This window comes from Stenotrophomonas sp. TWI1151 (assembly GCF_039673135.1).
In the GTDB taxonomy this organism is placed as follows: Bacteria; Pseudomonadota; Gammaproteobacteria; order Xanthomonadales; family Xanthomonadaceae; genus Stenotrophomonas.
In genome coordinates, this window is record NZ_JBDJLA010000004.1 from 170,874 (window position 1) to 227,362 (window position 56,489).

At 64.7% G+C, this 56,489-nt stretch carries 56 protein-coding genes and 3 tRNA genes (2 of these 59 cut by a window edge); 13 read left to right on the forward strand and 46 right to left on the reverse strand.

From position 1 onward, the window contains the following. Positions 1–584, forward strand: the 3' portion of a protein-coding gene (dxs, locus tag ABE422_RS07700) for a 1-deoxy-D-xylulose-5-phosphate synthase (protein ID WP_346463794.1). The gene continues 1,327 nt to the left of window position 1, outside the view; the window shows 584 of its 1,911 coding nt (coding positions 1,328–1,911); its start codon lies beyond the left edge, outside the window; the stop codon is at positions 582–584. A 117-nt stretch (positions 585–701) separates the two neighbouring features. On the opposite strand, the gene ABE422_RS07705 is transcribed toward dxs, so the two are convergent. The 3 genes from ABE422_RS07705 to ABE422_RS07715 form a co-directional block, all read right to left on the reverse strand. Beyond that, positions 702–1,331, reverse strand: a complete 630-nt coding sequence (locus ABE422_RS07705; protein ID WP_313209017.1) for a DUF3011 domain-containing protein — start codon at positions 1,329–1,331, stop codon at positions 702–704. A gap of 98 nt (positions 1,332–1,429) precedes the next feature. Continuing rightward, entirely contained in the window at positions 1,430–1,633 is a 204-nt protein-coding gene (locus tag ABE422_RS07710) for a hypothetical protein (protein WP_313208993.1), read from the reverse strand. A gap of 118 nt (positions 1,634–1,751) precedes the next feature. Next, a complete protein-coding gene (locus ABE422_RS07715) occupies positions 1,752–2,792 on the reverse strand; it encodes a linear amide C-N hydrolase (protein WP_346463843.1) in 1,041 nt (346 codons plus the stop codon). A gap of 283 nt (positions 2,793–3,075) precedes the next feature. On the opposite strand from ABE422_RS07715, the gene ABE422_RS07720 reads away from it, so the two are divergent. Further along, positions 3,076–3,345 (forward strand): peptidase, encoded by a 270-nt coding sequence (locus ABE422_RS07720; protein ID WP_346463796.1) that lies wholly within the window; start codon positions 3,076–3,078, stop codon positions 3,343–3,345. A 12-nt stretch (positions 3,346–3,357) separates the two neighbouring features. On the opposite strand, the gene ABE422_RS07725 is transcribed toward ABE422_RS07720, so the two are convergent. The 3 genes from ABE422_RS07725 to ABE422_RS07735 all read right to left on the reverse strand — a co-directional run bounded on the left by ABE422_RS07725 (position 3,358) and on the right by ABE422_RS07735 (position 5,711). Further along, complete coding sequence (locus ABE422_RS07725) at positions 3,358–3,606, reverse strand: hypothetical protein (RefSeq protein WP_313208992.1); 249 nt, start codon at positions 3,604–3,606, stop codon at positions 3,358–3,360. A gap of 69 nt (positions 3,607–3,675) precedes the next feature. Beyond that, entirely contained in the window at positions 3,676–5,040 is a 1,365-nt protein-coding gene (locus tag ABE422_RS07730) for a HAMP domain-containing sensor histidine kinase (RefSeq protein WP_346463798.1), read from the reverse strand. Further along, complete coding sequence (locus tag ABE422_RS07735) at positions 5,037–5,711, reverse strand: response regulator transcription factor (protein WP_313208990.1); 675 nt, start codon at positions 5,709–5,711, stop codon at positions 5,037–5,039. The genes ABE422_RS07730 and ABE422_RS07735 overlap by 4 nt, the downstream gene beginning before the upstream one ends. A gap of 115 nt (positions 5,712–5,826) precedes the next feature. Between ABE422_RS07735 and ABE422_RS07740 the strand changes: the two genes are divergently transcribed. The 4 genes from ABE422_RS07740 to ABE422_RS07755 all read left to right on the forward strand — a co-directional run bounded on the left by ABE422_RS07740 (position 5,827) and on the right by ABE422_RS07755 (position 8,172). Beyond that, positions 5,827–6,615: a MipA/OmpV family protein gene (locus tag ABE422_RS07740; RefSeq protein WP_313218940.1), complete on the forward strand. Its 789-nt coding sequence runs from the start codon at positions 5,827–5,829 to the stop codon at positions 6,613–6,615. Positions 6,616–6,617: 2 nt separating this feature from the next. Next, positions 6,618–6,830 (forward strand): hypothetical protein, encoded by a 213-nt coding sequence (locus tag ABE422_RS07745; protein ID WP_313208988.1) that lies wholly within the window; start codon positions 6,618–6,620, stop codon positions 6,828–6,830. Between the two features lie 38 nt (positions 6,831–6,868). Beyond that, positions 6,869–7,285 (forward strand): hypothetical protein, encoded by a 417-nt coding sequence (locus tag ABE422_RS07750; RefSeq protein ID WP_346482753.1) that lies wholly within the window; start codon positions 6,869–6,871, stop codon positions 7,283–7,285. A 116-nt stretch (positions 7,286–7,401) separates the two neighbouring features. Continuing rightward, the gene (locus ABE422_RS07755; protein WP_346482754.1) at positions 7,402–8,172 is read left to right on the forward strand and encodes a transporter; all 771 of its coding nucleotides are present in this window, start codon (positions 7,402–7,404) and stop codon (positions 8,170–8,172) included. A gap of 93 nt (positions 8,173–8,265) precedes the next feature. Here ABE422_RS07755 and ABE422_RS07760 read toward each other — a convergent pair whose 3' ends face one another. The 8 genes from ABE422_RS07760 to ABE422_RS07795 all read right to left on the reverse strand — a co-directional run bounded on the left by ABE422_RS07760 (position 8,266) and on the right by ABE422_RS07795 (position 16,942). Further along, complete coding sequence (locus ABE422_RS07760; protein WP_019182774.1) at positions 8,266–8,439, reverse strand: DUF1328 family protein; 174 nt, start codon at positions 8,437–8,439, stop codon at positions 8,266–8,268. A 96-nt stretch (positions 8,440–8,535) separates the two neighbouring features. Further along, entirely contained in the window at positions 8,536–8,991 is a 456-nt protein-coding gene (locus ABE422_RS07765) for a GNAT family N-acetyltransferase (RefSeq protein WP_313208985.1), read from the reverse strand. 90 nt (positions 8,992–9,081) lie between these two features. Next, positions 9,082–10,464 carry a hypothetical protein gene (locus ABE422_RS07770; protein ID WP_346482755.1) on the reverse strand — a complete coding sequence of 461 codons (1,383 nt, stop codon included), beginning with the start codon at positions 10,462–10,464 and terminating at the stop codon, positions 9,082–9,084. Positions 10,465–10,537: 73 nt separating this feature from the next. Further along, complete coding sequence (locus ABE422_RS07775) at positions 10,538–13,585, reverse strand: TonB-dependent receptor (protein WP_346482756.1); 3,048 nt, start codon at positions 13,583–13,585, stop codon at positions 10,538–10,540. 160 nt (positions 13,586–13,745) lie between these two features. Then, on the reverse strand, positions 13,746–14,801 hold the full coding sequence (locus ABE422_RS07780; protein ID WP_346482757.1) for a FecR domain-containing protein: 1,056 nt from the start codon (positions 14,799–14,801) through the stop codon (positions 13,746–13,748). Continuing rightward, complete coding sequence (locus tag ABE422_RS07785; RefSeq protein WP_346482758.1) at positions 14,798–15,322, reverse strand: sigma-70 family RNA polymerase sigma factor; 525 nt, start codon at positions 15,320–15,322, stop codon at positions 14,798–14,800. The genes ABE422_RS07780 and ABE422_RS07785 overlap by 4 nt, the downstream gene beginning before the upstream one ends. A 125-nt stretch (positions 15,323–15,447) precedes the next feature. Next, a complete protein-coding gene (panB, locus tag ABE422_RS07790) occupies positions 15,448–16,293 on the reverse strand; it encodes a 3-methyl-2-oxobutanoate hydroxymethyltransferase (protein WP_313218952.1) in 846 nt (281 codons plus the stop codon). 31 nt (positions 16,294–16,324) lie between these two features. After that, positions 16,325–16,942 carry a LysE family translocator gene (locus ABE422_RS07795; RefSeq protein WP_346481755.1) on the reverse strand — a complete coding sequence of 206 codons (618 nt, stop codon included), beginning with the start codon at positions 16,940–16,942 and terminating at the stop codon, positions 16,325–16,327. A 119-nt stretch (positions 16,943–17,061) separates the two neighbouring features. Here ABE422_RS07795 and ABE422_RS07800 point away from each other — a divergent pair, with 119 nt between their 5' ends. Further along, on the forward strand, positions 17,062–17,523 hold the full coding sequence (locus ABE422_RS07800; protein WP_313208979.1) for an Lrp/AsnC family transcriptional regulator: 462 nt from the start codon (positions 17,062–17,064) through the stop codon (positions 17,521–17,523). A gap of 485 nt (positions 17,524–18,008) precedes the next feature. On the opposite strand, the gene ABE422_RS07805 is transcribed toward ABE422_RS07800, so the two are convergent. The 14 genes from ABE422_RS07805 to thrS form a co-directional block, all read right to left on the reverse strand. Then, positions 18,009–19,109: a RelA/SpoT domain-containing protein gene (locus tag ABE422_RS07805; RefSeq protein ID WP_346482759.1), complete on the reverse strand. Its 1,101-nt coding sequence runs from the start codon at positions 19,107–19,109 to the stop codon at positions 18,009–18,011. 324 nt (positions 19,110–19,433) lie between these two features. Next, a complete protein-coding gene (locus ABE422_RS07810; RefSeq protein WP_346482760.1) occupies positions 19,434–19,676 on the reverse strand; it encodes a hypothetical protein in 243 nt (80 codons plus the stop codon). Positions 19,677–19,868: 192 nt separating this feature from the next. Continuing rightward, a complete protein-coding gene (locus tag ABE422_RS07815; RefSeq protein ID WP_346482761.1) occupies positions 19,869–21,296 on the reverse strand; it encodes a P-loop NTPase fold protein in 1,428 nt (475 codons plus the stop codon). 288 nt (positions 21,297–21,584) lie between these two features. After that, entirely contained in the window at positions 21,585–22,307 is a 723-nt protein-coding gene (locus ABE422_RS07820) for a hypothetical protein (protein WP_346482762.1), read from the reverse strand. Between the two features lie 470 nt (positions 22,308–22,777). After that, positions 22,778–23,473, reverse strand: coding sequence for a hypothetical protein (locus ABE422_RS07825; RefSeq protein WP_346482763.1), 696 nt, complete (start codon positions 23,471–23,473; stop codon positions 22,778–22,780). 134 nt (positions 23,474–23,607) lie between these two features. Next, positions 23,608–23,684: transfer RNA gene (locus ABE422_RS07830), tRNA-Pro, on the reverse strand. A gap of 67 nt (positions 23,685–23,751) precedes the next feature. Beyond that, a complete protein-coding gene (locus tag ABE422_RS07835) occupies positions 23,752–24,108 on the reverse strand; it encodes a MerR family transcriptional regulator (protein ID WP_019182707.1) in 357 nt (118 codons plus the stop codon). Beyond that, positions 24,089–24,388, reverse strand: coding sequence for an integration host factor subunit alpha (locus tag ABE422_RS07840; protein ID WP_005410432.1), 300 nt, complete (start codon positions 24,386–24,388; stop codon positions 24,089–24,091). The genes ABE422_RS07835 and ABE422_RS07840 overlap by 20 nt, the downstream gene beginning before the upstream one ends. A 26-nt stretch (positions 24,389–24,414) precedes the next feature. Further along, complete coding sequence (pheT, locus tag ABE422_RS07845; protein ID WP_346482764.1) at positions 24,415–26,844, reverse strand: phenylalanine--tRNA ligase subunit beta; 2,430 nt, start codon at positions 26,842–26,844, stop codon at positions 24,415–24,417. A gap of 93 nt (positions 26,845–26,937) precedes the next feature. After that, positions 26,938–27,933 (reverse strand): phenylalanine--tRNA ligase subunit alpha, encoded by a 996-nt coding sequence (locus tag ABE422_RS07850; protein WP_313208977.1) that lies wholly within the window; start codon positions 27,931–27,933, stop codon positions 26,938–26,940. Positions 27,934–28,128: 195 nt separating this feature from the next. Beyond that, a complete protein-coding gene (gene rplT, locus ABE422_RS07855; protein ID WP_017355264.1) occupies positions 28,129–28,488 on the reverse strand; it encodes a 50S ribosomal protein L20 in 360 nt (119 codons plus the stop codon). Positions 28,489–28,498: 10 nt separating this feature from the next. Further along, on the reverse strand, positions 28,499–28,696 hold the full coding sequence (gene rpmI, locus ABE422_RS07860) for a 50S ribosomal protein L35 (protein WP_017355265.1): 198 nt from the start codon (positions 28,694–28,696) through the stop codon (positions 28,499–28,501). Positions 28,697–29,165: 469 nt separating this feature from the next. After that, positions 29,166–29,705 (reverse strand): translation initiation factor IF-3, encoded by a 540-nt coding sequence (gene infC / locus ABE422_RS07865; protein WP_172838068.1) that lies wholly within the window; start codon positions 29,703–29,705, stop codon positions 29,166–29,168. Between the two features lie 48 nt (positions 29,706–29,753). After that, positions 29,754–31,658, reverse strand: a complete 1,905-nt coding sequence (thrS, locus tag ABE422_RS07870; RefSeq protein WP_313208976.1) for a threonine--tRNA ligase — start codon at positions 31,656–31,658, stop codon at positions 29,754–29,756. Between the two features lie 407 nt (positions 31,659–32,065). Here thrS and ABE422_RS07875 point away from each other — a divergent pair, with 407 nt between their 5' ends. The 4 genes from ABE422_RS07875 (at position 32,066) to ABE422_RS07890 (ending at position 35,386) form a co-directional block, all read left to right on the forward strand. Further along, the gene (locus ABE422_RS07875) at positions 32,066–32,362 is read left to right on the forward strand and encodes a hypothetical protein (RefSeq protein WP_121041160.1); all 297 of its coding nucleotides are present in this window, start codon (positions 32,066–32,068) and stop codon (positions 32,360–32,362) included. Further along, on the forward strand, positions 32,362–32,625 hold the full coding sequence (locus ABE422_RS07880; RefSeq protein WP_313208975.1) for a hypothetical protein: 264 nt from the start codon (positions 32,362–32,364) through the stop codon (positions 32,623–32,625). Before ABE422_RS07875 ends, ABE422_RS07880 begins: the two co-directional genes overlap by 1 nt. Before the next feature lie 10 nt (positions 32,626–32,635). Further along, positions 32,636–34,201 carry a PepSY-associated TM helix domain-containing protein gene (locus ABE422_RS07885; protein ID WP_346482765.1) on the forward strand — a complete coding sequence of 522 codons (1,566 nt, stop codon included), beginning with the start codon at positions 32,636–32,638 and terminating at the stop codon, positions 34,199–34,201. A 108-nt stretch (positions 34,202–34,309) separates the two neighbouring features. Beyond that, entirely contained in the window at positions 34,310–35,386 is a 1,077-nt protein-coding gene (locus tag ABE422_RS07890; RefSeq protein WP_346482766.1) for a serine hydrolase, read from the forward strand. On the opposite strand, the gene ABE422_RS07895 is transcribed toward ABE422_RS07890, so the two are convergent. Both ABE422_RS07895 and ABE422_RS07900 read right to left on the reverse strand, forming a co-directional pair. Then, positions 35,355–36,953 (reverse strand): winged helix-turn-helix domain-containing protein, encoded by a 1,599-nt coding sequence (locus tag ABE422_RS07895; protein ID WP_346482767.1) that lies wholly within the window; start codon positions 36,951–36,953, stop codon positions 35,355–35,357. The two genes, ABE422_RS07890 and ABE422_RS07895, sit on opposite strands and share 32 nt — an antisense overlap. 50 nt (positions 36,954–37,003) lie before the next feature. Further along, positions 37,004–38,188, reverse strand: coding sequence for a glycoside hydrolase family 18 protein (locus ABE422_RS07900; protein ID WP_346482768.1), 1,185 nt, complete (start codon positions 38,186–38,188; stop codon positions 37,004–37,006). A 367-nt stretch (positions 38,189–38,555) separates the two neighbouring features. On the opposite strand from ABE422_RS07900, the gene ABE422_RS07905 reads away from it, so the two are divergent. Then, entirely contained in the window at positions 38,556–38,939 is a 384-nt protein-coding gene (locus ABE422_RS07905; RefSeq protein ID WP_313209015.1) for a VOC family protein, read from the forward strand. A 246-nt stretch (positions 38,940–39,185) separates the two neighbouring features. Here ABE422_RS07905 and pnp read toward each other — a convergent pair whose 3' ends face one another. From pnp to ABE422_RS07945, 8 genes are all read right to left on the reverse strand, one after another. Next, entirely contained in the window at positions 39,186–41,297 is a 2,112-nt protein-coding gene (gene pnp / locus ABE422_RS07910; protein WP_121038382.1) for a polyribonucleotide nucleotidyltransferase, read from the reverse strand. Positions 41,298–41,444: 147 nt separating this feature from the next. Beyond that, entirely contained in the window at positions 41,445–41,705 is a 261-nt protein-coding gene (gene rpsO / locus ABE422_RS07915; protein WP_038687260.1) for a 30S ribosomal protein S15, read from the reverse strand. A 172-nt stretch (positions 41,706–41,877) separates the two neighbouring features. Continuing rightward, positions 41,878–42,789, reverse strand: coding sequence for a tRNA pseudouridine(55) synthase TruB (truB, locus tag ABE422_RS07920; protein WP_346482769.1), 912 nt, complete (start codon positions 42,787–42,789; stop codon positions 41,878–41,880). A 118-nt stretch (positions 42,790–42,907) separates the two neighbouring features. Continuing rightward, a complete protein-coding gene (rbfA, locus tag ABE422_RS07925; RefSeq protein WP_123730643.1) occupies positions 42,908–43,345 on the reverse strand; it encodes a 30S ribosome-binding factor RbfA in 438 nt (145 codons plus the stop codon). An 87-nt stretch (positions 43,346–43,432) separates the two neighbouring features. Continuing rightward, entirely contained in the window at positions 43,433–46,075 is a 2,643-nt protein-coding gene (infB, locus tag ABE422_RS07930; protein WP_313208969.1) for a translation initiation factor IF-2, read from the reverse strand. 95 nt (positions 46,076–46,170) lie between these two features. Then, positions 46,171–47,682 (reverse strand): transcription termination factor NusA, encoded by a 1,512-nt coding sequence (gene nusA, locus ABE422_RS07935; protein ID WP_019182690.1) that lies wholly within the window; start codon positions 47,680–47,682, stop codon positions 46,171–46,173. Between the two features lie 4 nt (positions 47,683–47,686). Further along, complete coding sequence (rimP, locus tag ABE422_RS07940; protein WP_313208968.1) at positions 47,687–48,277, reverse strand: ribosome maturation factor RimP; 591 nt, start codon at positions 48,275–48,277, stop codon at positions 47,687–47,689. Between the two features lie 816 nt (positions 48,278–49,093). Further along, positions 49,094–49,170 (reverse strand) — tRNA-Met (locus ABE422_RS07945). 47 nt (positions 49,171–49,217) lie between these two features. On the opposite strand from ABE422_RS07945, the gene ABE422_RS07950 reads away from it, so the two are divergent. Next, a complete protein-coding gene (locus ABE422_RS07950; protein ID WP_346482770.1) occupies positions 49,218–49,472 on the forward strand; it encodes a hypothetical protein in 255 nt (84 codons plus the stop codon). Positions 49,473–49,507: 35 nt separating this feature from the next. On the opposite strand, the gene ABE422_RS07955 is transcribed toward ABE422_RS07950, so the two are convergent. The 8 genes from ABE422_RS07955 to nuoH form a co-directional block, all read right to left on the reverse strand. Then, positions 49,508–49,584 (reverse strand) — tRNA-Met (locus tag ABE422_RS07955). Positions 49,585–49,710: 126 nt separating this feature from the next. After that, positions 49,711–51,171, reverse strand: a complete 1,461-nt coding sequence (gene nuoN / locus ABE422_RS07960) for an NADH-quinone oxidoreductase subunit NuoN (protein WP_176989302.1) — start codon at positions 51,169–51,171, stop codon at positions 49,711–49,713. A 36-nt stretch (positions 51,172–51,207) separates the two neighbouring features. Further along, complete coding sequence (locus ABE422_RS07965; protein WP_282260951.1) at positions 51,208–52,716, reverse strand: NADH-quinone oxidoreductase subunit M; 1,509 nt, start codon at positions 52,714–52,716, stop codon at positions 51,208–51,210. Positions 52,717–52,739: 23 nt separating this feature from the next. Next, a complete protein-coding gene (nuoL, locus tag ABE422_RS07970) occupies positions 52,740–54,932 on the reverse strand; it encodes an NADH-quinone oxidoreductase subunit L (protein WP_313208966.1) in 2,193 nt (730 codons plus the stop codon). A 7-nt stretch (positions 54,933–54,939) separates the two neighbouring features. Beyond that, positions 54,940–55,245 (reverse strand): NADH-quinone oxidoreductase subunit NuoK, encoded by a 306-nt coding sequence (nuoK, locus tag ABE422_RS07975; protein WP_019182685.1) that lies wholly within the window; start codon positions 55,243–55,245, stop codon positions 54,940–54,942. After that, a complete protein-coding gene (locus ABE422_RS07980) occupies positions 55,242–55,898 on the reverse strand; it encodes an NADH-quinone oxidoreductase subunit J (RefSeq protein WP_121041162.1) in 657 nt (218 codons plus the stop codon). The genes nuoK and ABE422_RS07980 overlap by 4 nt, the downstream gene beginning before the upstream one ends. A gap of 9 nt (positions 55,899–55,907) precedes the next feature. Further along, on the reverse strand, positions 55,908–56,396 hold the full coding sequence (nuoI, locus tag ABE422_RS07985; protein WP_121038409.1) for an NADH-quinone oxidoreductase subunit NuoI: 489 nt from the start codon (positions 56,394–56,396) through the stop codon (positions 55,908–55,910). Positions 56,397–56,399: 3 nt separating this feature from the next. Then, positions 56,400–56,489, reverse strand: the final stretch of a protein-coding gene (gene nuoH / locus ABE422_RS07990; RefSeq protein WP_313208965.1) for an NADH-quinone oxidoreductase subunit NuoH. It continues 1,002 nt past the right edge of the window; 90 of the gene's 1,092 nt are visible here — the last part of the coding sequence; its start codon lies beyond the right edge, outside the window; the stop codon is at positions 56,400–56,402.

Sequence of the window (56,489 nt, forward strand, 5' to 3'; positions counted from 1 at the left end):
TGCGCTGCGTGCCGCACATGGTGGTCATGGCACCGTCCGATGAGGCCGAATGCCGCCAGATGCTGACCACCGGCCTGCGCTACGCCGGCCCGGCTGCGGTGCGCTACCCGCGCGGCAGCGGGACCGGCATCGCCGCCGGTACGGATCTGGCCACGCTGGAGATCGGCAAGGCCGAGCTGCGGCTGCAGGGCAGCCGGATCGCCCTGCTCGCGTTCGGCAGCACCGTGACGGCCGCCGAACAGGTCGGCCGCGAACTGGGCCTGACCGTGGTCAACATGCGTTTCATCAAGCCGCTGGACCGGGCCCTGCTGCTGGAACTTGCGCAGCGCCATGAAGGCTTCGTCACCATTGAAGACAACGTGGTTGCCGGCGGTGCCGGCTCCGGCGTGGCCGAGCTGCTCAATGCCGAGAACGTGCTCAAGCCGTTCCTGCACCTGGGCCTGCCGGACAGCTTCCAGCACCATGCCAGCCGCGAAGACCTGCTGGCCGACGCCGGCATCGATGCCGCCGGCATCCGCCAGGCCGTGCTCAAGCGCTGGCCGATGCTGGTCAAGAGCGGCCAGACGCTCAGCGCCGCCGGCTGAATCACGGCGCCCCCCCCACTGGGTGAGCGCTCAGGAAAAGCAGCGAGGCCGCGTCCCATCGACGCGGCCTCGTTCGTTTGAGCCCTCAGGGGGCGCTCAAGCGCGGTGCACCGGCCATCAGTAGATCTGGAACTGGGCGCGGCAGCCGCCATCCACCCAGACGCCGGTGCGGTCCCAGCCCCAGGTCCGCCCTTCGATACAGGCGTTACGCGAGGTCTGGCGGATCAGTCGCGCCTCGCGGCGGACATTGGCCACGCAGCGCTGACGGCGATGGTCGTTGGAATCGCAGGTCAGGATCTGGCCCCGGCCGTTGTTGCCGCCGCCGTTGTGGCCCCAGCCACCCCCACCGCCATTCCAGCGGCCGCCGCGGCCGCCCTCGGCGATGAACTCGGCCCGGCAGCCCTGCGTCACCCACACGCCGTTGCGTGCCTGGCCCCAGGTCTGGCCTTCAACGCAGGGCGAGCCGGAAATCTGCCGCACCAGGCGCGCGCGTCCCGGCAAGGCGCACTGCTGCGTCCGGTTCTTGATCGATTCGCAGCGCACCGGACCGCCGTTGTAACCGTCGTCGTAATAGCGGTCGTAGTTCTGCGCCTGGGCGCCGCCAGCCAGCGCCATCAGCGCCGGCACCACGGCCCAGCGCAATCGTCTGGCGGCCTGGGAAGGGCTCGTGTTCGACATGGGATCCTCGTTGCGTGTTGGGGGAGGCGCACAGGATCGGTGATCGTCCGGCGGCGCGACATAGGCCAGAAGTCGCTGATTTCATCCCCTATTTAGGTACCCGACGCGAGGCTGACTGGACGGACGGCAGGCGGTCACATCCGCACGGACAGCCTTGGATGGCCGGCTCAGCCGTAGCGGACGGCGTCCACGTAGGTCTCCAGCACCTGCACCCGGACGGCGCTGCTGTCGCCGGTCTCGGCATAGTGCTCGCGTGCCAGGGCATCGGCGAAATCGAAGGCGGTGGCCCCGCTTCGGAACGCAATCGGCGCGGATTTGGCTGGATGCACGACGTGCCAGCGGCGTTCGATGTGTTGCAGTTTGATCACCATGCGGATCGTTCCTTTGCGGCATGCCTGGGCGAAAAGCTCACGACGGGAGGGGTCCATCCCTCAGCAGGAACGATAGAGCAGGTTGAAGCCCGTTGTTATCGGATTAGTCTGATTTTGCTCAGCCGTCGGTGCCCAGGAACCGGAACGGTTCGGCCGGCTGGAACCGGGGCAGCGCGTCGCCGGCGAATACATTGCGCTGATCCGGCCCGAGGTCGAGTTTCAACACCGGGGCGCCGCGCGAGAAATCGGCCTTGTTGAGATCCACCCAGAAGGTATTGGGCGTCATCGCCGATTCAAAGAAATACAGCTTGCGCTTGTGGTCGGCCACCGTCCGCCAGCGCGTGGAGGAGATGTTCGGCTCGCCCGGCGTGGTGATTCCGTAGGGCACGGATACATTGCGGATCACACTGAACACGCTGGCCAACGCGACCACGGGATCCTCGCTTTTGGGAATCGCGTTGATGTAGAACTTCGCGCGGGCGAAGCGATCGGCCGAGCGGTTGGTGCCGGGCAGCATCACGGTGCCACCGATCTCCTGCCAGTACGCATTGAGCGCCAGTTGCTGATCGAACACAGGCGAGTTGGTCATCACCTGATAGGCGCGATCGTGATGGATCACCTGCTTGCCGTTGATGTATTCCACGATGGCGCTGTCGCCGCTGGCGTCGGACAGGGACAGGTGCAGCGTGGCCAGCCGGGACTCGCCCGGCACCTTGTCCGTCACGATCGAAAACGGCTCGCGCTCAAGGGCGGCGACGGCCTCGGCAACGCTGGCGAAGTTGTCGAGCACGTATTGCGCCCACAACGAGATCGCCAATCCCGGTTTGCTGCCCCGTTGCTGCGGGTACTGCGATTCTGCCAGCCACAACAGATTGGCTGACAACCCTGCTTCGTTGAGTCCATCGGTGGTGGAGATGTCATACCCGGTGGCGACCACGCTGCCGTAGCGCGAGGTCCAGCGGATCGAGCGAGGGCCGGCCTGGCCATCACGGTCGATGCCTTTGGGCAGCACCCACAGGTTGGTGGCCACATCGCTCTTCCAATCCATCGAGCGGGCCGTGATCACATCCTGGTTGTCGCCCAGGTACACCACGCGGGTGCAGGCATCGGCCTGGGCCGAGACACAGGTGAGCGCCGCAGCGAGTGCGATGTGACGCATCGAAAACAGTGTTTTCATGAGGTGCCTCCTGGCAGTGGTGCTGACAACCTCGCGTCAAACCTGATACCGGCGACGTCCATCCAGGCAGGTCGCACGCATCCTGCTTCAACGCATCATCGCGTTCCGCAGTGCTCGTCACAGACTGCAACGCAGCATCGGCAGAATCGCCCAGCGTCATATCAGCCCACGCGCGGTGATGGAGGAGTGAACCCTGCATCCTGCACGTGGCATCGACAGACCCGGCGCGAGACTGCCCGCGACCTCAAGCGCCTACGGAGCCTGCATGTCCATTCGAGCCGCCCTGCTTGCCCTGCTCGCCGCCCTCACCGCCTGCGCCCATCCTGCGCCGTCACCCTCCTCGACCACTGCAGGCGTACCCGGCGCGGACCGCGATGCGCATGGGTGCATCGGCTCGGCAGGCTACCGTTGGTGCCAACGCACCCAGCAGTGCGAACGCCCATGGGAGCTGGCCAAGGCCAAGGGGCTGGAGAACACCGCCGAGATCATCACCGCCTACTGCGCTGCGCCGCCGGCCGGGCCGGCGAAACGCTGATCCAAGGCGGGATCAACCGTCCTTGTTCTTGCCGCCGAAATCGAGCGGCTTGCTGTCGCCGCCGCGATCGTCATTGAACCGGATGTTCAACTCATTGCAGCGGCTTTCGCGGCGGGCGACCTGCGTCGGCAGGTCCTTTACCTGCGGCGAATCCTCGCACTGCGGGCGCGAGGCGACATCGTCATAGGTGGCGCAAGCGGACAGGCCGGACAGGGCCAAGCCGGATACCACGATCACACCGAACAGCGAACGTCTGCGCATCGAACCGGCACCAGAAAGGGGGACGGGTCCGTTGTCCCACGATGCCCCGGCCCGATCACCTGCCATTGGTCATGCCGGGGACACCCCCGGGAACGGCCGCGGGTCCACCGGCAACACCACCAGGAACCGCGCGCCGCCGCCCGGGGCGCTGTCCACCGCGATGGTGCCGGCATGGCGCAGTACGATTTCGCGCGCCAGGTGCAGGCCCAACCCACTGCCACTGCCGCTGGGCCGCAACCGGTGGAACGGCTCGAACACGGACAGCCGTTCGGCCTCCGGCACGCCCGGGCCTTCATCACTGACCGACAGGCCCCCATCGTCATGCAGCGCCACGGCGATCATGCCGCGGCCGCCACCGTGGGCGATGGCGTTCTGCAGCAGGCTGGCGATGACCCGGTGCAGCGCATGCGGATCCCCGCGGACCCAGATCGGCTGATCCGGAGCATCCACCGAAAAGCCGTAGCCGGCATCCACCACCAGTGGCGCGACATCGGCGGCCACGTCGCGGGTCAACGCGGAAAGATCGATACGCTGGGACTGGCTGCCGTGCCGGTCCAGCCGCTGCAGATCCAGCAGCTGCTCGGCGATGTTGCTCAGCCGGCTCAGGTCCAGCTGCAGGCGCGAACGCGCATCACCGGGCGGCAGATCGGCCAGGCGCGTGGCGAGGATCGCGATCGGCATGCGCAGTTCATGCGCTGCACCGGCGAGGAAGCGATCCTGCGCATCGTAGCTTTCGCCGATGCGGCGCACGGCCGCGTTGAAGGCGTCCACCAGCGGATAGATCTCCAGCGGCACCGCACGCGTATCCAGGCCGCTGCCGCGCTCGTTGACCTGGATCGCTGCGGCCTGCGCCGCCACGCGGTTGACCCCGCGCAGCGCGCGATGGATCACCCATGGCGCCACCACCAGCGTGATCACCAGCACCGGCAACGCGATCCAGCCGCCCAGATAGCGGAAGATCAACAGCAGCTGCCGCACGATGCTGCGTTCGGGAATGCCGCCTACCGCCACGTGCAACCGCCCTTCCGGCCGAACAACGACCACCACGCGCACGGCAAGCGCATCGGCATTGATGCGGGTACGGATGTCGGTCTGCTCGATCTGATCCAGCCGTGCCACCAACTGACGGTACTGCACGGGAACATCGCCATGTACCAGGCGTCGGCCACGCTCATCGGCCGCGGCGAACCAGAACGTCGCCGGCGGCCGTGGCACGGCCAGCGCTACCTTCGGCAGATCCGCCTCCAGTCCCTGGGCACCGAAGGTGATGGCCGATGCGATCTGGTCGCTGGTCTTCCAGTCGATATAGGCCGAACGGCGGTCGCCGTAGGTCAACACCATCGCACTCAAGGCCAGGGCGATCGTGGCCGCCTGGATCAGGCAGACCTTCCACACCAGGTTGAACGCCAGGGAATCGGGTTTGAGCAATCTCACGGCGTGTCCTTGAGCAGATATCCGATGCCGCGCATGACGTGGATCTCCACGCCCGCGTCGGCTTCCAGCAGCGCTTTGCGCAGCTTGGAGACGTGCGCATCCAGCGCATTGGATTGGATCGCATCGTCAAAGCCGTACACGGCTTCCAGCAACGAGGCGCGGCCCACCGTGCGCCCTTGCCGCAGTGCCAGTGCCTCGAGCACCAGCAGCTGCCGCCGCGGCAGCGCCAGCAGCACCTCGGACACGCGGGCTTCGCGCGCCACGAAATCGAACTGCAGCCGGCCCAGCGACAACACCGGCAGGGTGATCTGCGAGGGCCGCCGCGAGATCGCGCGGATGCGCGCGAGCAGCTCTTCGACCGCGAACGGCTTGGTCAGGTAATCATCCGCACCCACGTCCAGGCCGGTGACCCGATCGGCCACCGAATCGCGCGCGGTCAACATGATCACCGGCAGGTTGGGCACGCGCTCACGCGCGATCCGGACGAAGCTGGCACCGTCGCCGTCGGGCAGCTGCCGGTCCAGCAGCAGGATCTGATGGACGCCGGCCTTGAGGGCTTCATCGGCCTGCGCCATCGTGCCGACCACGTCGATCACCATGCCGTGGCGCGCCAGGCTGACCTGGATCGCGCTGGCCATTTCCGGGTCATCTTCCAGGAGAAGAAGGCGCATGGGGCGGTGCCTTGCGGGGTACGAAGGAGGCGATGGTACCGCGCAGCCGGACGTAACGTTCCGACAATGTAGGGCGCCCACCATGACACTCCGGTTGTTCCCCCTCGGCAGGTCCATGCACGTCCGTTTCCGTTCTCCGCGCCCTTCCCTTCCGCTGTTTGGCCTGGCCCTGGCCAGTGCGTTCACCGCCGCCACTGCGCAGGCGGCTGATGCCCCCGAGGGCGCCAGGAAAAGCAGCATCGGCATCGCCGTCGTCGCACTCAAGGCCCCCTACGCCGGCTATGACACCGATCGTCTGGCCGCCCCGATCGTCAGCTGGGAAGGCCGTTCGTTCTTCTTCCGCGGTGGCAGCGTGGGCTATCGCCTGCACCAGACCGCGCAGTCCGAGCTTGCCCTGACCGCCTCGCCATACGTGATGCGCTTCAAGCGCCGCGACAGCCACGACCCGCAGCTGCGCCAGCTCGACAACCGCAGCCTGTCCGGCATGCTGGGCGTCTCCTGGCGGCACCAGGCCGAATGGGGCGTGCTGCAGGCCAATGCGCAGGCGGAAGTCACCGGACATGGCGGCGGCTTTTCGGCCGATGCCCGGTACGCGTACCCGATCCCGGCCGGCCGCGTGACCTTCATGCCTGCGCTGGGCGTGACCTACACCAGCGCCGATCTCAACGACTATTACTTCGGCGTCAGTGAACGCGAAGCGGCACGCAGCGGCCTGGCGCACTACTCGGCCGGCAGCGGTGTGTCGCCCTACATGGACATCGCCGCCGTGATGCCGCTGGGGCCGCGCTGGACCGCGACTGCGTCGATCCGCCGCACCTCGCTGGCCGATGCCGTGCGCGACAGCCCGATGACCCGTGGCGACCACATGGATACCGCCGCACTCTCCCTCAGTTACGGATTCTGATCATGCGTCAGGGAATCGTACGTCGTGTCGCGGATCTGGCCTTGCAGATCGAACCGGACCGCGCCGCCGTTCTTGAATGGATTCTGCATTCCCCACTGCCCGCGCTCGACGGGCAGACCACGTTCGAACTGGCCTGCGAGGGCCAGGGTGAACGCGTCGTCGCGCTGCTGGACACCCTGCTGCGGCAGGGTGATCCGATCCTGCCGCGCGGCTGATTCCTCGTTTTCCCCCCACCGGTGTCCTGGAGGCGCGAATGAACAACGCAACCGATACCCCGCTGCTGCAAGCAGCCAACGATGACCTCGCCGCGCACGCGATCGTGGCCAATCTCCACCGCGCGATCCAGCACCGCATGGACCGCGACAGCCAGGCCCACGGCCGTTTCTCACGGGCTTACATCGCCGAGCTGTTCGACATCGGGCGCACCATCAGTCCGGCATGTCGGCCGCACCAGGTCGACAGTGAATGGATCACCGCCCGACGTTCCTGGCTGGATACGGTGCTGGGCGAGCATCCGTTGGACCGTCGCGACGCGCAACTGACCGCTGCACGGCACGCCGCCGATGGGTTCCTGCTCCGCGCCTGCGTGCTCGGCTGTGACGCCATACCGGAGGCCGCGACCGAGCGCGTACGCGATGCCCTCATTGCCATGACCCGGCCGCCGCACTGAGTGACGAAACGCCGCCGCTACGTGCACATGACCGCCGGAATCACCGTGCTACATTCCGGCCAAGGGGCAGGCTGACTGCTTCTTGATGCCGGTATCGGCCGGCCCGGAGCGTGCCCATGCGGTGTTCGGCCCTGCTGCTGTCCCTGCTGTTTTGCGGTGCGGCGCATGCCCAACAGGACGCGCCGCCGGACCTCGCCTTCGACCGCCCCGGCATCGGCTTCGCCGCCTCGACACTGCCCCGCGGTAGCGTCGCGCTGGAGGCGGGACTGCCCAGCTTCAGCCGCGACCGCGACAGCGCGGGCGTGCTGAGCACGCAGTACAGTGCCGACATCACGCTCCGGATCGGCTTGGTCGAGCATCTCGAACTGCAGGCCTTCACCTCGCCCTGGAACCACCTGCGGGTGGCGCCGCGCGATGCAGCGGCCGAGCGCAGCAGCGGTGCGGGTGACCTGGGCGTCGGACTGAAGTTCGCCCTGCCCTTGTCCTCGGAAAAGCACGCCGTGGCGCTGCTGGCCAGCACCACGTTCGCTACCGGCTCGCGCGACTTCAGCGAGGGCGCCACGCAGTACGCGCTGGGTGCGAGCTATGAGTACAGCTTCAATGATCGCTGGACCGGGGCCCTGTACGCCAATGTGACCCGCGGTGGCAGCGAGGACAGCGTCACCTGGGCGCCGAGCCTGAGCTTCGCTGCCACCGATACCGTCAGCACCTATCTGGAAGCCGGCTTCACCGACACCCACGGCGAGCCCTCGACCGGGATGGCCGGCGCAGGCGTCACCTGGATGGTGACCCCGACGGTGCAGCTGGATGCCTCATTCGATGTGGGGCTGGATGACGACAGCCCGGACACACAGGCCGGGATGGGGGTATCGCTGTATTTCGAGTGAGCCTTGCGAGGCTCGTGCAGCCTCACCAACGAAAAGGCCTGCGCGAAACCGCGCAGGCCTTTGTCTGGAACTGCAGTGTCTTTACGCGGCCGGTCAGGTCACTTTCTTGGCGATGGTCATGCCCAGCACGAACAGCACCACAGCGATGATGATGCCCGCCCAGAACAGGAACTTGGCGATGCCGATCGCGGCGCCACCGATGCCCGCGAAACCGAGGGCGCCGGCAATCAGGCCGATGACAGCAAAAATGATGGCCCACTTGATCATGATGATCCTTTCCCCGAATCGGGTTGAATGACAGGACTCCACGGTAGCCAGCCGGCTGTCTCACCTTCGTGAACGCGCCGACTGAACGGCGTGAAGTCAGGCGCGCGGCGCCAGGCGCATTTCCATCGGCTGGTAGCGCAGCCCGGAGGATTCCGCAGCATCGGCGCTGCAGGCAAAGCCGTAACGCTCATACGCAGGCACCGACGAGAGCGATGCGCTGACGGTCAGGACCTCCACACGCGCCTGCTCGATCATGGCCGCCATCAGTGCCTTGCCGATGCCCTGCTGCTGGGCCGCCGGGTCGACGAACAGCATGGCGACATGGCGCCCTTCCTTGAGCTCGGCGATACCGATGATCCGTTCCTCCTGCGCGTAGGCGAACATCAGAGTGTCCTGCGCCATGCGCGCACGGAACCCTTCCACCGAGGCGATACGGCTGAAGGTCTCGACACCCAGTGCAGGCAATGATTCCGCCACCGATCCCATGAAGGCCGCCATGCATACACGGCTGGCCTGTTCGAGATCCGCTGCCACCAAGGGTCTTACCGCCATCTGCATCTCCTTCCACGTCCATGAAGTCAGCGATCACTCTACCCCGCTGGCCCCACCCCGCGCACGCCGCGCCAGCGGATCGACACCCGCTCAGCGCACGGCCTCGACAAAGACGGGATTGGAGTAGAACCACAGGTCCTGCCAGGGATCTTCACCGGGCACATCGGGCAGCGGCGTCACCTCCGCAGTACTGCTGCCGCGGGCACGGACGAAACCGCCCCGGGTGGGGACCGGCAACACCCAGGACACCGAGCGCCATACGCCGTCCACCTGCCAGTCGCTGGCGCCGAACACACGCGTTTGCATCACAGGCCCATTGCCACCGCCGGGGCCGCCCACGATCAACTCCACGTGATCCAGCACCGGGTGCCGCCCAGCGTGATTGGCTGAGGCCGGTACACGCACCCGCAGTTCCACGCGCATGGAGGCGCCAGGCGACATCGACAGCGTGCCGCCCATCGTGGCACTACGTGCCTCGTCGTCGTTCGCAGTCGCACGCAGCTCCAGTGCATCGATCAGATCACCGGTGACCGCGAACATCCGTCCGTGTCGAAGGCCATCGAGGATGTCCTCGGCGTCCCGCCGCGCCCAGACATGGGTCTTGCTGTACTGGCCCGGATCGAAGTCACTGCCGCCATCACGCTGGTTGATGTGCGAATCGGAGCTGGCCGTGATCCAGAAGCGATGCCCCTCGGACAACAGCGTGTCCCAGATGCCGCCGACCGTCGCTGTCATCTGGTCGAAACCGCCCAGGGTCGGTGCATCCGCATTGCGATACAGGCCGCGATGGACACGGGTGGCCTGATGGCCCGGCGCGCCTTCCATGCCAACCAGCACCTGCGGTGCGGCCGCATGCCAGGCACGCAGTTCATCGGGCGCGACGTCGCCCCACCGGCCCATGGCGGTGGCAGTGCGCGCGGGGTGATTGATGAACATCAACGGCGGTGCCGGCAGCGAGCGCATGTGGGCCAGTGCATCGAGCATCGTCTGCCCGTCGTCGCGGCTTCCCTGCAGCGGCTCGCTGCGGCCGTAATCGCGTTCGATCGCGACCAGCTGCTCGCGCTCATCCGGGCCGGGGGCGATGATCAGCGAGGCGTGCTCGCCGGCCGGTACATCGAATTCCATGCCGTTGAACTGGATCAGTCCGGGCACCTCGCGCCGGGCATCCAGCAGCGCCGGCCACGCATGGTCCCGGGTGACCGCCGAATGCCCCGGCCCGCCATGATCGGTATGCACCACCCAGGCCAACCCATTGGCGAGCGCCTGCCGGGCGTTATGCGTACGGGTGTAGGACGAGTCGCCGCCACGGATCGGCGTGGGCGGTGTGGTCCTGCGATCCCAGTCCACGCTCCACTCGCTGTGGACGTGGTGGTCGCCGGCCTGCCAGCTGCGGCCGGCATCGTCATCGGCCGCCTCGGAGACCATTGGCCACGCCAGCACGGCCACAAGCGGCAGGAAGAAAACATGTCGCATCGGATGTTCCTCACAAACGGGCAGCCGCATCCGGGGCACGCGCACGTGCCTCCGGATGCACCGCGAAGGTGGCTCAGAAATCCGCGCGCAGGCCGAGGCTGATGCGGCGACCGGAGCGCTCGTACATCGTCGGGAACGCGGGATCCATCGTGTAGCCGGTGGTCGCCTGGTTGGTCAGGTTGATGCCCTTCAGGCTGAGCTTGATGCTGTCGGTCAGGCGGTAGCCGATCGACACATCCACCTGGCCGTAGTCATCGCGCCAGATCGGGTACATGTTGTAGCCGATCGATTCAACGTACTCACCCTTGTGGTTGTACGACACGCGCGCGTCGAAGCGCTCGTTCTCGTAGTAGACGGTCATGTTGTACGACTTCTCCGAGAGCCCCGGCATCGGCGTGCTCACGCCCAGATCGGATTCACCGGCCAGCGAACTGTCCAGCATCGTGTAGTTGGCATTGATCCCGAAGCCTTCCAGCGAACCGTGCAGCATGCTCAGCGGCAGCTGCGCGATCAGCTCGACGCCTTTCACAACGTAGGTGCCATCGGCATTGATCGGCTGGTACACGTCGAAATCATAGGTGCCGTTGAGCGAGCCGTTGGCGTTGTACACCGCCACATCCGGCACCACGCCGGTCAGCGCATTGATCACCACGCCGTCGATCTTCTTGTGAAAGTACGAGGCCGCCAGCAGGCCGCCGTTTTCCAGGTACTTCTCCAGACCCAGCTCCCATTGCTTGGCATAGGTCGGCTGCAGGTCCGGGTTGCCATCGGTGAAACGGAACGAGCTCCAGCTGGCGGTGCGCTTGTAGGCGATGTCGGTCAATGCCGGGCGGATGAAGGTCTTGGAGGCGGCACCCCGCAGCACCAGTCCCTCGGCCAGTTCGGCGGTCGCATTCAGGCTCGGCAGCAGATCGTTGTAGCTGCCTTTGCGCGAGACGGGCGTGTCGGTATAGCCGGTGCTACCGTCTGCCCGCTGGATCGGGTGGAAGCCGGAGGACTGCACCGAGGTATCCACATAGCGCACGCCCGCGTTGATCGAGACCGGCACGCGGCCCACATCGAAGCCGATGTCGGTCATCGCGTACAGACTGGTCACGTTCTCGTCGACCCGGTAGTACTGGCCCGGATCGAATGGCGTTGCGAAGCCCGGATAGCGGAACGCACTGCGTGCGTAGTCGTTGGAGACCATCTTCCAGTCCAGGTCCTTCACCGAATAGCCACCGCCGGGCACGATATCGGCGATCGACTGCAACGGACTGTCGGCCAGGGTGCGCGTGTTCACCCAGCTGTTGTTGCCCGGGCCCGGCCCGTAGATCTTGGCCTCTCCGTATTCGCGCTGCTTGGACTTGTCGGTATAGCGCGCGCCGAACTGCACGCTGCGCAGCGCCGGCAGGAAGGCCAGTTCCAGCGCCTTGGTCACATCCACCTGGGCGGCATACTTGTCATCGCTGACCTTCTCCAACGTCGTCTCATACGCTTCGAACAGATACTTGTCCGAGGCGTTGTACATGTCGATGCTGGCCGGGTTGGCGCTGGGTATCGTCTCGCCACTCTTGCCGGTCCAGCGGGTTCGCGAAGGCGCGTAGGCCACATGCTTGAGGTTGCTGGCATCCAGCGTCTTGTCGGCGCCGGAGTAACCGACCATCGCATCCACGCCCCAGGTGTCGCCCTGCCAATCCATCGCCGCGCTGTACTGGCTGAAGTCGGTCTTGTTGATCCGCTCCTTGCTCAGCATCTCGTGCTGGGTGGCGGTGTAGGACACATCGCGCAGCACCACGATGCCGTACTGCGACAACGTGCTGGCGTCATAATCGTGGATGGTCTCCAGCGTGCTGCGGCTGGACGCCGAATATGCAGCCGCGTCGTACTCGTCTTCGGTGGTGTCGTAGCCGCCACGCATCGCATCGAAGGTCAGGCTGAAACGGCTGCTCGGCTTGTACTGCAGCGAGGCGGTGGCACCCCACTTGTCCTGGTCGTTGACGAAAACACGGTCGCCCACTTTGTCCTGGAACACGATCAGGTTGCTTTCATCAGTGCTGTTGCGATTCTTGACCACCACGCCGGCATCGCGCGCCAGCACGGCAGCGGCCTGCGTGCCGCGCGTGCCGGACGCACCGAGGAAGCGCGACATCGGGCGGAAGTTGATGCCCGAGGTGGCGTCCGTGCGGTTGCTGCGCTTGGCGGTGGCGAAGGACACCAGGCCACCCCAGTCGCCCCAGGTGTCACTGGCCAGGAAGGAGAATTTCGGGTCGACCTCTTCAGAGATCGAGTTGTGCGCCCCTTCCACCGACGCGACCAGCTTGCGGCCGGTGTAGTCGAACGGGCGCGCGGTGGAAATCTGCACCGAGCCGGCGATGCCGCCCTCTTCGTCCGCGGCGGTCGGCGATTTCAACACCGTCACCCGCTGGATGATCTCCGAGGCGAAGATGTCAAACTCGATGTCACGCCCGCCGCTGCCCGATGCCGTGGCCAGGTTGTTGATCGAGACATGGGTGTACTCCGACGGCAGGCCACGCACGTTGACGCGGCTGCCCAAGCCCTTGTCACGTTCGATGGTCACGCCCGGCATGCGCTGCAGGGCTTCGGCCAGGTTCTGCTCGGGAAAATCGGCCACGTCGGTGGCCACGATCGAGTCGGAGAAACCGATGGTGGCGCGCTTGATGTCCACCGCCTGCTCCAGGCTGCGGCTGTAGCTGCCGACCACGTCGATGCGCTCCAGCTGCTGCAGGCCCGCGCCTTCGGCCGCAGGGGCCGCTTCAAATTCCACGGCGGATGTGGCGACGGGCACGGCGGACGTGCCCGACGGTGCGGCGTCACTGCGTGCTTCGATGGTGACCGTGGTGTCGTTGAGATAGCGGTAGCGCAGCCCGGTGCCGTCCAGCAGCTGCTCCAGCGCCTGCTGCGGGGCCAGCCCAGCCGGCATCGCGCGGGTACGCGGGTTGCCGGCCTGCTGCGCGTTGTAGACAAACTGCAGGCCCGTCTGGCGCGACAGATCGTTGAGTGCACGGTCCAGCGGCTGGGCGGGAATCGCCTCGCTGGCCACGCGGGTGTCCTGCGCGGTGGCGGTGACGGCGGCGCTCTGCAGGGCAAGAGCGATCGAAAGGAAAAGAATGCGGCGCATCGTAGAAGTCCAGTGGGGTGGTATGAGCGTCGCGAGACGGAATCGTTCGCGCTTGCCTGGACTACGAGGGCGCAGGGCGAGGATCGGGCACCGGTATTTCGATGAATTTTTTTTGACAGCCGCTCGGCGTGCGCCGCGCGATGACGCGCGGATAGCGCAATTACGGCTGTTTCGTGTTGATTTCCGCCGCCGATGGGCTGCTCACGTGGATCTGATTACCGACCACGCGCGTGCGCAGCGATGGCTGCTGATCGAGGAAGGTACGAAGCGATGCAAGATCGTCGCCGCGCAGGTTGCCGGTCAGTCGCAGTGCCCCGGCGACATCGTCGTCCACCTGCAGACGCACGTTGTTGAGTCGATTGAACTGCTCGACCACCTCGCGCAGCGGTTCGTCCTGGAACACGACGCGTCGTCGCCACCACGCGGTCATCGTGTCGGTGTGCTGCTGGCGGAGGCTGACGGTCTGATCGCGGTAGTCGATGTGGGCGCTCTGCCCGGCATGCAGGTCGGCCAGCAGGCGTCCCTGACCGGAATCGCCGCGCACCTGTACGCTGCCTTCGGCTACCTCGATGCGCGCCTGCTCGCGCCGCAGCGACACGTCGAACGTCGTGCCGATATCGCGCACCTCCAGCCCGGCCGCATGCACCGCGAAGGGACGGCGCTCCTCGGCCACCACAAAGCTCGCCTGCCCGCGCGAGAGCTCCACGCGGCGGCTCAACAAGGTGAAGCGGATCGACAGTTCACTTTCCGCGTTCAGATGCACGACGGTGTGGTCCGGCAGCGCAAATCGCTGCGGTGCGCCGTGTGCCGCCACATAGTGGCGGGTCTGTGGCCACGCCATGTGCCCGGCGAACGCAACGCCCAGCAGCAACGCGGCCGCCGCGGCGATGCCCGGCAGGTGCCGGCGCGGCGCACGGGAGGCCGCGGGCGGTGGCGGGCGTCGCCGTACCGGCAAGGCCACCACGTTGTCGTCGGCGGGCGGTGGCCCGGCGGCGATCAGTGCGTCCAGATCCACTGCCATGTCACGCAGCGCATCGCCGAGTTCGGTGGCGACGCGGCTGACCGTGATGTACTCGCGCAGGTGCGCCGGTGAGGTCACCAGCCACGTCATGAACTGGCGTTGTTGTTCGGCGGTCAGCCCGCCCTGGCGCTGCAGCGCATGCCAGTGCGCGGCCTCGCTGGCGAGAGACGGACGCGGTGCGGAAAACTCGCTCACCACGCCCCCGCGTGGCCGGCCAATGCACGGCGGCACACGGAAAGTCCGCGTACCACGTGCTTCTTGACCATGTGCGAGGACACGCCCAGCCGCTCGGCGATTTCCTTGTAACTGAGGCCGTCACGGTACTGCATCACCAGCACCGCGCGGGTGTGCTCGGGCAAGGTGCCCAGCAGGGCCTGCAGCTGCACGCGGCGCTGCTCGCGCTCGGCGGCATCCTCCACGGTTTCTTCGCCGCTCAGCAGCGTGGTGAGGTGTTCAAGATCGTCGATGGGCAGCATCGACCAGCGTCGGCGCGCGGCCTGCTCACGTGCAAGATTCTGCGCGACAGTGAACAGGTATGCCTCCGGATTGGCGATGGCCTCGCCTTGATCCTCATGTGCGCGCAGCAAGCGCAGATAGGTCTCCTGCACCATGTCCTCGGCATCCTGGCGCGCGCCGCGGCGGGTGAAGAATCCCCGCAGCACCGGCCCCTGCTCCAGAAACATGCGCGCCAAACGCCGTTTTGCGTGTTCGGCCACGATCCCACCTCGCCCCCAGGTGCGGCGAAGGTACGTGGCCTGCATGACGATTCGATGACGCAGGCGACACGGTACCGCCGCGCGGCGATACCGTGGACACGCGCCTCAGGTGGTACGTGCGTCGATCAGAACGTGTGTTCCGGACCGGGGAACGTGCCTGCCCCAACCTCTTCCGCGAACTCACGCGCGGCCTTCTGCAACACGCCATGCATATCCGCGTACTGCTTTACGAAGCGCGGCAGCTTGCCGGTGCGCAGCCCGGCCATGTCCTGCCAGACCAGCACCTGTGCATCGCAATCGCTGCCGGCCCCGATGCCTACCGTCGGAATCTTCAGCGCGGCGGTGATCTGTGCGGCGACCGCGCCGGGCACCATCTCCATCAGCACCGCGAACGCACCTGCGGCTTCCAGCGCGCGCGCTTCCTCGATCAGCCGTGCGCCATCCTCGCCCCGCCCCTGCACACGGAAACCACCGAGCTGGTGCTCCGATTGCGGGGTGAAGCCGATGTGCGCCATCACCGGGATGCCGCAGCTGACCAGCTTGCGGACCTGCGGCACCATCTCGATGCCGCCCTCCAGCTTGACCGCATGGGCCCCACCTTCCTTCATGAAGCGCACCGCCGTGTGGAAGCACTGCTCCGGCGAGGCCTGATAGGAACCGAACGGCAGATCGGCGATCACCAGCGGTCGCCGCGTGCAGCGGCTCACCGCGCGCACCAGCGGCATCAGCTCATCAACCGTGACCGGCAGCAGGGAGTCGTTGCCGAACACGTTGTTGGAGGCCGAATCGCCGATCAGCAGCACCGGAATGCCGGCGTCTTCGAAGATCGCCGCGGTGTACATGTCGTAGGCGGTGAGCATGGCCCACTTCTCGCCGCGCTCCTTCATCTGCTGCAGATGCGGAATGCGCACGCGCGGTGCCGGGACCGGGGCGCTGCCCGGGGTCGCGTAGGGATGGAGCTGTTCGGTCATGCCAAGGATCCTCGTGGGGGATAACGTGGGGTCAGAGTGTGCCGGTTCCGCTCAGCAACAGCACGGCGATCAGGATCATGGCGGCGCCCGAGATGCGGCCGACCATGCGTGATGCACGTGGGCGGGTGCGCAGCACGGCACCGGCGCCATAGCCGACGGCCAGATAGACCGCCCCGCAGCTGACCAGGTGCACCATGCCCAGTGCGATGATCTGCACCGGCATCGCCCATGCCGCGCTGGCGGAAATGAACTGGGGCAGCAGCGCCAGAAACAACAACAGCACCTTGGGATTGAGGCCGCTGACGCAGGCGCCCTTGACTGCCCAGTGGCGCCATCCCGTCACCGCTCCCGCATCTTCGGCTGCGGCCACCGGCGGATGGCGCAGCAGGCCGATGCCCAGCCACAGCAGATACAGCGCGCCAAGCACGGTCAGCACGTGCAGCGCGACCGGCGCACGGGCGAACATCGCGCCAACGCCCGCGGCGACCAGCCCGATCGCCAGCAGATGGCCAGACAACAGCCCGGCCACCGCAGGCACGACCGCCCTCCCGCGCAGGCCGGCGGCGATCGCATGCGCCCAATCCGCACCGGGGGTGAGCACGAAGAGGATCGAGACCGCCCAGAAGGCGACGATGACGCTGGGTTGCATGGGGTCCAATGGGCGGTCTTGCCGCGATCTGCGTGCCAGACAGAAGAATATTCCCGCGACTCTGGAATGTGCTTCCAAAGACTTGCCCTGCGCCGGCCTGCAGGAGGAAACTCTTGCGCATGGATGCCACCGACCAGCGAATTCTTGCCGAGCTGCAGAAAGACGGCCGCCTCACCGTGACCGAATTGGCCGAGCGCATTGGCCTGAGCGTCTCGCCCTGCCACCGCCGCGTGCGTGCGCTGGAGCAGTCCGGCGCGATCCGCGGCTACCGCGCCGAGCTGGATCCCGCCGCCTTGGGCCTGAAGTTCTCGGCGCTGGTGTTCATCACCCTGCGCGACGGCGACCGCCACGCGGTGGACGCCTTCGAGCATGCCGTCGCCGACGTGCCCCAGGTGCTGCAGGCGCAGCGCCTGTTCGGCGATCCGGACTACCTGCTGCACGTCATCACCCGCGACCTGGCCGCGTTCCGGCAGCTCTACGACGAACACCTCTCTGCCCTGCCCGGTGTGCAGCGGCTCACATCGACCCTGGTGATGAAAGATGTGGTGATCGACCGGCCGCTGCCGTTGCACGGGCATTGACGCAACGGCGTCATACCTTCCGACCGCGGCCTGCATCCAACGGTGAGTGACCCGCCGGAAGAGATGTGCGACCGACGTACTACGCACCGGCGGCAAGGACAACCGGACAACCGGACAACGCCAAGGTGATCGCCACGTTGATCGAGCGGTGGTATGACGGGCAACCCACAGCAGCCCAAAAAGAAAAAAGGCCTGCGCATCGCTGCACAAGCCTTTGATCGAATCACCAACATTGGTCGGGACGGCCGGATTTGAACCGACGACCCTCTGCCCCCCAGGCATCGCCCTAGTCACGACTATGCCATTGATCTGAAAGGGATCAAGTCCGCGAGGACGCCTGCGAAAAATGGCAATCACTGCACATACCGATCAATGAGTTACACGCAGATAGGGTGACGTCTCGGCGGGCACCATTCACCTTCTGATCCAGAATCAGCAGCATGCTACTCGCTGCTTGGCCGATCACAGTCAGGCTTTACAGACTCTCACCCATTTTCCGTAACGACAGCTTCTGCTACCGCGCCTGGATTGGGGGCGACTGCGGGTTGCTCAATCATCTGCTTGTAGGCCTTGGCGATTTGCACTAGTCGCATCGGCCGACCTTTGCCACGGCCCGTTGGGTGTCTGTCAAGCACTTGGTCCGCGTGAGTCCTAAGGACTCCGGCCAAAAGAACGTCGGACGTCCCCTCTTCTAGAGCAATGCCTCTGTCATTTCCATCTAGAAAGGCTTTGAGCTTATCGAACTCATTCTTGGAGGCCTGTTCAAGTGTTAAGCCGGAATGGGCAACCACTCGATCAACGTCTTCCGGCGAGTGTACGTTCAGCCCTTGAAGTTCCTCAAACAACTGTCCTGCATTATTTGAAAATCTAACTTCATTCCCAAGGAGGGTCCTCATGCGAGCGACAAAATCAAAAACGTCTTGGAAGCGACCTTTACTGTCTTTATGACGCTCATCAGTCTCGGCAAGAAGACGACGAATAGTTAGGTCGCCTGCCCTGGTGATTAGACTGAGCTGATCAATTAGCTCATTTTCGGCATCTGAGAGAGTCCCGTTCAGCGGCTTATAGACAAGATCGTGCTCAATCTCGTTGAACACATGAGCAAGCAAGCTACAAACTTGAACCTCACAAGTTGTATCCACCAAATTCTCGTTGCCATTGGTGAGATCCCCCTCACCCAGATATACTTGACAGTGCGTGGCCTTGTAGTTCTTTTGCGGATCGTCCTTCTTTTCTACTTTAGGTTCATCTGCATTCGCGCCGAAGAAGGCCGATTCGATCTCCTCGACAACAGCGCCTCGATCAGATTCAAGATAGGTGGCTACACGGACCGCTGCCAAATCACTTACACCGGCGAAAACAGCTTCGACCGTGTCGAATTTAGCTCTTATATCGGGCCTCCTTAACTTCTCAACGAAGCTGGAAGGCGACTTTACTCGGCGTTGCACAGTCGCGCGAATCGTCAGCTTCTTCTGGACAATGTCTATGCAACGGTTGTAGACCAGGTCCGCCATCTTGGCGTACCGATCTACTTCTCGCAGGTACCTGTCATGGCACTGTTCAATCTGAGGGTCAGTCAGAGGCATGTCCACCCTTCCATTGGTTATCCATCAGCTGAGTCTATTGCAGACAGACGGTCTTCGCCACGCAGGCCTCTCGCCAAGGGCAGGTTTTGCAGTGCGCCGGAGTCCAAGTCCCCACGACGGTGGATGAAAGCCAAGAACCTGTCGCCAATGAAACGTACGGTAGACGTGGCAGCCACGGAGCAGATGGCCGGAACTACCAGCGAGAGATTAAAAGTTCGCCTCCATGAGCTTGTACTGCAAGGGCTGATGGCCTCAACGTTTTCAGGATGCTGCGCCGTGGAACCATTGTCCGCGCAGGCCCCTTAGGTGGGTTTTCAGGAGCCCTCACGGAACCTCTGGGGGACGCGTCGCGGCGATCAGGCGCCGCTGGTGCTGGATTTCCAGGCGCAGCCGGGCTTGATGGCGCTCGATCCAAAGCTCAGCCCCGGCCCGGCCCTGCTCGTGGGTGCTGCATGGCCGGCGGGTCTGCTGCTCCCGCGGCAGGTGCTGATCCAAGGCGGCGAAGTACGGCCCGCCCCAGTGTTCTTGGTATAGCCGGACCACCCACACGCCCTCGAACGCGATCACGTCCTTCTCGGGGGCGGTAGCGGCGGCTCTCTGCCAGCGGAAGTCGATGGGTAATGGCATGGGCGCAGGATAAGTACTGGCGTCTCAGTTTCTGCGACTACAGCCATTGGCATGAAAACTTGCCAGCGGACCCAGCTCAGCACCAGGCGTCCGAACTGAGAGCTTTGCTACACCAGCCCTGGCTGAGTGTCATTAAATGGGGGCGAGCCGCGCAAACGACCCTACGACAGTCGAGAGATCTAAGCGCCTAAAGTTCACCAGACGAGCAAGGTTATGAAGATTTTCTCCCTCTCCGAGCCCCCCATAAGAGATCGCATTCTCCACCACTCTTTTAGCATCCCTTTGCTGCTCCGGCCCCCAGCTTGACAAAAGGGCCACCAGATTCTGCACGACGCCCCCATGCCCATTAGAAGACCAACCCTCATCCATCTCCTTCAAGATATTTTCGACAACAGGGTTTCGTATGATTGCACGATACTTTTCCTCCCTACCGAATCGCAGGCACGCCAGGAAAACTGCGAGGTGCGGGAATGCCACTTCTTGCTCCCCGCGGGTTCTTAGGTAAACGTCAACAAGTGTGAATGCCTGTGCTTGATCACGAAGCTTTAGACCCAGCCAAGCGGCCATCTCGGGAAACGCACCAAAGGCGTCAGAGTAATCAAACCGACGATCACGAACTCTGATTCCGCTCAAGAATTCGTCGATCGCATTTCGGGAGCCAAATCCTTGGTCATAGAGCATATTTCCCTCCGGAACGATGTTCCGCCAGCCGAATGACTCAAAGAGAATCGCCACAAATTGCTGCGCCGTGGGCTCCGGCAACATGTACTCGTAGTCAAAAAATTTTCTGAGGTACTCTTCGCCGTTAACACCTGGTCCATACTGAGACCTGACAGCTGATGGAAGGTTCTTACCGTCCGATGCAATCACAAAAACCACGCCATGAATATCAAAGAAATGCTTGATTCGCTCTAACATTCGAACAGCGTAGTCAGGCCGGCAACGATCGAGCTCGTCAATGATGACGACCAAAGGCTTGATGACTGGGCCCATTGGACTTTCCCGATCTCTCTTTGTCAGGAAGTCTCTAGCCTTCTTTATGCCTTCCCGAAGGTCGTTACTCGCTTCTACACGCTTCGTCACAATTTCCTTTGCCATGGTGATCACCCCCTTGAGTGCGGCACCGGCCGCCGCCCAGCCAGGGGTCGCAACAGCGGACGCTGCACTGCCAATTTCAGCAAGTGGGAGGGCCATGGTCAGAGATGCTTCTAGAAGCTCATCACCGGACCGTGCAAGGGCAGCCCCAGTAACGGCAGCTTCCTGAGCCTGTCGCCTATTGATTGCATCCACCAGGGCTACCAGTGGATCGGACAAAAAATCACTTCTCCAAGCATCAACGCGAACAACAGGCACCTTGATGGCCTCCAACTCTAATTCGAGCTGCTGGAGAAACACCGTCTTACCGCTGCCCCAATGACCGTAGAGACCAATCACGTACGACTTTGTCATCCCCTTAATGAGGGAGGTGAGCGTCTCGGCGCATGCCCTTCTCTCAAGCGGGTCCAGACCCCAGACGTCACTCTTGTGCGGCGTATGTTGAGGCAGCTTTGTCAGGAGCATTCTTTTTTGGGTCCGAAGGTATGCAGTAATGAATCTTGTTCCTGCCGGCCGCCATTAGCAACGGATTACAGACTTACCTCTATCAACACCAAGTTTGGAGCGGTCTCAACCACGCGCCCCGACCTCACCCACACGTTGTAGGGGATGTATCCACCCAGTACCCCGATAGCCCGCATCTGCGCCCCGTCGTAAGTCGTCAGGCTGCTCGTCCCATCCGCGTTATGCGCGGTGACCGTCGCCAGCAGCCGCGGGCTGGCGCTGACCAGCCCGTCGAATTGATCCCACAGTTCAGTCCGCATCGCTGTAGTGCCTCTCAAGGGTGATGGTCTGCTCGATCACGACGGCCTTCTCGCCGATGCGCGCCTCGGTCCGGACCGCCGTACACAGGCCGTGCCACGTGCCTTCCTCTGCCACCACCTCGACCAGGTCGAGCGGCAGGATCCGGCCGACCTCACCCGGACGCAGGGGCGCGGTGAACAACGGCACGACTAAGTCGATGGCCGCCTGCTCGCCGCGGTCAGCCAGGATGTTCCGGCCCCGCTCGGCACCGGCGGCGGCGGTGTTGATCAGCGGGCTGCTCACCTGCTGAGCAAACAGCTGCCCGGCCTCGCCGGCACGACGCACCTTGCAGGTGACACCCTTCCCCGCCAGCTCACCGGTGACGACGACCGCGTCGTACAGGGGCGCACTGCGCATCTGGAGGCTTTCATTCGTGATGATGTCCTCCTGCAGCACATGTTCCGGGGTGCGATCGCGCCAGTCCCAGGGACTGTCCGGATACCGCACACGCACACGCACCCGCAGGGTGGGCTCGGCCGGATCCGACTGGACCACCGCGCCGCTGGCTTCGGCCAGACGACTGATCGCATCCAATGCCGGTAGCGCGTCATAGAACCAGGCACCCGGCGGCACCAACCAATCCACGGTGTCATAGCTGGCGGTAAAGCCCGTGTCGGCCAGCTCTTGGTGACCCTTCGATTGGGTGGTGCTGGGAAAGACCGACACGACCACGGGTGTCCGGATGAAGATCGTGGTCAGCGCGGAGCTGGCCGCCCTGCTATCCAGGGCGCGCGATTCGATCGGGCACCCCTACTTCGTCCAACGACTGCCGGCCCGGCTCGCCCCAGCGACAAACGCGCCGAAGATCGCATCCATCACACACAGGTGATTCCCTAGCAGTTGAGGCGCGTATTGCTGAAAGCGCGCAACGAGGCAGGTATCACCGGCGACAACGAGGTGACGTTCCATGAAATCCGCAGCGCTCCTGACCAACCTTCAGGGCTGGGCAAAGCAGGACGTGTAGAACCTACTGACGCACAGCAGCGCGGCGATGACTGACGTCTACCTCGAGGGCCATGACGTGTCATGGCCCAGCTCAACACAGCATCTCGCCATTCGATGAGGCTAAGAGCTAAGGCAATCATGCCTCATGAGGGCCACCGACATTGCGGCAATGCACGTTAGAACTCGCCGTCCGCAAATCATGCGAATCTACGGAAAGCTGAAAGTTCAATCCCGTTCTGTAGAGCATCCTCGAAGCGCGGAAGTTCACCGCTGTCAAAGAACACGTGCCCTTCGTCAGTTTCGAAGTATGACCTAAACATTAGAGCGAGATCTTCATCACTTCGCCCCAGCACTGTGTCAAACAAATAGACGAAGAACTCGTTCAGCACCTGCAGCGCGACCAGCGATGCATCACTCGTCCACCCCATAGGCTTATGCCGAATTCCCAGCAGTCCTGAGTCTTTTAGCTCAAGCTCGGTGGTGAGGAACCGCCGCTCACCTTCACGCTTGATTTCGATGCTGACCGAATCCTTAAAGGCCTTGGGGTGAGCAATATCATTCCTGACTTGGACGAGCGCAGCGGCGCGCTTTACCTCTTCACGACCAACATCGAAAGGCTTCCCGCGTAATGCGAGAGCCTGCTTGAACTTCTGCATGGTTGATTGGCCTGTCAGCTCCTTCTGCTTCGCCTTGGGTAAGCCAATGTCGGCAACGACGCAGTTCGCTGCGCTTTCTAGGGCAAGCGCAGACAGCAACACCGACTGCTTCGCAAATCGACAACCAGGCAGCGCACGCGCTTCTGCAACTGAAAAGCAATGAAACGCAGCTGCGTCACTAACAAGCTGTAGATAACTGCTGCTGCGGTACCTGGCTTCGTAAACTTCCTTGTTCATGTGCCCGGACAATTGAGACCTCTTTGATGGAGAGCGTCATACCCACAATAGGGTGGCGATAGGGTGAGAATAGGGTGTAGAACGAAAAAAGGCTCGCACCGGTGGGTGCAAGCCTTTGATCGAATCACCAACATTGGTCGGGACGGCCGGATTTGAACCGACGACCCTCTGCCCCCCAGGCAGATGCGCTACCAGGCTGCGCTACGCCCCGATGATGCTGGCAATGTCCCCGCCTCTCAGCGGGCCGACGAGTATAACGGGTTTGGGTGAAAAATGGTTCAGCGGCGCAGCAATTGAAGCACTTCTTCCAGTTCCATCCGCGTCTGCTTGATGATCTGGTTGCTCAGCGCCGATTCCTCGCGCGCATCGGCACCTTCCAGGCGCAGGCGCGCGCCGCCGATCGTGTAGCCCTGCTCGTACAGCAGGCCGCGGATCTGGCGGACCATCAGCACATCGTGGCGCTGGTAGTAGCGGCGATTGCCGCGGCGCTTGGCCGGCTCGAGACTGGGGAACTCGGTTTCCCAGTAACGCAGCACGTGCGGCTTGACGTCGCACAGTTCGCTGACCTCACCGATGGTGAAGTAGCGCTTGGCCGGTATCGGCGGAAGTTCTCGGTTACTGCCCGGATCCAGCATATGCCTCTACCCTTTCCTTGAGCTTCTGGCCCGGACGGAAGGTGACCACCGTACGGGCGGAAATCGGAATTTCCTCACCGGTCTTGGGGTTGCGACCCGGGCGCTGGTTCTTGCGCCGCAGGTCGAAATTCCCGAAGCCGGACAGCTTCACCTGACGTCCCTGTTCCAATGCTTCACGCAGCACATCGAAGAACGCGTCGACAAATTCCTTGGCTTCGCGCTTGTTCAGACCGACTTCGTCGAACAGCTTCTCGGCCATCTCCGCCTTGGTCAATGCCATTGCCTGCTATCCCCCATGCTTCCCGCTCAACCGCGGATCCGGGCGTGATGTTCACGCTCCATGGCAGAGACCGCCTCGGCCACCACCGCATCCACGTCGCGGTCCGTCAGAGTGCGCGACTTGTCCTGCAAAATCAAGCCCATAGCGAGACTCTTGAACCCCGGCTCGACCCCCTGGCCGACGTACCGGTCGAACAGGGTGACCTCCCGCAGCAGCGGGCCGACGGCCCGGCGCAGGGTCGCCTCCAGGTCGGCCCAGGCCGCGGCCTCGGGCACCAGGAACGCCAGATCGCGGCGCATTGACGGGAAGCGCGACAGCTCGGTCGCGCGGGGCAGCGCGCGGGCGGCCAACGGCGCCAGGTCCAACTCGAAGGCGAACACGTCCACGTCGATGTCCATGGCCTTGGCCAGGCGCGGGTGGATCTGGCCGATCCAGCCCAGGCTGACGCCGTCACGGGAGACCTCGGCCGACCGTGCGGGGTGGCCATACGGACGCTGCGACGGCGTGAACACCAGCGCGGCGCCACTGGCCGCGGCCAGCGATTCCAGGTCGCCCTTGAGGTCGTGGAAATCGACCTTGCGGGTCGGCAGACCCCACTGCTGGGTGTCGGCATCGCCACAGATCGCAGCGGCCACGCGCTGGGTCTCCAGCGGGGCAGGCTGGCCCTCGCCGGCCTGCTGATGGAACACGCGACCCAGTTCGAACAGGCGCACGCGGCCCAGCTGGCGGGCGGCGTTGCGGCCCAGGGTGGCGACCAGACCCGGCAGCAGCGACGGGCGCATCACCGCCAGTTCTGCGGAGAGCGGGTTGGCCAGCGCGACCAGGCCCTCGCCCAGCTGCCACTGTGCAAGCAGCGCGGCATCGACGAAGGCGTAGTTGATGGTTTCCTGCAGGTCACGAGCGACCAGCTGGCGACGGACGCTCAGGTCGTCCAGACGGGTCTCGGTCGGCATCGCCACGCGCGAGGCACCGCCCGGCAGCGTGGTCGGAATCTGCTCGTACCCGTGGATCCGGGCCAGCTCTTCGATCAGGTCTTCTTCGATGGCGATGTCGAAGCGGCGGCTCGGCGCGGTGACCTGCCAACCATCGGCGGTCGCGGTCACGTCCATGCCCAGCGCGCGCAGGATGCGCTCCACATCGGCATCGGCGATCTGGATGCCCAGCACGCGCGCGATACGGGCGCGGCGCAGGCCGATGGTGGCGGTCGCGGGCAGGTCGGTCTCAGCCGCTCCCGGCATCCTGCCTCCCGCGGCACTGGCGCTGTCCTGCGCGGCGCGCGCCTCGGTGACCGGCGCCGGGGTGCCGCCGGCCAGATCCAGGATCAGGCGGGTGGCGTACTCGATCGCCGTGCGCGGCAGCGCCGGGTCGACGCCGCGCTCGAAGCGGTGGCCGGCATCGGTGTGCAGGCCCAGCTTGCGGCCACGGCCCATGATCGCGGCGGGCGCGAAGTGCGCGGCCTCCAGGAAGACGTTCGTGGTGTCGTCGGTGACGCGCGTATCGAAGCCGCCCATCAGGCCGGCCAGCGCGATCGGGCGGTCGGCATCGGTGACGAGCAGGAAGCTGTCGTCCAGCGCGGCGTCGCGGCCGTCGAGCAGTTTCAGGGTTTCACCCGTACGCGACCGGCGCACGCCGATGCGGCCCTGCAGGGTGCCCAGATCGAAGGCATGCATCGGCTGGCCGAGTTCCAGCATCACGTACTGGGTGACGTCCACCAGCAGCGAGACCGGGCGCACGCCACTGCGGCGCAGGCGCTCGGCCATCCACAACGGGGTGGCGGCGCGGGCGTTGACGCCCTCGATCACGCGGCCCACGTAACGCGGAGCCTCGGCGCCGGCGTCCAGCTGGATCGTCAGCTCACGCGTGCCCACGGCGGCGACCGGCGCAGCATCGAACGGCACCACTTCACTGGCGCATGCGGCGGCCACGTCGAAGGCGATGCCGCGGATGCTGAAGCAATCGGCGCGGTTGGGGGTCAGCTTGATCTCGATGCTGGCGTCGGGCAGGCCGAGGTACTCGATCAGGGTCTGGCCGACCGGCGCATCGTCCGGCAGTTCGAACAGGCCCGAGGCATCGGTGTCCAGGCCCAGCTCCTTGGCCGAGCACAGCATGCCGTTGGAGTCCACGCCACGCAGCTTGGCCGGCTTGATCTTCAGATCGCCGATCTGCGCGCCGACCATCGCCAGCGGCGCGACCAGACCCGGGCGCGCGTTCGGCGCGCCACAGACGATCTGCAGGTGCTCGCCCTGCCCCGCATCGACCTGGCAGATCTGCAGGCGGTCGGCTTCGGGATGGCGTTCGGCGGAAATGATCTTCGCCACGACCACATGCTGCAGGCCATCGCCCAGCGCATCGACCTCTTCCACTTCCAGACCGATCGCGGTCAGCACCGCGCTGAGTTCATCGCGCGAAACGGTGGTCGGGACGTGGCTGCGCAGCCAGTTTTCAGAGAATTTCATGGTGTCACCCTGGTGGGCCCGGCGCAGGCGCCTGGGCCGTGATGGTCTTCAATCCTGTCCAGCCGGGCATGGCCCGGCGCTACGCTGACGCGCTTACGCGAACTGCTTCAGGAACCGCACGTCGTTTTCGAAGAATGCGCGCAGGTCGTTGACGCCGTAACGCAGCATCGCAAAGCGCTCCACGCCCAGGCCGAAGGCGAAGCCGGTGTAGCGCTCCGGATCGATGCCAACGCTGCGCAGCACGTTCGGGTGGACCATGCCGCAGCCGAGCACTTCCAGCCAGCGGGTGCTGCCATCGGGCTGCTGCCAGGCAATGTCCACTTCCGCGCCCGGTTCCACGAAGGGGAAGTAGCTGGGACGGAAACGCATCTCGAAATCGCGCTCGAAGAACGCGCGCACGAACTCGGACAGCGTGCCCTTGAGATCGGCAAACGTGGAGTGCTCATCGACCAGCAGACCTTCCACCTGGTGGAACATCGGCGAATGGGTCTGGTCGCTGTCGCTGCGGTACACCTTGCCAGCGGCGATCATGCGCAGCGGCGGTGCGTGCTCGCCCATGTAGCGCACCTGCACACCGGAGGTATGCGTGCGCAGCAGGCGGCCGTCGCCGAAATAGAAGGTGTCGTGCATCGCGCGCGCCGGGTGGTGCGGCGGGAAGTTCAGCGCTTCGAAGTTGTGCCAGTCATCTTCGATTTCCGGACCTTCGGAGAGCTCGTAACCGAGCCGGCCGAAGATCTCGGTGATGCGCTCCAGGGTACGGGTCACCGGATGCAGGCCACCGCGCTCTTCGCGACGGCCCGGCAAGGTGATGTCGATCGCTTCAGCGGCCAGGCGCGCGTCCAGCGCAGCGTCTTCCAGCACGGTCTTGCGATCACCCAGCGCGCTGGTCAGCGCGTCACGGGCACGGTTGATGGCTTCGCCGGCGGCTTTGCGCTCTTCGGCCGGCAGGCCACCGAGCTGCTTGAGCTGGGCGGTGATGCTGCCGTTCTTGCCCAGCAGGGCCACGCGCAGGGCTTCCAGCGCATCGGGGCTCTGGGCAGCGGCCACGTCGGCCAGTGCCTGCGTGGTCAGGGATTGGATGTCACTCATGGATAGCCGGAGCCTCGCGTCGGTATGCCATCGCGATGCGCGTCGGGCCGACCCCCGTCGCCACCGCTGTCGATCGATGGCACCGGAAGGGCCACCGCCAACACAAAAAAGAATGGGGAAGGACTTGCGCCCTTCCCCATGCATTTGCCTTACCCACAGCCGTTGCGCGTGAACGGCAACGGCAGGGGAATGGACTTATGCCGCCAGTGCGCCCTTGGCCTTTTCGGCCAGTGCAGCAAAACCAGCTGCGTCGTGCACGGCGATGTCAGCCAGAACCTTACGGTCCAGGGTGATGCCGGACTTGAGCAGGCCGTTCATGAAACGGCTGTAGCTCAGGCCGTTGATGCGGGCAGCCGCATTGATGCGGGTGATCCACAGCGAACGGAAATTACGCTTCTTCTGCTTACGACCGATGTAGGCGTACTGCTGTGCCTTGATCACGGCCTGCTTGGCAACGCGGAAGACCTTGCGGCGAGCGTTGTAGTAACCCTTCGCCAGGGTCAGAATTTTCTTGTGGCGGCGACGCGCCTGTACGCCACGCTTTACTCGTGCCATGGGTCAGTCCTCAGAGGTAGGGAAGCATACGGTTCAAACGGCCTGCGTCTTCTGCACGAACATGGTTCGTCTGACGCAGATTGCGCTTCCGCTTGGTCGACTTCTTCGTGAGGATGTGGCTACGGTTGGCGTGGCCAGCCTTGAACTTGCCGGACGCGGTCTTGCGGAAGCGCTTGGCCGCCGCCCGGTTGGTCTTGATCTTGGGCATTGCTATGTCCTTGATGATGTTTTGTCACTGACCAGGGCGGTGGCATTGCCACACTTTCCGTCCGTGCCCTTGCCTGCTTGTAAGCCCGGGATCCCCTATGGGAACCAGGCCGGTCCTGTTTGCCGTTGAAACAGCGTGCCTTTATGGGGCGGGAAACCGTTCAAAACAGCACCTCCGCAAAACGGGGCCGCCCATTATGCCCGTGAACACGGGAGGTTGCAAACTGTTGATTGGGCGAATGTTTACCGCGGGGCGGACGAACCTGAACGGAACGGCCGCGAGGGCCGGCGTCATGCCAGGCCGCGCACGCGGGAAACGGCAGAAGGCGCCGGTGGGCGCCCGCCGTGTGGTGCGCGAAGCGGGGAAGCCGAGCGACCGCTCGGTGCAGCCGACCAACGGTCGGCTCTACCCATCGCCACGGTGGGGTGTGCAGCCGACCAACGGTCGGCTCTACCCCCCCGGTGGGCGGTTACTTCTTCTTGGGCGCGATCATCATCACCATCTGCCGGCCTTCAAGGCGCGGACGGGACTCGATCACGATGTCCTCGCCCAGATCACCTTCGATCCGGCTGGCCATCTCGCGACCCAGTTCCTGATGGCTCATTTCACGGCCACGGAAGCGGATGTTGACCTTGATCTTGTCGCCCTCTTCCAGGAAACCGCGCATCTTGCGCAGCTTGATCTGGTAATCACCTTCATCGGTGACCGGGCGGAACTTCACTTCCTTGATCTCGACCTGCTTGGTCTTCTTCTTGGCCTCGTTGGCCTTCTTCTGCGCTTCGAACTTGAACTTGCCGAAGTCCATGATCTTGCACACCGGCGGATCAGCCTGCGGCTGAATCTCGACCAGGTCCAGACCTTCGTCTTCGGCCATCGACAGCGCTTCGTCACGCGTCAACACACCAATCATTTCTCCGTCGCTGCCGATCACGCGGACGCGCGGCACCCGGATTTCCTGATTCTTGCGGTTCTGTTTGTTGTCAGGGGTACTGATATTGCAATCTCCCAGAGGAATCAAACCGGCCCATCGCGGAGCATCCGCAGGGCCGGGACTTTCTTACACGGACTGTTCTGCCTGCAACCGCTCGATGAAGGCCTGGACGGACATGCTGCCCAGATCTTCGCCAGAGCGCGTACGCACGGCCACGGCGCCATTTTCCTTCTCACGGTCGCCAACCACCAGCAGGTACGGGACCCGCTGCAGCGTATGCTCGCGAATCTTATATCCGATCTTCTCGTTGCGCAAATCGGCGTTCACGCGGAAGCCTTGATCTGCAAGGGTTTTCCGTACTTCGCTGACGTATTCAGCCTGCGCATCGGTGATATTGGCCACCACCACCTGGGTCGGAGCCAGCCAGGCCGGGAACTGGCCGGCATGGTGCTCGATCAGGATGCCCAGGAAACGCTCCATGGAACCGACGATTGCGCGGTGCAGCATGACCGGATGCTTCTTCTGGCTGTTTTCGTCCACATACTCGGCGCCAAGGCGGCCAGGCATCATGAAGTCGACCTGCATCGTGCCCAGCTGCCAGGTACGGCCGATGGCATCCTTGAGGTGGTACTCGATCTTCGGGCCGTAGAAGGCGCCCTCGCCCGGCAGCTCCTGCCATTCCACCCCGCAGCTGGACAGGGCCGAGCGCAATGCGCCCTCCGCCTTGTCCCACGTGCTGTCATCGCCCAGGCGCGATTCGGGGCGCAGCGCGATCTTGACCTGGATCTCCTCGAAGCCGAAGTGCTGGTACACCGCCAGCGCCTGCTGGTGGAACGCGGTCACTTCCGCCTCGACCTGGTCTTCGGTGCAGAACACGTGGCCGTCGTCCTGGGTAAAGCCACGCACGCGCAGGATGCCGTGCAGCGCGCCGGAGGGCTCGTTGCGGTGGCAGGCACCAAACTCACCGTAGCGGATCGGCAGATCGCGGTAGCTGTGCAGCCCCTGGTTGAACACCTGCACGTGGCCCGGGCAGTTCATCGGCTTGAGCGCGTAGGTACGCTTCTCCGACTCGGTGAAGAACATCGCGTCCTGGTAGTTGTCCCAATGGCCGGACTTCTGCCACAGCGACACGTCCAGGATCTGCGGGCAGCGCACTTCGCCGTAGCCGGTATTGCGGTACACCTTGCGCATGTACTGCTCGACCACCTGCCACAGCGCCCAGCCCTTGGGGTGCCAGAACACCAGGCCCGGGGCCTCTTCCTGCAGGTGGAACAGGTCCTGCTGCTTGCCGATGCGACGGTGGTCGCGCATCTCCGCCTCTTCGATGCGCTTGATGTACGCATCGAGCTGCTTCTTGTCGGCCCAGGCGGTGCCGTAGACGCGCTGCAGCTGCTCGTTCTGCGCGTCGCCGCGCCAATAGGCGCCGGAAATGCGGGTCAGCTTGAAGGCCTTCAGGAAGCGCGTGTTGGGCACGTGCGGGCCGCGGCACATGTCCACGTATTCCTGGTGGTAGTACATGCCCATCGCCTGGATCTCCGGCGACATGTCGTCGATCAGGCGCAGCTTGTAGTCTTCGCCACGCGCCTTGAAGATCTCGATGACCTCCGCACGTGGGGTGACCTTCTTGATGACGTCGTAGTCCTGCGCGATCAGCTCGCCCATGCGCTTTTCGATGGCGGCCATGTCCTCGGGCGTGAACGGACGCTCGGAGTAGATGTCGTAGTAGAAGCCTTCGGCGATGACCGGGCCGATCACCATCTTGACGTCCGGGTACAGCTGCTTGACCGCATGACCGACCAGATGGGCGGCGGAGTGGCGGATGATCTCGACGCCCTCCTCGTCCTTGGCGGTGATGATGCGCAGGCTGGCATCGTGGTCGATGACGTCACTGGCATCGACCAGCACGCCATCCACCGAACCGGCGATGGTGGCCTTGGCCAGGCCGGCGCCGATCGACTGGGCGACGTCCATGACACTGACGGGATGTTCGAATTCACGGCGGCTGCCGTCGGGGAGCGTGATCGCGATCATGAGAGTGCTTTGGTCTGGTGGCCCGCAGGGGGCCTGGAGAATCCGGGGGCGAGGCAATAAAAAAAGCGCCACGAAGGCGCCTGCGTCAGGGGCCGTCGGGGGCGTTCAGCGGTGGGCGGTGGTAGTGCTCATGTCACACGCTAGACCGGCGCAGGGCGCGGGCCACCTTGTTGCCTCGATAGAGATGCCCTGATCTTAAACCAATCCGCCGATGAATGCGCCGCTCCGGCGGTGGTCAGGCAACGGGACCGCCTGAATGCGCCCATGTGGCGCCCACAAACCGCAATGATTACCATGCGCGGATTACTGTCCTGCCCAGGACAGGATTGCCGATTGGATTCCCCCATGCCCTGCCCCGCTTCCTTCCCGGCCTGCCGCGCTCTGTCGCCCATGCCGGCAGCCGCCCGATGATTACCGTCGCCCTGACCTCGCTTGGCTTCTGCAGCCTGGCGCTGGCCGGCTCCGCGTTCTCGGCGCTGGCGCTGTATGCCGCCTCACCGCACTGCCGCTGGCCGCGCCTGCGCCGTGCCGGCCGCCTTGGCCGGCAGATCAGTCTGGTGGCTGCGGTGGCGGCGCTGTGGCTGTGGATCGCCAACCTGGGCATCGCCACCGGCGTGGTGGTGATGCTGTGCAGCTGGATGCTGGTGGCAGTCCTGCTGCCGCTGCTGGCCGCGTGGCATCGTCCGGCACAGGTGATGCGCTGATGTGGGTCCGCGCGGGCGCCGGCCTCCTGGCGGGATTCTTCGTCGCGGCCGCGGCCACCGGCCTGGTCGCCTGGCTGCCGCCGGGGCCGTGGCAGAGCGCGCTGGTGCCCAGCCTGATCGCCTTCATTCCGCTGTGGATGCTGGCGGCGATCTGGGCCTTCAGCTTCCGCACCGGGCTGCGGGCGTGGGCCGTGATGAGCTCGACCGCCCTGGCCGGATTCGGCCTGTTGTGGCTGCTGCGCCTGACCGGCGCGGTGCAATGAGAGCGATACGATGAAGTTCAGTTCCCAGACCCTGCGCACCTTCACCACGCTGCATACGTGGGTCGGCCTGGTCGCCGGTTTCGCCCTGTTCGTGGCGTTCTACGCCGGTGCGCTGACCCTGTTCCACCACGATCTGCCGCTGTGGCAGACGCCGCATGCGGTGGATACCCCGGCCGCGAGCCTGGACGACGCGCAGCGCCTGCTCGAGGGAGTGCTCGAGCGCCATCCGGCCGCACGCGCCCATGTGGGCATGACCTTCCCGGGGGCGGATCATCCACAGCCGATCGCGTATTGGCAGGATGCCAAGGGCACCTGGCTGTACGCCTGGCTGGACCATTACGACGGCAGCGTGACCCCGCCACAGACCGGACTGGCCGAGCTGGTCAACGAGCTGCATTACAGCCTGGGCCTGCCGGTCGCGGGCACCTACCTGATGGGCATCGTCAGCCTGCTGTATGGCGTGGCCCTGCTCAGCGGCCTGGTCATCCACCTGCCCAGACTGCTGGGCGATCTGTTCGCACTGCGCCCGGGCCGCAACCTCAAGCAGATGTGGCAGGACGCGCACAACGTGATCGGCGTGCTCAGCCTGCCCTTCCATCTGATGTTCGCGGTCACCGGCGCGCTGCTCTGCCTGATCTTCCTGCAGATGGCGGCGCTCAATCCGCTGATCTTCGACGGCAAGCTGCTGCAGGCTGTGCCGGCGGCGATGGACACCGCCCCGGTACGCGAGCCCAGCGGCCAGCCCGGCGATGACACCCACCTGCGTATGCTGCATGCACGCGCCATCGAGGTGGCGCGCGCACAGGGCGTGGCCGATTTCGAACCAGCCTTCCTGAAACTCGCCCATGCCGGCGATGCCAACGCGACGATCGAGATCACCGGCGGTTCCGGGGGCACCCTGGGGCCGCTCGGCGCGGTCGGCCTGGATGCGGCCACCGGCCGCCTGCTGAGCAGCCAGCTGCCCGGCCAGCGCGATGCCAACCACGCCACCCTCAGTGCGGCCTACGCGCTGCACTTCGGTGAATTCGGCAATGGCGTGGTGGTGTGGTTGTACTTCCTGCTCGGCCTGGGCGGCGCCTTCCTGTTCTACTCGGGCAACCTGCTGTGGATCGAATCGCGTCGCAAGCGGCGCCAGGTGGAACAGGGGCGCGCGCAGATCAATATGGCCCGGGCCACGGTGGGGGTATGCATCGGGTTGTGCGTGGCAGTCTCGGCCAGCTTCGTCGGTGCACAGATCCTGGAGCAGGTCGCGCCGCAGGCGGTGGACCACGGCATCCGCTGGATCTGTTTCGTCACCTGGGGCGTCTGCGCCCTGTGGGCGGCGCTGCGTCGCCCCGACCAGGCGGCCCGTGAGCTGCTCTGGGCGGCCGCCATCAGCACCGCACTGGTGGCGGTGGTGCACGGCGGCCTGACCGGCTACTGGCCATGGGCGAGCGCGGCACGGGGCTACTGGCCGCTGTTCTGGGTGGACGCGGTGGCGCTGGCACTGGCCTTTGGTTTTGCCACCCTGGCGCGTGCGAGCCTGCGCCGGGCGAGGCATGGCGATCCGAACAGCGTCTGGAGTGCACCGCGCTGATGACCCTGGGGGCCTGCTGCGGCGGGCTTTCAGAATTCTTCAGACGCCTTTCCAGCACTTCAGACCGCGTCATGGCGTAGTCGGCCCTCATCTCGAGGAGCCTTGCTCATGCACCCCTACCGACACCGACTTGCCGCCCTGGTCTTCGCCCTGGCGGCCGCCCTGCCACTGGTTGCTTCCGCCGCACCCGCGGTGCTGGACAACGCCCGGATCACCGCACTGGAGTCGGCGATCGCCAACCAGGACATCAAACAGATCACCAGCGTGCTGCTGCAGGTGGACGGCCAGGTGGCGTACGAGGGCTACTTCAACGGCGGCACGGCGGAGACCCTCAATGACGTGCGCTCGGCCAGCAAGAGCGTGACCGCGATGCTGGTCGGCGCGGCCATCGGCGACGGGTCCCTGCCCGGCGTACAGGCCCGTGTGTACGACTACTTCCCCGCGTTCACCGCTGGCCATCCCGTCGATCCCCGGCTGCGCGCGATGACGGTGGAAGACCTGCTCACCATGAGCACGCTGTGGGAGTGCGATGACGAGAATGCGTTCTCGGCCGGCAATGAAGAGCGCATGTACGTGACCGAGCACTGGCTGGACTTCGCGCTGTCGCTGCCGGTCAAGGGTTTCGCACCGTGGATGACGCGACCGGAAGACAGCCCGCACGGCCGCGCGCATGCCTACTGCACGGCCAATTCCTTCGTGCTCGGCGCAGTACTGGAACAGGCCACGAAGCGGCCCTTGGCCGACTACGCCGCGCAGGTGCTGGAGCGCCCGCTGGGCATCACCACGAGCACGTGGAACCGCTCACCGGAAGGCATCGGCATGGGCGGCGGTGGGACGCGTTACCGCAGCCGGGACCTGGCACGGTTGGGCGAACTGGTGCTGGCCGAGGGACGCTGGCAAGGCAAACAATTGATCCCGACCCGCTATGTGCGGGCGATGCTCAGCGCGCAGGCCACCGCCGGTGATGGTAGCGACTACGGCTATCAATGGTGGGGGCTGAAGCTTCCGGTCGACGGGCACGACAGCACCGTGTGGACGATGTCCGGCAACGGCGGCAACTACGTGTTCGTGATACCCGGCAAGAAGCTGGTCGCGGTGATCACCAGCCAGGCCTACAACCGCAGCTACGCCCACCCGCAGTCGCGCCGCATCCTTACCGAGTTCCTGCTGCCAGCGCTGCGCTGAGGCCGTCGAGGTCTGTTGGCCGCCATGGAGCGGCCAACACCCGGGCGCGCTGGGCAGATACGTCCGTCTCGATCGTGTCGAGCAGTCCCTGCCAGCCGGCCGTACCGTGCAGCGGCGCAAACAAGGGAGTGGCGCGCAGCCACGCCGCATCGCGGAAGCCGGCGTTCACCGCGTGATGCAGGGCCACCAGCGCAGCGGCCTCATCGCCCTGGGCCTGCAGCACCATCGCACGCTCCAGTGCGGTGTCGGACCAGCCATCATCGCCTTGCCCTTCCAGCATCTGCAGGCGCTCGGCGATCCAGGTCGGGGCAGGCGCCGGATCGCCATAGAGGCCGGCCAGGGTCTGCCCCATCGACTGCTGCGGGCGCAATACCCGGCTCTGCTCGAAGGCTTCGGCGGCGCCCTTCCGATTCCCGCTCAACAGCAGCATCTCGCCCTGCAGGCGCAGCAACTGCGGATGTGGCGTCCCGCGAGCCAGTGCCTGATCCAGCGCCTGCTGTGCTTTTGCCGACTCCCCCATTGCCAACAGGCTGTGCGGCCAGGCGATGTTGGCGAACACATTGTCCGGATAGAGCTGGAAGTTGTGCGCGTGCCGGCGAGCGGCCGCATCGGTGAACCCCAACAGCTCCAGCTCGCGTGCGACCTGTACGTCGCGGAAGCGAACCCGCTCGGGCGCGCGCAGTGACAGGTTGTCCTGCAAGGCCTGCGCGAGGTCGCCTTTTTCCTGCTGCAGATAGGCCAGCGATGCGCGCGTGCGCTCGTCACCCGGGTCGCGCCGCAGTGCCTGCCGGTAGTCCGCCATGGCGTGCGACATCGCGCCGAGGCAGTCGTGGGCATAGCCGCGTGCGGCCCAGCCGGCGGCATCTTCCGGCGCCTTGAGCACCAGCTGGCTGCTCAACACCAGCGCCTCCTGCGCACGCTCGCGCGCGCCGTTGAACAAGCAGGCATCGGCCGCCAGCGCTCGGGCGAGTCCACGCCGTGCGCTTAGCGATTCAGGGTCGATCTGCAGCGCCTGGCGGTACAACGCGATCGCCCGTTCGTTGTTGCTGGCCTGGCCGATGCCCGCGTAATAGGCGGCGCGCTGCAGCACCGCCTCCGCTGGCGACGCCGGTGCGCTGGCGGGACGTACCAAGGCGAACACGACGGCAGCAGCGGCGACCGTTACCCCAGCCAGCCAGACCCACCGTGCGGGTGCGCGCACGCCGGGTGCGACGGGAGCGCCCTCCGTGCCGGCGCTGGCAACGGCATCACGCATCACCGGCTGCGGCGAGGCGCACAACTGGTAGCCACGGCCACGAACCGAGCGGATGTAGCGCGGCCGACGGCCGTCATCGCCCAGCGCCTGCCGGAGCAGCTTCACCCGCTGGCTGATCGCATCCTCGCCGACCACCGCCGGTGCCCAGACCTGATCGGCGAGCGTGTCGAAATCGACGACGGCGTTGCCGTGGGCCAGCAGGCAGTCCAGCAGCCGCCAACTCAACCCGCCGACCGGCAATACCTGATCTCCTCGCCGCACCTGCTGGGCAGGGCGGTCGATGTGCAGATCCAGCAGGCGGACGGTCTCCATGGCGGCAAGCATAGGGCACGCCGCGTGCGTGGCGGCGGCCTTCGGCGCGCTTACTTCGCAGGTTCCCGGAACGGCGCCACCATGGCCTTGAGCAGGCTGCCCTGCGCGTCGTCACCGGTCAGCTCCCACATGAAGACGCCGCGCAGACCGCTGTCCTTGGCGAAGGTGGCGCGCAGACCGATCGAGGTGGGATCCTCATAGCTGACGAAGACCTTCCCGGTGGCGTTGTACAACCACGGCGTCTGCGCGACCGGGTGCCAGTGCCGCTCCCAGCCGGGCTGGCCGAGCATGCTGGCCTGGATCTGCCGCCAGTCGCCGGCCGGATGCGGCGCGCTGTAGTGCTGGTAGAGGCCCTGGTTGGCATCGCCCTCCAGCTGGAAGCCACGGCCGTAGAACGGCACGCCGAGCACCAGCTTGTCTTTCGGCACACCGTGCTGCTCGTAGTAGGCCACCGCCCCGGCCACGCTGTTCCAGCGTTTCAATTCCGGCGCCAGCGGATCTTCCGGCACCTCATGCAGCGGCGCGTTGAAGGTGGACACCGCCGAGAAGCCGGTGCCCATGTCGTAGCTCATCAAGTTGATGAAATCGAGCGCGCGGCCGAGCTCCTTGAGTTCGTAGCTGCGGGCCGGATCATACGGGCCATCGGTCTGCACGCGGCCGGCAGGCAGCGCGGCGGTGACCAGCCGGTGCTGGCCGTCTTTCTTGTCCAGCGCATCGAGCTGGCGGCGGAACTCGCGCACCAGCAGGGTCATGTTGCGGCGATCTTCCGGGCGGTCGGTGATCTGGGTCGGGCCGCCATATACCGGGAACTCCCAGTCGATGTCCACGCCATCGAAGCTGCCGCGATGGCGCTCGAAGAACATCGCCACGCAGGAGGCCGCGAAGCGTTCGCGGCTTTCCGCGGTCAGCGCCGCATCGGAGAACCCGCCCGCGTTCCAGCCGCCGATCGAGATCAGGGTGTGCAGCGTCGGATGCGCACGCTTGAGCGCGGCCAGTGCCCTGAAATGCGCATCGGCCTGCGGCGCGACCGCGCATTGACCTTGGTCGATGGTGGCGAACGCATAGAACAGATGGGTGAGCGTATCGGCCGGAATGGTCTCCACCGGGTAGCGGTCCGCCGAACCCCCCGGGTAGTACGCGCCGATCACCTTGGGCAACGACTCCATGGCGGAGGCGGCCTGCGGCATCACGCTGGCGATCAGAACGGCCAGGACAGCGACGGTTGGACGGAACATGGGATCTCCCGGGGCGAAGGCGAAGCCACGTTAGCAGCGTGCTGTGGTGCGTGGGCGCTTTGCGCGGTGATGTCCTGCGAATCCGTCCAGCGGACACTGACGGCTGACCCACGCAGGCCTGGCGGCTGTCCACAGGCCGTACGGCAACACCCGGTACACGCCACGGACGCGTCACTCGAAGTCGCCGCCCGCAGCGGACGACCGCGCGGTCTGTCCCGCTCTGCCGCGCGGCCCGCCCGCCCGCATGTATGCCTGCATGCCTGCATGCGCGCCTGCCTGACGGCGACAGGTGTTCACCCCCGCCTTGCGTCATCGGTTTTACAGTTCAGCGATAGTGACTGCCTGCTGCGTGACACCGATGACCGACCTGCATATCGACCGATTGGACCACCTGGTCCTGACCGTGGCGGATGTCGCCGCGACCTGTGAGTTCTACCACCGCGTGCTGGGCATGGAGGTGGATACCTTCGGCGAGGGGCGCAAGGCGCTGCGCTTCGGGCTGCAGAAGATCAACCTGCATGCACAAGGGCGCGAGTTCGAGCCAAAGGCCGAGCGCCCCACGCCCGGCTCGGCGGACCTGTGCCTGATCACCTACGCGACGATGGACGAGATCCTGGCGCACCTGCAGGCGCAGGGCGTGACCGTCGAAGAAGGACCGGTCCAGCGGACGGGTGCCACCGGACCGATCCTGTCGGTGTATTTCCGCGATCCGGACCGGAATCTGATCGAGGTATCTCGCTATCTGGCGTAATGCGCCCCCACCCAACGGCAGCCATGCGTGGCATGGCATGGCACTCCACCGCGAACCGGCGCTGTTGGTTGAACATGCGGGCACAAAAAAAGCGGGCCGAAGCCCGCTTTTTCTTGTCTGCGAAAGCGTGAGGACCAACGGTCCTCGCCTACCGACCGGGAAGCGTGAGGACCAACGGTCCTCACCTACCGACCGGGAAGCGTGAGGACCGACGGTCCTCACCTACCGCGAGATCGGCCCGGCCGATTACTCGGCGGCGGGGGCGCCCTCGCCTTCTTCGACGGCCTTCATCGACAGGCGGATACGGCCCTGCTTGTCGACTTCCAGCACCTTGACCTTGACCACATCGCCTTCCTTCAGCACATCGCCGACCTTCTCGACGCGATCGCTGGAGATCTGCGACACGTGGACCAGACCGTCCTTGCCCGGCAGGATCGTGACGAACGCACCGAAGTCCATGATCTTGGCGACCTTGCCTTCGTAGATGCGGCCCGGCTCGACGTCCGAGGTGATCTGCTCGATGCGGGCCTTGGCAGCCTGCGCAGCGATGGCGTTGACCGACGCGATGACGATGGTGCCGTCATCCTGGATGTCGATCTGGGTGCCGGTTTCCTTGGTGATGGCCTGGATGGTGGAACCACCCTTGCCGATCACTTCGCGGATCTTGTCCGGGTGGATCTTGATGGTCAGCAGGCGCGGCGCGTAGTCCGACAGCTCTTCGCGCGGGGCGGTCAGGCCGTGGGCCATTTCACCCAGGATGTGCAGACGGCCAGCCTTGGCCTGCTGCAGTGCCTGCTTCATGATCTCTTCGGTGATGCCTTCGATCTTGATGTCCATCTGCAGGGCGGAGATGCCCTCAGCGGTACCGGCGACCTTGAAGTCCATGTCGCCCAGGTGATCTTCGTCACCCAGGATGTCGGACAGGACGACGAAGCGCTCGCCTTCCTTGACCAGACCCATGGCGATACCGGCCACCGGCGACTTCACCGGCACGCCGGCGTCCATCAGGGCCAGCGAGGAACCGCAGACCGAGGCCATCGACGAGGAGCCGTTGGATTCGGTGATTTCCGAGACCACGCGGATGGTGTACGGGAAGGCTTCCAGCGACGGCATCACTGCCAGCACGCCGCGCTTGGCGAGACGGCCGTGGCCGATTTCGCGACGCTTCGGGCCCATCATGCGGCCGGTCTCACCCACCGAGTAGGGGGGGAAGTTGTAATGGAAGAGGAAGTTTTCCTTGTACTCACCGGCGACGGCATCGATGACCTGGCCATCACGGGCGGTGCCCAGGGTGATGGTCACGATGGCCTGCGTTTCACCGCGGGTGAACAGCGAGGAGCCGTGGGTACGCGGCAGGATGCCGGTCTTCACCGAGATCGGGCGGACGGTGTCCAGCGCACGGCCGTCGATGCGGACCTTGGTGTCGAGCACCGAGTTGCGCATGGTGCTGTATTCCAGCTCGCCGAATTCCTTCGACAGCTCGGCCGGGTTCCAGCCTTCGGCGGCCACACGGCCAGCCAGCGACTCGACCACGTCCTTCTTGATCGCCGAGATGGCGTCACGGCGCTGCAGCTTGTCGCGCACCTGGAAGGCTTCGCCCAGACGCGGGCCGATGGCTTCCTGCAGGGCGCTGATCAGCACGTCGTTCTTGGCCGGGGCTTCCCAGGTCGACGGCTTGGTGCCGGCTTCCACGGTCAGCTCGTTGATCGCGTTGATGACCTTCTGCATTTCGCGGTGACCGAAGGTCACAGCGCCCAGCATCACGTCTTCGGACAGCAGCGCGGCTTCGGATTCCACCATCAGCACGGCGTTGGCGGTACCGGCGACAACCAGTTCCAGCTCCGAATCCTTCAGTTCGGTCACGGTCGGGTTGAGGATGTACTCACCGTTCTTGTAACCCACCTTGGCGGCGGCGATCGGACCCTTGAACGGGGTACCGGCCAGCGACAGCGCAGCCGAGGCGCCGATCAGCGCGGCGATGTCGCCGTCGATGTCCGGGTTCAGCGACATCACGGTAGCGATGATCTGAACTTCGTTCTTGTAGTCTTCCGGGAACAGCGGACGGATCGGGCGATCGATCAGGCGCGAAATCAGCGTCTCTTTTTCGGTCGCGCGGCCTTCGCGCTTGAAGAAACCGCCCGGGATACGGCCACCTGCGTAGAACTTCTCCTGATAGTCGCAGGTCAGGGGGAAGAAGTCCTGGCCCTCACGCGCGCTCTTGGCGGCAACGGCGGAGACCAGCAGCACGGTGTCGTCGAACTTGACGATGACGGCACCGCCGGCCTGACGGGCGATTTCGCCGGTTTCAAGCGTGACGGTGTGCTTGCCGTACTGGAAGGTTTTGGTGATTTTTGCCACGGGGGTTTCCTTGGATGATGCTTTCTTCAATGGACCGCTGGCGACCCTTGCCGCCGACGGGTGACCGGTTGTCCGGCCCATACGTTTGATGCTGTACTGCCAAAACAAAACCGCGGCGCATTCCTGCGCCGCGGTGGGGGTTCGTGCTTAGCGACGCAGGCCGAGCTTTTCGATCAGGGCCTTGTAACGCGGAGCGTCTTTCTTCTTCAGGTAGTCGAGCAGGCTGCGGCGGCGGTTGACCATCTGCAGCAGACCACGACGGCTGTGGTGATCCTTCTTGTGGGTCTTGAAGTGGCCGGTCAGCAGTTCGATGCGGGCGGTCAGCAGAGCGACCTGGACTTCCGGGGAGCCGGTGTCAGCCGCGCTGCGCTTGTTGTCTTCAATGACTTTCTGGGTGTCGATCGACATATCTGTTTTCTCTTGGATGCGTGGCCCGCAGAAACGTCCCATTGACGTACCGCGCGACTCGCCGTTAACGAAAGGATGAACCCGCAGAACGCGGGAAGCCTGAAAAGGCCGCGGAATTGTAACGTCCGCGGGCGTCCGGAACAAGGACCGGGGTGGCGTCCGGCCCGCTCGCTCAGAGGTTGAACAGGCGCTGCGGGGCCAGCAGACCGGTCTCGTCAACCTGGCCCAGGCCCTGGATCGCCTCGGCCGGGCCGAAGACCACCACCCCACCCTGCGGCCAGCTGGCGTCGCGGATGCGCTGCCCCACCCGGAACCGACGGGCCTGCTCGTCGTCCAGCGTGACCCGCGGGTAATGGGCCAGACCCGCGTCCAGCGGCAGTAACAGGGCCTCCATGCCGGCCTCATCGCCCTGCTCGGCCAAGGCGCGCAGGGTGTCCAGGGTGACCATCGGCGCCTCACGGAAGGGATCCACCCACAGCCGACGCAGGCCGGCGATATGGGCGCCGCAGCCCAGCGTCTCACCAAGGTCGCGGGCCAGGCTGCGGATGTACGTGCCTGAACCGCAGGTCACCCGCAGCGACAGCCGGGTCGGCTGCTGGTCCAGCACCTCCAGGGCGTGGACCTCCACATCGCGCTCCGGCGCTTCGATCGCCTCGCCACGGCGGGCCTTCAGGTACAGCGGCTCGCCGCCCTGCTTGAGCGCGGAGTAGATCGGGGCGCGCTGGCGGATGCGACCGCGCAGCGGTGCCAGCGCCGCCTCGAGCTCGGCCGCACTGATGGCCGGGACCGGCCGCTCGCGCAGCACGGTGCCATCGGCATCATCGGTATCGGTGGTCTGGCCCAGCACCACCTCGGCGTCATAGGCCTTGGCGGAGCCGAGCAACAGGCCGGCAATCTTGGTGGCCTCACCGAAGCACAGTGGCAGCAGCCCGGTGGCCAGCGGATCCAGGCTGCCGGTGTGGCCGCCCTTCTCGGCGCGGTACAAGCGGCGAGCCACCTGCAGGGCCGCGTTGGAGCTCATGCCGGTCGGCTTGTCGAGCAGCAGGATGCCATCCAGGCGGCGGAATGAAATTCGGGGTGCCATGCATTCAATTCAAAACGGCGCCGTGTGGCGCTGCCGGTCAATCCGGCCTCCGGCGGAGCGGTCGCACTGCGACAGGCCCCACCCCATAAGACAACAGCCCTTTCGGGCTGTTGGTCCATCAGGCTTTCTTGTCGCCTTCGTCGGCGTCTTCGCCTTCGTCGACGTCATCTTCGCCGCCGTCATCGCCCTGCCGACTTTTTTCTGCCGCCAGCGTATCGGGCAGATCGCGCAGGATGTTGTCGATGCGCTCGCCGCGATCCACCGAATCATCGTAGTGGAAGTGCAGCTCGGGCACGTGGCGCAGCTTCATCGCACGCGCCAGCTCCATCCGCAGCTCCCAGGCCAGTTCCTTCAGGCCTTTCATGGCTTCTACCGAACGTTCGGGCATCAGCGCGGTGACGAAGATCTTGGCATGCGCCATGTCACGGGTGATTTCCACGTCGGAGACGCTCACCGAAGGCAGGCCGTGTACACGCACGGCGTTGTGCACGAGCGTCCCCAGTTCGCGGCGGATCTGGGCGGAAACACGGTCGGTTCGATGGAAGGTCTTTGGCACGAGGCACTCTTGATTCGGTGGGCACCCGACCAACGGTCGGGCGCAACATCACGGTAGGGCCCGACCGTTGGTCGGGCCACCGCGACATTACAGGGTGCGCGGCACTTCGATACGCTCGAAGCACTCGATCTGATCACCCGGCTTGACGTCGTTGTAAGCCTTCACGCCGATACCGCATTCGGTACCGTTGCGGACTTCTTCGACGTTCTCCTTGAAGCGACGCAGCGATTCCAGCTCGCCTTCGAAGACCACGACGCTGTCGCGCAGGACGCGGATCGGCTTGCTGCGCTTCACCGTACCTTCGATGATCATGCAGCCTGCGACCGCACCGAACTTCGAGCTGCGGAACACATCGCGGACCTGGGCGATACCGATGATCTCTTCGCGGATTTCCACGCCGAGCAGACCGGAGGCCACCTGCTTCACCTGATCGATCACGTCATAGATGATCGAGAAGTAACGCAGGTCCACGCCGTTGGATTCAATGATGCGACGGGCCGAAGCATCCGCACGCACGTTGAAGCCGATCACGGTGGCCTTGGAGGCAACCGCCGAGTTGGCGTCCGATTCGGTGATGCCGCCCACGCCGGAGTGGATCACGTTGATGCGGATGTCGTCGTTGGACAGCGCGACCAGTGCCTGGCTCAGCGCCTGCACCGAACCCTGCACGTCAGCCTTGATCACCAGGTTCAGCACCTGCTGGCCATCGCCCTTGCCCAGGGTCGCCATGATGTCTTCCATGCGGCTGCCGGCGGACTGCACCAGGCGCGATTCACGGCGCTTGGTTTCGCGCTGCTGCGCGACGTCCTTGGCCAGACGCTCGTCTTCAACCACGACGAAGTCATCACCGGCATCCGGCACGCCGGACAGACCCAGCACCTGCACCGGAATCGACGGGCCAGCCTGGTCGGGCTGTGCGCCGGTTTCATCGAACAGCGCGCGCACGCGGCCGTACTGGATACCGCAGACCAGGTAATCGCCCTTCTTCAGCGAACCCTGCTGCACCAGCACGGTGGCGATCGGGCCACGGCCCTTGTCCAGCGAGGACTCGATGACCACGCCGCTGGCGCGACCGTCGGCCACGGCCTTCAGTTCCAGCAGTTCGGCCTGGATCGAGATCGCGTCCAGCAGGTCGTCGATGCCCAGACCGGCCTTGGCCGAGATCTCGACCATCTGCACGTCACCACCGAAATCTTCGGAGACGACCTGCTCGGTGAGCAGCTCGTTCTTGACGCGCATCGGATCGGCGCCGGACTTGTCGATCTTGTTGATCGCCACGATCAGCGGCACACCCGCCGAACGGGCGTGCTGGATGGCTTCCTTGGTCTGCGGCATGACGCCGTCATCGGCCGCCACCACCAGCACCACGATGTCGGTCAGCTTGGCACCGCGGGCACGCATGGACGTAAACGCCGCGTGGCCCGGGGTATCCAGGAAGCTGATCACGCCCTTCGGCGTTTCAACGTGGTACGCACCGATGTGCTGGGTGATGCCACCGGCTTCGCCCGTGGCGACCTTGGTGCGGCGGATGTAATCCAGCAGCGAGGTCTTGCCGTGATCGACGTGGCCCATGATGGTGACCACCGGCGGACGTGCCACCGGCTCGCCCTGGTTGCCACCGGCCAGCGCCAGCAGCGCGTCTTCGGCGTCGTTGGTGTTGGCACGGATCACGTTGTGGCCGAGTTCTTCGGTCACCAGCGCGGCAGTGTCATGGTCGATGGTCTGGGTGATGGTCGCCATGACGCCCATCTTGAACAGCGCCTTGACCACATCGCCGCCCTTGACGGCCAGCTTCTGGGCCAGATCGGCGACGGTGATGGTGTCGCCGATGGTGACGTCACGCACGATCGGCGCGACCGGACGTTCGAACCCATGGGCACCACCGCCGCTGCGCGACTGGTTGCTGTCACGGCGGCTGCCGTGCTGCACGCGCCCGGTCGGACGACCGCGCGAGTTGCTGTTGTTGCCGCGGCGGGCACGATCGGCGGCCGACAGATGCAGCTGACCGGCGAAGCGGTTGCCACCATCGTCGTCGCGCTTGGCGCCCGGACGGTTGTTGTTGTTGTTCGAGTTGCGATCGTCCGAACGCGGTGCCGGACGGGCAGCCGACGGTGCAGCCGGACGCGCATTGCGGGCCGGTGCATCGGCAGCAGCCGGCTTGGCGGCAACCGGGGCCGGGGCCGGCGGTGCGTTCTTGGCCGCTTCTGCAGCGGCTTCGGCCGCCTTGCGCTCGGCTTCGGCACGTTCCTTGGCGTCGATCTCTTCCTGACGCTTGCGGGCGATTTCTTCGTCGCGCGCACGGTCCTTCTCGGCCAGTGCGCGCTGCTCGTCCAGATTGCGCTGGCGGGATTCCTCCAGCTTGCGCAGGATGTCGGCGCGCTCCTCATCCGCGGTCATCGGCTTGCCGCTGGCGTCCTTCATGTAGGTACGCTTCTGGCGCACTTCCACGTTGACGGTGGTCTTGCTGCGGCCGGCGCTGACGGTCACTTCCTGCAACTTGCGACGGTTCAGGGTGATCTTCTTGGCGGCCTCGTCATTGCTCTCGACGGGCTGCTCGGTCTTGCCGTGCGAACGACGAAGGAAGCCCAGGAGCTTCACCTTCTCGGTACTGGTCACGACCTGGTCGGGACCGCTGAACTTCATGCCGGCTTCGGCAAGTTGTACGAGCAGTTTATCGACCGGGGTGTTGACCAGTTCGGCAAGCTTGCGGATGGTGGTTTGCTGCGACATTCGGATCCTATGATCTGGTTGGCGCTCCCTCGAAACGTGCGAAGGCAGCGCGGAGTCTAAGCCCTGAGCGGGTCAGGGCACTGTTCATCGCTGGCTCATTCGCCGCGCTCCAGGCGGGCGATCTCCTCGGCTCGGGCGGCAAGGATCAGGGCGGCGGCGCGCTCCTGGTCCATGTCCTCGATGCCGAACTCGAGGATCTCGTCGGCGGCCAGGTCCGACAGGTCCTCACTGGTACGCACGCCGTGACCGGCCAGGGCGTAGGCAGTTGCCTCGTCCATGCCTTCCAGGGCGAGCAGGTCTTCCGACGGCGAACCGTCCTCCAGACCTTCTTCCACCGCCAGCGCTTCGTTGAGCAGCGCATCGCGGGCACGGGCACGCAGCTCTTCGACGATGTCTTCGTCGAAGCCTTCCACGGCCAGCAGTTCGCCGACCGGGACGTAGGCGATTTCTTCCACGGTGTTGAAGCCTTCGGTCACCAGGATGGCGGCGATTTCTTCATCCACTTCCAGCTTGTCCATGAACAGCTGACGGGCAACGCCCTGCTCTGCCTCGGACTTGGCGGTCACCTGGTCCTGGGTCATCACATTGAGCTGCCAACCGGTCAGGCGGCTGGCAAGACGGACGTTCTGGCCGCCCTTGCCGATCGCCTGGGCCAGGCGCTCTTCCGCCACGGCCAGGTCCATCGAGTGTTTTTCTTCATCGACGATGATCGACTGCACTTCCGCCGGCGCCATCGCGTTGATGACGAAATTGGCGGGGTTCTCGTTCCAGAGCACGATGTCCACGCGCTCGCCATTGAGCTCGTTGGACACGGCCTGCACGCGCGAACCGCGCATGCCGATGCAGGCACCGATCGGATCGGTACGCGAATCGTGGGCCAGCACGGCGATCTTGGCGCGGTCGCCCGGATCACGTGCACAGGCCTTGATCTCGACCAGGCCCTGGCCGACTTCCGGCACTTCGAGCTTGAACAGTTCGATCATGAATTCCGGGGCGGCGCGGCTGATGAACAGCTGCGGGCCACGCGGTTCCGAACGGACTTCGGCCAGGTAACCGCGCACGCGGTCGCCAGCGCGCAGTACGTCGCGCGGAATGCCCTTGTCCTTCGGAATGAAGGCCTCGGCGTTGCCGCCCAGGTCCACATAGATGTTGCCGCGCTCGGCGCGCTTGACCACACCGGTGACCAGTTCGCCGACACGATCCTTCCACGCATCGACCACCTGCTGACGCTCGGCCTCGCGCACGCGCTGGACGATCACCTGCTTGGCGGCCTGTGCGGCGATACGGCCGAAGTCCGGGTTCTCGATCTGCTCTTCGATGAAATCGCCGACTTCCACGCCGTCGGCTTCATCGATGGCGTCCATCAGACGGATCTGGCGGTCCGGGGACTCCATGACCACGTCATCGGCCACCACTTCCCAGCGGCGGAAGGTTTCGTAGTTGCCGTCCTTGTGGTCGATCGACACACGGGCCAGCACTTCTTCTTCCGGGTAACGCTTTTTGGCAGCCGAAGCCAACGCTGCCTCGATGGCATCGAAGATGACTTCGCGCGGGACGCCTTTTTCGTTGGCGACCGCATCCACTACCAGCAAAAGTTCCTTGCTCATTGGCTCACTCCGCGCGCGGCTTTTTGGCCGCCGGCTCGTTGGATGGTTTCTTGTTCGCCTTGCCACCCTGTTTGGGTGCCGGGCCAGTCGGTTTGGTCGGAGCCAGGCCGAGGGCGGCCCAGTCCGGCATGATGCGCGCCTTGTCGATGTTCTCGATGTCGGCGGTAAACGGGGCATTGTCGACCTTGAAGGTGACCGTGCCTTGTTCGATATCCACGGCGAGGATCTCGCCCTGCAGACGGCGGCGGCCATCCTGCGGCAGGCTCAGCGTCACCTTGGCGGATTCGCCGATGGCGCGCTCGAACTGGTCGCCGGTGAACAGCGGGCGGTCCACGCCCGGCGAAGACACTTCCAGCGTGTAATTCGCCGTGATCGGGTCTTCGACGTCCAGCTGGGCAGACACTTCGCGGCTGACACGTTCGCAGTCGTCGATGTTGACGATGCGCTCGGGCTGCTCGGCCAGCGGCACGTCGATGTACAGGCGCAGCGTGGCACCACCCGGGGCGGTGAGATATTCCACGCCCAGCAGCTCGAGACCCAGCGACTGAACGGTGGGGGCGAGCAGATTCGCGATTTCGGTTGCCTTGTCGCTCACAGTCGGCCTTGATTCGTTGAAAAGAAATACGGGTCTGGTCCGTTGCATGGACCACCTTCCGGAAACAACAAAGGGCCCGTTGGGCCCCTGTCCGGTACAACTCCGGTCATGCTGGATTCCGGTGCAGAGACGCACGTGGTGCGTTTCTGCGAGCCCAGCGTTCCGGGGGTCACGGCGGCCTGGGTACAGGTTGCCGTTCCTGGAAGCCGGTTGCGGGGCCTGTTCACATCCGTTGAGAGGAGATGAGTAGACAGTCCGCTAAGCCACTGATGATAGCCGTTGCACCGCGCTGGTGCAATGGCCGGGGTGGCTGCTGGCGCCTCTATTCGGAAAGCTGAACGGCCAGAGCGGGCTGTTTGGGCGTTCGTCCAAGCCATCGGTGCGGGCAGGTCCGCGGGACGCGCCGTGACCCCCGCTCCGCGGCCCGGCCCAGCCGCTGGCGGTTGTGCGTTCGAACGCATGCGAGGCAGCGCCTCGCAAGCAATGCGCCCTCACCCTTGGGGACTCATGGGCGACATCCATGTCGCCCCAATGGTCCCGCCAACCTGCCCACACCGCTGCCTACGGAAATGGCTGGGCAGTCACTGAAGTTGCAAGCAAAGGCGGGGCAACATGTCACGCGACGACGTGTCATTGACGCTGACTGGCTGTCAATCATCGTCACCGCAGCCGCCATCGCCCCGCTCCGCTCCGCTCCGCCGACCTTTCCACTGTCATGCCGCGTCGCCGTCCACGTCGCCGATGCCACAACGAAAAAAGCGACCTCGTTGCCGAGATCGCCTTTTCGTCTACTGCATCTGCACTGCAGATTTTCTGTGGTAGCGGGGGCAGGATTTGAACCTGCGACCTTCGGGTTATGAGCCCGACGAGCTGCCAGACTGCTCCACCCCGCAGCAGAAGCGGAATTGTAAGGGAGTTTTCACTACTGTGCAACCCCCTTGTGAAACATATCGTTCGACGTCCAGGAAAGGCAGCCGAGCAACGGTCGGCTCTACCGAAAGGTCCGAAGCAGCCGGAGCAGCCGAAGCAGCTGGAGCAGCTGGAGCAGCTGGAGCAGCTGGAGCAGCTGGAGCAGCCGGAGCAGCTGGAGCAGCTGGAGCAGCCGGAGCAGCTGGAGCAGCTGGAGCAGCTGGAGCAGCCGACCAACGGTCGGCTCTACAACGAAAAAAGCGACACCGTTTCCGGTATCGCTTGATTCGTCCACTGCCTCCGGCTTGAACCGGAGCTATATGGTAGCGGGGGCAGGATTTGAACCTGCGACCTTCGGGTTATGAGCCCGACGAGCTGCCAGACTGCTCCACCCCGCAGCAGAAGCGGATGAGTTGTGTGCCAACCAACGGCTGGCACCTACCGCAACGATGTTCTGGCGAAACCGCTGCATCAACAACTCAGGAGATGAATATTACACGAGTTGCGCACGTTTGTATCGTTTTTTACGAAATATGTGCAAATGCCTGCTGGCACCACACCATGATCGGGTTCCACGCCACGCCCAGGGCCAGCAGCGCCAAGGCATTCACGCCCAGCACAACGCCCAGCACGCGATCGTTGTTGGCCGGCAGCGGCTCACCCACCGGCTCATCGAAGTACATGACCTTGATGACGCGCAGGTAGTAGAAGCAGCCGATCACGGCGCAGATCACGCCGACCATGGCCAGCCACAGCATGTCGCCCTGGATCGCCGCGCCGAGGACGGCCAGCTTGGTCCAGAAGCCCAGGAACGGCGGGATGCCTGCCAGCGACGCCATGATGCACAGCACCAGGCCGGCCATCCACGGGTTGCGGGCATTGAGGCCCTTGAAGTCTTCGATCTTCTCGGCTTCAAAGCCGTTGCGCGACAGCGCGATGATCGCGCCGAACGCAGCCGTGGACATGATCGCGTAGCTCAGGGCGTAGAACAGCGCCGCCGAGTAACCCCGCTCGCCCCCCCCGGCCATGCCCATCAGCAGGAAGCCGATGTGCGAGACAGTCGAGAACGCCAGCATGCGCTTGAGGTTGGTCTGCGCGATCGCCATCAGGTTGCCGATCACCAGCGACAGTGCGGCCAGGCCACCGATCAGGTACTTCCACTCGTCCGCCAGCGGACCCACGCCCATTTCCAGCAGGCGGTAGGCCATGCCGAACGCGGCCAGCTTCGGGGCCGAGCTGATGAACAGCGCGACCGGTGCCGGGGCACCCTGGTAGACGTCGGGCAGCCACATGTGGAACGGAGCGGCGCCGAGCTTGAAGGCCACACCGGCGATCATGAACACCGCGCCGGTCAGCAGCAGCATCTTCTCTTCGGTATGCGGGATGGCGGCGTTGATGGCGTCCAGGTGCAGCGAACCGGTGGCGCCGTAGATCAGCGACATGCCGTACAGCAGCAGGCCCGATGCCAGCGAGCCGAGCACGATGTACTTCATCGCCGCTTCCGAGGCCAGACCGTTTTCACGGTTGCTGGCGACCAGGGCGTAGGAGCACAGCGCCAGCAGTTCCAGGCCCAGATAGACCATCAGCAGGCTGCCGGCCGAGACCAGGATCATCATGCCCGCGGTGGCGAACAGGATCAGCACCGGGATCTCGCCCTGGTAGAGCTTGCGCTCGCGCAGGTAGCTCCAGCCGTAGATCAGGGTCAGGCCGCTGCACAGCACGATCACGGTCTTCATCACGTCGGCCGCGTTGTCGCGGACGAACATGCCGTGGAAGACCTCGCCCTGCCCGCCCACTCCGGTGGCGAGCATGAAGAACACGACCGCCAGCGCAGCGATCGAGAACAGGTGGGTCCAGATCTTGTTCTTCTCACTGATGAAAAGATCAAGCATCAACAGGGCGAACGCACTGCCAACCAGCACCAGCTCGGGAGCGAGCGGCGGGAGGTCAGCGGCGGTCAGTGGCAACAGCGGCGAGGTGGTCATCATCAAATCCTGGAATCAATACTCTCGACGGCCCGATTACAGCAGCTTGCTGGATGCGATCTGCATCGCCAGCTTCGCGATCGAGGGCTCCATCAGGTCGGTCAGCGGCTTGGGGTACAGGCCCAGGGCAAGGGTGCCCACGGCGAATACACCCAACACCAGCCACTCGCGACCGTTGATGTCCTTCAGTTCGGCGACATGGGCGTTGGCCACTTCACCGAAGAACACGCGCTTGTACAGCCACAGCGTATACGCCGCGGTGATCACCAGGGTGCTCGCCGCGCCGAGTGCCAGCCACGGATTGCGCTGGAAGCTGGCCATGATGATCATGAATTCACCGACGAAACCGCTGGTACCCGGTAGGCCGGCATTGGCCATGAAGAACAGCATGGCGAAGGTGGCGAACCAGGGCATCACGTTGACCACGCCGCCGTAATCGGCGATGCGGCGGCTGTGCATGCGGTCGTACAGCACACCCACGCAGGAGAACATCGCGCCGGACACGAAACCGTGCGAGACCATCTGCACCATCGCGCCCTGCAGGCCCAGGCGGGCTGCGTCCGGGTTGCCGGCGTCACGCACCAGCCACAGAGCGATGAAGGTGCCCAGGGTGACGAAGCCCATGTGGGCGATCGACGAATAGGCGATCAGCTTCTTCATGTCGTCCTGCACCAGGGCGACCAGGCCGACGTAGATCACCGCAATGAGCGACAGCGCGATCACCAGCCAGGCCCATTCATGCGAGGCGTCCGGCACGATCGGCAGGTTGAAGCGCAGGAAGCCGTAGCCACCGATCTTCAGGGCGATGGCGGCCAGGATCACCGAACCGGCGGTCGGCGCTTCCACGTGGGCGTCCGGCAGCCAGGTGTGGACCGGGAACATCGGCACCTTGACCGCGAAGGCGATCAGGAACGCGAAGAAGATCCAGGTCTGTTCCTTGCCCGACAGCTGCAGCTGGTACAGGTCGGCCAGCTGGAAGCTGCCGCCCTTCAGGTACAGGTAGATCAGCGCAACCAGCATCAGCACCGAGCCGAGGAAGGTGTACAGGAAGAACTTCAGCGCGGCGTAGATGCGGCGCGGGCCGCCCCAGACACCGATGATCAGGAACATCGGGATCAGCATCGCTTCGAAGAACACGTAGAACAGCATCGCGTCCGTCGCAGAGAAGATACCCACCGTGACACCTTCCAGGATCAGGAAGGCGGCCACGTACTGGTTCACGCGCTTGTCGATCGCGCTCCAGGCACCGATCAGGGCCAGCACCGAGACCAGCGTGGTCAGCAGGATCAGCGCGATCGCGATGCCGTCGACGCCGAGGTTGTAGCCGATGTCGTAGGCGGGAATCCAGGCGCGGGTCTCGACGAACTGCAGCGCGTCGATTCCCGTGTCATAGCCGCTGAGCAGCGACAGGCTGGCCACGAAGGTCAGCACCGCGACGCCCAGGGACGCCCACCGGGCGGTTTGGGCATCACGGATGGCAAGGATCAAGGCACCGCCGATGATCGGCAGCCAGATGAGAACACTAAGTAGGGGCCAGTTCGACACGTCTTCTTATTCCGTACAGGTCATCAACGCAGGTAATGCATCAGGACGCCCAGAAGGGCAATCAGGCCGATGATCATCGCGAAGGCGTAGTGATAGAGGAAACCGGATTGGGTGCGACGCAGCAGGTTGGCCGCCAGATCGATCAGGCGCGCCGAACCGTTGACCACCACACCATCGACCACATTCGTGTCGATCGCGCGCGAAACCTTGCCGAGCTTGATACCGCCGCCGGCGAACCCGCCGATCCAGAGCTTGTCGAAGCCGTACTTGTTCTCCAGCACCGACACGATCGGCGCGAAGGTCTTGCGGGCCTTGCCGGCCAGTTCCGGCTTCCACAGGTAGAACAGCGCCGCCAGCAGGAAACCGACCACCGTCAGGATGAAGGCCGGGGCCATCATGCCGTGAATGGCGAAGGCCACCGGGCCGTGGAACTCTTCGGCCAGCGCACCAATGGTGTTGCGCGCCGGGTCGTAGAAATCAACGATACCGGTGAAGAACGAATGCACCTGGCCCGGGATGGCAGCGTCGGCATGGTGGCCGGCCCAGTCGGTGCCGTACAGCATCGGACCGATGCTGAAGAAACCGATGACCATCGAGGGGATCGCCAGCAGGATCAGCGGCAGCGTCACCACCCACGGGGTCTCGTGCGGCTCATGCGCGCCATGGCCGTGGCCATGATCGTCATGATGCGCGTCGCCATGGTGGGCATCGGCTGCATGCGCGTCAGCGGCGTGGTGACCGTCATGGCCATGGCCGTGATCGTCATGCGCATCGCGGAAGCGTTCCTTGCCATGGAAGGTCAGGAACAGCAGACGGAAGCTGTAGAAGCTGGTCACGACCACGCCACCCAGCACCGCCCAGTACCCGTAGGTTGCCACCCAGCTCGAGGACACATGCGCGTGGTGCTGCGCGGCCTCGATGATGGTGTCCTTGGAGTAGAAGCCGGAGAAGAACGGGGTACCGACCAGGGCCAGCGTACCGATCCACATGGTGACGAAGGTGATCGGCATGTACTTGCGCAGGCCGCCCATCTTGCGCATGTCCTGCTCGTGGTGCATCGCGATGATCACCGAGCCCGCGCCGAGGAAGAGCAGCGCCTTGAAGAAGGCGTGGGTCATCAGGTGGAACACGGCGGCCGAATAGGCCGACACACCCAGCGCCACGGTCATGTAACCCAGCTGGGACAGCGTGGAGTACGCGACGACGCGCTTGATGTCGTTCTGCACGATGCCGATCAGGCCGGTGAAGAACGCGGTGGTGGCGCCGATGAACAGCACGAAGTTCAGCGCGGTCTGCGACAGCTCGAACAGCGGCGACATGCGGGTGACCATGAAGATGCCCGCGGTGACCATGGTCGCGGCGTGGATCAGGGCCGAGATCGGGGTCGGGCCTTCCATCGAGTCCGGCAGCCAGACGTGCAGCGGCACCTGGGCCGACTTGCCCATCGCACCGATGAACAGGCAGATGCAGATCACCGTGGCAACCGACCAGATCACCGGCTCGCTCATCACCGGAATGGAGGTGCCGAACAGGTCGATCGTGCCCGACCAGATCTGGATCAGCGCGTCCGGATGGCCCAGCACCTGGGCATTGGCGAACACGGTGGCGTAATCCAGGGTGCCGAACACCCACAGCACGCCGGCGATGCCGAGGATGAAGCCGAAGTCACCGACACGGTTGACCAGGAAGGCCTTCATGTTGGCGAAGATGGCGGTCGGGCGCTTGAACCAGAAACCGATCAGCAGGTACGAGACGAGGCCCACCGCTTCCCAGCCGAAGAACAGCTGCAGGAAGTTGTTGCTCATCACCAGGGTGAGCATCGAGAAGGTGAACAGCGAGATGTAGCTGAAGAACCGCTGGTAGCCCGGGTCATCCTGCATGTAGCCGATGGTGTACACGTGCACCAGGAACGACACGAAGGTCACCACGACCATCATCATCGCGGTGAGCTTGTCGACCATGAAGCCGACGTGCGCCGAGTACTGGCCCACTTCGAAGAACGTATAGAGGTTCTGGTTGAACGGCTGGGCGCCGCCCCACAGCAGCATGTACAGCACGTAGCTGGACAGCACGCAGCTGACCGCCACGCCGAGGATGGTGACCGCCTGCGCGCCAGCGCGACCGACCTGACGACCGAACAGGCCGGCGATGATGCTGCCGAACAGCGGTGCAAGCACCACTGCGATCAACAGACTCTTGGAGAGAGTGATTTCCATCTACGGATCAGCCCTTCAGCGAATCGACTTCGCCGACATTGATGGTGCGGCGAGTACGGAACAGGGTTACCAGGATCGCGAGGCCGATGGCGGCCTCGGCCGCGGCCACGGTCAGGATGAAGAAGACGAACAGCTGTCCGGCCGTATCACCCATCTCACGCGAGAACCCGACGAAATTGATGTTGACCGACAGCAGCATCAACTCGATGGACATCAACAGCACGATGATGTTCTTGCGGTTGAGGAAGATGCCGGCAAGGCTGATGCAGAACAGCACCGCACCCAGCGCCAGAATATGGCCAAGCGTGATCATGGCTGCGCCTCCTCGTTGCTGGACGGCTTGATGTTGGTGTGCACGACCGGCTTCTCCACATCCATTTTGACGATGCGCAGGCGATCGCTGCCCTTGACCATGGTCTGCTCGGACGGGTTCTGTGTCTTCAGGCCGGTGCGGCGACGCAGGGTCAGCATCACGGCGGCAACCACGGCCACGGTCAGGATGACGGCGGCGAACTCGAACGGCAGCAGGTACTCGGTGAACAGGCTGCGGGCCAGCCAGGTGATGTTGGAGGTGTCGGCGGCCAGCGCGGCAGCGTTGTCGGCCGGGAACGGATTGACCGCCCTGCCCTTCACGCCGATCAGCACCAGCATCTGCACCAGCATCGTCACCGCCACCACCAGGCCGAGCGGCAGGTAACGCACCCAGCCCTCACGCAGGTTGGAGGGATCGATGTCCAGCATCATCACCACGAACAGGAACAGCACCATCACCGCGCCGACGTAGACCAGCACCAGCGCGACACCGAGGAACTCGGCCCCGACCAGGATCCAGATGCAGGCCACGGAGAAGAAGGTCAGGATCAGGCACAACACGGCGTAGACCGGATTGCGCACGCTGATCACCGCCGCAGCGGAAATGCCCGCCACGATGGAGAAGACCCAGAAACTGATATTTACCCAATCCATCATTCGACCTCAGCGGAAAGCGGCATCGGCGGCGCGACGCTCGGCGATCTCGGCTTCAAGCCGATCACCGATGGCCAGCAGCTGCGGCTTGGTAACGATGTTCTCGCCACGGTTCTCGAAGTGGTACTCGAGAATGTGGGTCTCGACGATCGAGTCCACCGGGCAGCTTTCTTCACAGAAGCCGCAGAAGATGCACTTGAACAGATCGATGTCGTAACGGGTGGTACGGCGGGTGCCGTCCTCGCGCTTGGCCGAATCGATGGTGATCGCCAGCGCCGGGCACACCGCTTCGCACAATTTGCATGCGATGCAGCGTTCCTCACCGTTGGGGTAGCGGCGAAGTGCATGCAGACCGCGGAAACGCGGCGACTGCGGGAACTTCTCCATCGGGTACATCATCGTGTACTTCGGCTTGAAGGCGTACTTCAGGGTCAGCCACAGACCACCGAGCAGCTCAAGGAGCAGCAGGCTTTTGAAGTAATGAGTAATTCGGTTCATCGCTTAGACGCCCTTCTGGATCACGCCGTAAAACACCATCAACGCCGTCACTGCAATCCAGAAGATGGTGAGCGGGATGAAGACCTTCCAGCC

Bases quoted from the DNA above. Each gene is read 5' to 3' on its own strand.
- nuoL (WP_313208966.1), bottom strand. From the start codon at position 54,932: ATGGAAATCACTCTCTCCAAGAGTCTGTTGATCGCAGTGGTGCTTGCA.
- ABE422_RS07740 (WP_313218940.1), top strand. From the start codon at position 5,827: ATGCACGTCCGTTTCCGTTCTCCGCGCCCTTCCCTTCCGCTGTTTGGC.
- ABE422_RS07805 (WP_346482759.1), bottom strand. From the start codon at position 19,109: ATGCCTCTGACTGACCCTCAGATTGAACAGTGCCATGACAGGTACCTG.
- ABE422_RS07795 (WP_346481755.1), bottom strand. From the start codon at position 16,942: ATGCAACCCAGCGTCATCGTCGCCTTCTGGGCGGTCTCGATCCTCTTC.
- ABE422_RS07835 (WP_019182707.1), bottom strand. From the start codon at position 24,108: ATGCTGGATCCGGGCAGTAACCGAGAACTTCCGCCGATACCGGCCAAG.
- ABE422_RS07825 (WP_346482763.1), bottom strand. From the start codon at position 23,473: ATGAACAAGGAAGTTTACGAAGCCAGGTACCGCAGCAGCAGTTATCTA.
- ABE422_RS07710 (WP_313208993.1), bottom strand. From the start codon at position 1,633: ATGGTGATCAAACTGCAACACATCGAACGCCGCTGGCACGTCGTGCAT.
- ABE422_RS07885 (WP_346482765.1), top strand. From the start codon at position 32,636: ATGAAGTTCAGTTCCCAGACCCTGCGCACCTTCACCACGCTGCATACG.
- ABE422_RS07755 (WP_346482754.1), top strand. From the start codon at position 7,402: ATGCGGTGTTCGGCCCTGCTGCTGTCCCTGCTGTTTTGCGGTGCGGCG.
- ABE422_RS07745 (WP_313208988.1), top strand. From the start codon at position 6,618: ATGCGTCAGGGAATCGTACGTCGTGTCGCGGATCTGGCCTTGCAGATC.
- ABE422_RS07750 (WP_346482753.1), top strand. From the start codon at position 6,869: ATGAACAACGCAACCGATACCCCGCTGCTGCAAGCAGCCAACGATGAC.
- pheT (WP_346482764.1), bottom strand. From the start codon at position 26,844: ATGAAATTCTCTGAAAACTGGCTGCGCAGCCACGTCCCGACCACCGTT.
- ABE422_RS07765 (WP_313208985.1), bottom strand. From the start codon at position 8,991: ATGGCGGTAAGACCCTTGGTGGCAGCGGATCTCGAACAGGCCAGCCGT.
- ABE422_RS07770 (WP_346482755.1), bottom strand. From the start codon at position 10,464: ATGCGACATGTTTTCTTCCTGCCGCTTGTGGCCGTGCTGGCGTGGCCA.
- thrS (WP_313208976.1), bottom strand. From the start codon at position 31,658: ATGATCGCGATCACGCTCCCCGACGGCAGCCGCCGTGAATTCGAACAT.
- ABE422_RS07880 (WP_313208975.1), top strand. From the start codon at position 32,362: ATGTGGGTCCGCGCGGGCGCCGGCCTCCTGGCGGGATTCTTCGTCGCG.
- ABE422_RS07980 (WP_121041162.1), bottom strand. From the start codon at position 55,898: ATGGATTGGGTAAATATCAGTTTCTGGGTCTTCTCCATCGTGGCGGGC.
- infB (WP_313208969.1), bottom strand. From the start codon at position 46,075: ATGTCGCAGCAAACCACCATCCGCAAGCTTGCCGAACTGGTCAACACC.
- ABE422_RS07775 (WP_346482756.1), bottom strand. From the start codon at position 13,585: ATGCGCCGCATTCTTTTCCTTTCGATCGCTCTTGCCCTGCAGAGCGCC.
- rpsO (WP_038687260.1), bottom strand. From the start codon at position 41,705: ATGTCGATCGACACCCAGAAAGTCATTGAAGACAACAAGCGCAGCGCG.
- nuoN (WP_176989302.1), bottom strand. From the start codon at position 51,171: ATGACCACCTCGCCGCTGTTGCCACTGACCGCCGCTGACCTCCCGCCG.
- panB (WP_313218952.1), bottom strand. From the start codon at position 16,293: ATGACCGAACAGCTCCATCCCTACGCGACCCCGGGCAGCGCCCCGGTC.
- nuoK (WP_019182685.1), bottom strand. From the start codon at position 55,245: ATGATCACGCTTGGCCATATTCTGGCGCTGGGTGCGGTGCTGTTCTGC.
- ABE422_RS07875 (WP_121041160.1), top strand. From the start codon at position 32,066: ATGATTACCGTCGCCCTGACCTCGCTTGGCTTCTGCAGCCTGGCGCTG.
- rpmI (WP_017355265.1), bottom strand. From the start codon at position 28,696: ATGCCCAAGATCAAGACCAACCGGGCGGCGGCCAAGCGCTTCCGCAAG.
- ABE422_RS07735 (WP_313208990.1), bottom strand. From the start codon at position 5,711: ATGCGCCTTCTTCTCCTGGAAGATGACCCGGAAATGGCCAGCGCGATC.
- ABE422_RS07715 (WP_346463843.1), bottom strand. From the start codon at position 2,792: ATGCGTCACATCGCACTCGCTGCGGCGCTCACCTGTGTCTCGGCCCAG.
- ABE422_RS07895 (WP_346482767.1), bottom strand. From the start codon at position 36,953: ATGGAGACCGTCCGCCTGCTGGATCTGCACATCGACCGCCCTGCCCAG.
- ABE422_RS07890 (WP_346482766.1), top strand. From the start codon at position 34,310: ATGCACCCCTACCGACACCGACTTGCCGCCCTGGTCTTCGCCCTGGCG.
- truB (WP_346482769.1), bottom strand. From the start codon at position 42,789: ATGGCACCCCGAATTTCATTCCGCCGCCTGGATGGCATCCTGCTGCTC.
- ABE422_RS07900 (WP_346482768.1), bottom strand. From the start codon at position 38,188: ATGTTCCGTCCAACCGTCGCTGTCCTGGCCGTTCTGATCGCCAGCGTG.
- nusA (WP_019182690.1), bottom strand. From the start codon at position 47,682: ATGAGCAAGGAACTTTTGCTGGTAGTGGATGCGGTCGCCAACGAAAAA.
- ABE422_RS07850 (WP_313208977.1), bottom strand. From the start codon at position 27,933: ATGAGTGACATCCAATCCCTGACCACGCAGGCACTGGCCGACGTGGCC.
- rplT (WP_017355264.1), bottom strand. From the start codon at position 28,488: ATGGCACGAGTAAAGCGTGGCGTACAGGCGCGTCGCCGCCACAAGAAA.
- ABE422_RS07840 (WP_005410432.1), bottom strand. From the start codon at position 24,388: ATGGCATTGACCAAGGCGGAGATGGCCGAGAAGCTGTTCGACGAAGTC.
- ABE422_RS07725 (WP_313208992.1), bottom strand. From the start codon at position 3,606: ATGCGCAGACGTTCGCTGTTCGGTGTGATCGTGGTATCCGGCTTGGCC.
- ABE422_RS07800 (WP_313208979.1), top strand. From the start codon at position 17,062: ATGGATGCCACCGACCAGCGAATTCTTGCCGAGCTGCAGAAAGACGGC.
- ABE422_RS07720 (WP_346463796.1), top strand. From the start codon at position 3,076: ATGTCCATTCGAGCCGCCCTGCTTGCCCTGCTCGCCGCCCTCACCGCC.
- ABE422_RS07815 (WP_346482761.1), bottom strand. From the start codon at position 21,296: ATGCTCCTGACAAAGCTGCCTCAACATACGCCGCACAAGAGTGACGTC.
- nuoI (WP_121038409.1), bottom strand. From the start codon at position 56,396: ATGAACCGAATTACTCATTACTTCAAAAGCCTGCTGCTCCTTGAGCTG.
- ABE422_RS07760 (WP_019182774.1), bottom strand. From the start codon at position 8,439: ATGATCAAGTGGGCCATCATTTTTGCTGTCATCGGCCTGATTGCCGGC.